Origin of the sequence: Mycoplasmopsis felis (assembly GCF_034647055.2) — a bacterium.
Classification (GTDB): domain Bacteria; phylum Bacillota_I; class Bacilli_A; order Mycoplasmatales; family Metamycoplasmataceae; genus Mycoplasmopsis; species Mycoplasmopsis felis.
This window is the reverse complement of the sequence record NZ_CP141047.2, coordinates 692,056-749,726: the sequence shown is the minus strand read 5'-3', so window position 1 is coordinate 749,726 and position 57,671 is coordinate 692,056. Positions and strand designations below refer to the sequence as shown.

Here is a 57,671-nt window from a genome sequence, read left to right as displayed (position 1 = left end):
AAATGATTTTGAAAAAATTGTTGCAGGTAGTAATTCTCTAGTATGGTTAAATCCTGGATATAAAGGATCATTACCATGATCTGAAGTCATTATTAATAAATCATCTTGGTTCATTGCATTAATTAATTTTGCTAATTTAACATCTAAGTCTGCAATATTTTGTGCATAACCGTGAACATTTCTACGGTGTCCATAATGTGAATCAAATTGTACTAAATTAGTAAAAATTAATTGATTTTCACTTTGTTGTTGAGCAAGTTCAATGGTTAAATCCATTCCATGAGCATCACCTTCGCTTGGTATATGCCTTGAAATTCCTTGACCTACAAAAATATCATTTATTTTACCTATTGAAATAACTTCAATTCCTTGTTCTTGTAATTTATTTAAAATCATTTCTCTTGGTTTATTTGCATAATCATGACGATTAAAAGTTCTTGTAAAATTACCAAAATCTCCTATATATGGACGAGCAATAATTCTTCCTACATTTCATTCTGGTTTTGACGAACAAATTTCTCTTGCTGCTTTAGCATATCTATATAAATTATCTAAACCTGTTCACTCTTCGTGAGCACATATTTGCAATACTGAATCTAAAGATGTATAAACAATAATTGCTCCTCTTTCTTTTTCTTCGTGAGCTAATTCATTAATTATATCTGTTCCTGATGATGATTTATTTCCTACAATAGGTCTTCCATCAAACGCTTTTGATAATTCATCAATTAATTCTTGAGGAAATCCGTTTTCTGAAAAAGTAGGGAATGGAACCATTGTTTTAATTCCCATCATCTCTCAGTGTCCTGCTAATGTATCTTTTGCATTTGAAACTTCTTGAACTTTAGCAACATACGCTAATGGTTTAGAAACATAATAATTTCCGTTTAAATCAGTAATATTACCAATTCCTAATTTTTTTCATGTATCTATTTTAAATTCTTCTGCCATCGATGCAGATCTAATAGTATTTGCTCCTGCATCGCCAAAATGTTTTTGATCTCTATCTGGCCCTATTCCCAAACCATCTGTTACTATCATAAAAATACGTTTAAATTTTGCCATTATTTCTCCTAATTTATAAATAAAGTAATTTATAATTGTATTTTACTCTTTTTTTATAAATTAATATATATTTTACAAATTAATGGAATTAATTCTTTAAAAATTTAACAATTTTTGCATAATAATTATATTACTTTAATATAATTAATTTATATAGTCAAAAGAAAGGAAAGAATGAAAAAAGTATTAATTTTAGAAGGTAATTTAGTTAAAGACCCAAATATTTCATATACTCATGCTACATTAAATGTTTTAGATGAATATCTTTTAAATTCAAAAGAATATGAAGTACAAAGATATGACTTAAACACAACTCATTCAGAAACTTATTTAACAAAAAATAATATTCCTAATTATTGAAATGAAATAGATGCAGATTTTTGAATCAACAAACTTAAAGAAACTGATTTATTAATTTTATCTAGTTCAATGGTAAATTTTGCAAGTCCTGTTGTTGTAAAAAACTTTATTGATAGTATTTGTGTAGCTGATAAAACTTTTTCTTATAAATATTCTAAAAAAGGTCATGCAATTGGTTTATTAACTAATTTAAGTGTAATCTTAATAACTTCTCAAGGAGCTCCAGAAGGTTGATATCAATGAGGTAATCATAAAGAATGATTAAAAGGAACATTTAATTTCCTAGGTGCTAAATCAATTAAGACATTATCTATTGATGGAACAAAAGTAAAACCAATTTCAGATATCAAACCAATTCAATATGCTCAAGATATTAAAAAAAAATTAATTGAATTAATTAAATAGAATTAACACCAAATCTGGTGTTTTTTGTTTTTTTTAAAATACCTTTAATTTTTATATAATTAAAATATACAAAAAGGAATAACTATGAAAATAAAACAACAAACTAAAAAGAAAATATTAAGCATTTTAATGATGTGCAGTTCTGGAATATTATCTTCAAGCATTGTTTCTTCGTGTATAACAGATACAAATGAAGAAAAAAAATATCAAATAAATAGTATTAGAATCACAAATGTTACACATAATTCTGCAGAAATTGAACTTGGTTTCTTATTCGTTAAAACAGAACAAGTTCCAAATTTAAACATTAAATTAAATGATTCATCAAACTTAATAAGTTATACTAATTATGATAACCAAAGCAAAACAATGCTATTTAGGTTAAATAATTTACAAGAAAATTCAACATATGTGCTTGAAAAAATTTATGATGGGACTAATGAAATAGATTTTTCAAATATTTCTGGTAATAAATCATTTACAACTTTAACTAATAATAATGGTAGTATCTTACCACCAAATGATAATCCAACCAATCCTATTCAACCAAATCCTACCCCTACCCCAATACCTAAAAAAGAAAGTAATTATATTATAAATAATTTTCAAGTTTCTAATATAACTCATAATTCTTCATTAGTTAAAATGGTTTTTTCTAAGTTTCAAAATATAAGTCCAACAAATTTTGAATTTATTTTTGTTAATAATAAGAATAATGAAAAATCAATAATAACAAATCCAAGAGTTAATACTCAAGATAAGTTAGTTGAAATTCAGCTAAATAATTTACAAGAAAATACAACTTATACAATAAATTCTTTAAAAATTAACAATGAAATAGTTGATTTATCTAATTTAAAAATTAAAAGTTTCAACACCACAAGAAATAATCCCAACAATAATCAGCCAACTCCATTAGAAGATAATATTAGCAACTTAAATTTTGGAAATATAACTCATAAGAAGGTTAATATAGATGTTATTTTAAATAGAAGTTTTGAAAATTCGGATAATTTAATTTTAGAACTTGTTAATAAATCAAATAATAATACTATTTCATATAGTAATTCAACATTAACAAGTAGTAATACCAAAACTTTTAATATTGTTAATTTAAATCCTAATACAACTTATGAAATTAAAAACATTATTCTTAATGGTAAGAATTTAACTATAAGTTCTAATATTACAAAAACTTTCACGACAAATCAAGAACCTCAAGATTCCTTTGTTGTTTCATCTATTGAAACAACAGGTACAAAAAATACACAAACATATGTTAAGGTTAATTTTTCACAACATCAATTAGGAGATGAAGATAATAAAAAATTTTCATTAGTTATTAATGATCAAACATATACTACTAGTTCGTATAATAATGAACCATATGTTTTATTTTTTGTTTCTGGTTTAACTAGAAATACAACATATAATATTTCAGGTTTATCAATCAATAATAAAAATGTTCCTTTAGTTGGAAATAAAACTTTTAAAACAACTGATAATGACCTTGAAGAACGAAGATCGGCAAGTCCTACTAGTGAATTCCAAAGAACTCAAGCATATCCTGTTTCAAGTAGTAAAAATAAATATTATGATGAACCATCTAACATCCAAAATAAAGATTATGTATTAACTCAAACAACAGATTATCAAAATTATTTAAATTCAAGTAATAAAAAAATTACTTATTCAAATGATTCATTAGATCAATATACAAAAGTTCCAAGAGTTGTAAATGGTAGTTTTAATAATGAAAATACTGCATTAACAGTTGAATTAGAAATACCTAACCCACAAAATAACACATATACGCTTGAATATGAAAAAACATCAGACAACAACACTAAAACAACCTTGACAGTTTCATTAAATAAAACTGAAAATAAATTTAATGCAAATATAACAACTACTCCGGGTGATGCAATTAAAATTACTAAGTTATTATCGAATAATCAAGAAGTGCCTAAGTTTAACAAAGCATTTAATACTTATTTTGAAACTATAGTTACAGGAACTAAATCAAATAACTTTACCTTTAAGCATTTTAAAAACTGGGAATTATTAGATGCAAATACATTAGGCACAAAATGAAAATTAGATCCTCAAATATTTACAAAAGATAATTCTAATTCATTTCCTACTTTTTATTGAAAATACCAAAAAGTAGACGGAACAATTGATTATGCTAAATTTAATACTAGAAATTCTACTCATCAAATAAAAGCAGAAGTAGAAAAAAATCAATATGCTAAATCATTAGGTATTTATTATGAAGAAAACAATAAAAAATATCGTGTAATTGACAATACTTTATTAGAACCTAAAATTCCTAATAAAAATTCTTCTAGTGTATCAAGGCTTATTGATATCAATTCAATAAGTGTATCTAATAATACAGTAACTGTTAACTTCAATAAATCTGTTACACAAGAACAAGACTTAAAAGTTTTAGTTAAATCTGTCAATCCACTTCAACCATGATCAAAAATTATTACATTAAATAAAAATGGACAAAGTGGAACTTTTGAAACGGGTCAATTACAAACAAATATAAAAAATTACATAATCACTCATTCTTTATTAGATAATCAAGAAAGTATTTATGATTTAGATAGCAAATATAAATTCATTAAACCTCTACCATTCAATGAAGTTGTTTTAAATGATTTTAAAGTTATTGGTGATGAAGAAAAAAGAATTTTATATGGATCTTCAAAATTTGATATAACTAGTTCTAATATTGAATATCTAAAAGATAAATGATTTGAATTTACATTTGAAGCTGAAGTTCCTGCAGATAAACAAGAAACATATAATTCTTATTATGTTAAAAATCCTAAAATTATTGTTCCTTTTGATAAATTAAACAAATTCATTTTAAAAGGTTTTATAGACAGAGTTAAATATAAATTAACAGGTGTTAAAGTTTTAGAACCATATACTACTGATGTATATGTTAATGTTAATTTTACTAACAATTCAGAACAATACAATTTTGTTAAATACTTTAACTATGATTTATATAGTGAAATGTTAGACAATGACACTAGTGTCTTAAATGTGCAAAATAGTGAATTAATAACAAATAAAAAGAATTTAACTACTACCGATTTAAGAAATATTTCTTTAAGTTCTGAAAGTAAAAATAGCATTCCTTATTCAATTCAGAATATGTATTCATGAATTAATTATAAATACGAATTATATTACAGAAATGCTAGAGATTTTAATAAACACACAGTTAAAAACTTTAAATTAATTGATGAAAATAATCAAGAAATTAAATTAAAAAGTATTGTGGGAAGAGAATTATTAAGTAACAAAAAACCTGTTTTAAATGACACACAAACTAATGCTTCTATCACAAAAGATTTATCTAAATTTAATAATTTAGAAAATCTAAATGATAAAGATGTTTTATTTAATTTTATTTTTGAATTAGATCCTACACATAAGGTTTTAAGTAATTCTGCAACTACTTCTCAAAGTGCTAAAACATATGTAATGGTTCCTGTTTCATATAAAAAGATTAAAGAAACAAGAACTATAGACAATTCTGTATTTAATGTTGTTCATGGTTATGATGATTTTGAAACAAGTAATTTATATCATAAGATTTTAAACACTATGTTTAGATTTAAAGTTTCATTAAATAATAATGATTTAAAATTAGAAATTATTGCAAAAGATGAGCAAAACACTAAAATATTTGATTTTAAACCCGACCATAACTTATCATTGATAAATTCTGCTTTTTTAGGAAATCATGATTTTTATGTTTTTTATAAAGAAACACCAAATGTTGAATTAGACTTTACTGAAAAAGCAGTTGGAGATAATTTAATTGCAGGGCCAAATGAAAAAGCTTCATATAGAGAAGGAAGTTGAGTTCATATAAACAATTCATATGAACCTTTATTTGGTAAATTCAGTAAATTAAAAGATGAATCTAAAACTTCTATTAGATTATTTGAAGAAAATAAATCAAAAGTTATCACAGATTTAAGACAAAGAAGTTTCGCCTTCCAATCTAGAGACGGAACATGATTAATGTTAGGTAAAGTTAAACCAAACGATGACACAGATTTTAGATTTTATATAACCTCAAATGAACACGTAGCTGATAATAATAATATTTTAAGTTATAAAAGAGATCCAAACAATCCATGGGTTACAAGACAAGCAGCACACACTGACATAAAAGTCCCAGTGATTATTAATCAAAATCAATATAATCAAAATAATACTTATCCAATAGTTGATTCTAATAACCTTCGGTTTGGTTTCTTTGATATAAACATAGAAATTATAAATAACTTTAATAATGAACGTTTCTTCCCTGAAAATAATGAATTCAAAGATAATCAAGGTAATTCTTTAACTGGAAACTTAAAAAATAGAACAGCTGATCTTGTTTATGCTATAGCAGACTTTTCATTTATTTTTAAAAATTTTGCTATTAATAACGAAGATGGTTGAAGATGAAATGGGCAAACATTAACTGATACAGAAAAGAGTGTAATTAAATATATTCATAATTGAATTAAACTTCCAATGATTAAAGCGACAAATCAAACACTTGTATTAGATGATTATGTTAATTTAAATGCATATATTGCAACATTTCCTGCTATTTTATCTGATAATAAAGATTCACCTGCTTTCCCTTCTGGAATAACTAACTTTGCACATCAATCGACTAAAAGGTATCGTGAATATCTTTTAGGTAGTTCAATTAGACCATTAACAGATATATTTTACTTACCTAAAAAAAGCGGTGATCGTGCTGGTTCATTTAGTACTAATTCAGTTTCATATAGTACAAATACTGTTGACTTAGGTGGTGGTTCTTCTGGTACATCATTATTTGATAATGAAGGTAACTTACTTGGTTATATAGTTAGTGGACATAACCCTGATAACAATAAAGAAACTGAAGAAACTTTCCAAATGTTTGTTATAGACCAACATGCCAAATCATATTTTGGAAATGGTACTACACCATTAGGTAATACATCATTTTATGAAAGAATGAGAATGCTATCTTATTACTACCCAGAATGATTTGATCCTATTAATTTTACTAACAAACCAAAACACTATTAATAAAAATACACAAGTTCTTGAACTTGTGTATTTTTATATTTTTTAACGAGGTAATCTAGCAGGGAAGATATCTTTGTTGTTTTCAATATTACTCTTTGAAAAAACAATAACTTCACTTCCATCTGTTTTTCAGAAAATAAATGTATATGATTTACCGTCTTCTAACTTGTTTTCGTCTGTAAATTGTCATCTCAACGGAAATTCTGCACCTTCTTTTGCTGTTGTCAAACTTTTTTTAATAACTACTGGTTTCACCAGTGTGTTATTATTAGAAGAAATAACTTCAGCTGCAAAAGCATTTCAATCACCAGTTGCATCTTTTACAGGAGATAAATGTAAACTAATATGGAAAACACCATCACGATCTAAGTTATTTGAACCTGTTTGAGCTGGAAATAATAATGTTCTTGTTTTTACATTACCACTAAATTTAGCAATACCATATTCAGTGAAATCTATATCTCCAATTCTATTTTGAATTTCTTTTCTGTCTTCAGATGTCTTAGGTTTTTCTTTGGCATGTCTTTCTTTTGTTTGTTTAGTTTCATAATCTGAACAAGAAGAAGAAATTGTAGAAATACCTATTCCTAAACTAGTTATAATCCCGATGTTTTTTAAATATTTTTTTAATATCATATTATATATAATCCTTTTCTATAATTAACATGTATATGTTACACATTTTTTAATAATTCAAATAATAAAATATAAAAAGTGAATTTTTTTATTTAAAATAACTTTAAAATTAACTTTTTATATTATTCTTTTTCAAAGGGTTTTTCAAATTCTGTGAAAATATCAGGTAATTCATATTTACTTGGTCACAATCTGTTATTTCTTTGCAATTTATATGCAAATGAATTTTCGTTATAATCATTAAGTTCACCCATAAAATTCATCCGTTGAGAATTTAAAATAAATCCTCCAGAAAACAATCCACCTAAACCTATATGAATACCATATATATTTCCTTCATCATCATAAAAACCTCCTGAGTTTCTGAGTTAATTAAGATAAAAAGACGAATAACCCTATGAAATAGGGAAATTCGTCTTTTTATATATCTAATTTACTATGTATAAAATCTGTGAATTTTTTAATTAATACATAATTCTGAAAATCTTTTTTGTTATTTTCATTTGTTTCAAATAATGTCTCTATTATTTTGTTATCAACCTTTTTAACTATTTTGTTAGCTGTTAATATAGCTTTAATAAAGTTATCAGTTGTTATTTTAAAATCAATAAGTCCTGCATCTTTTTTAAATGACTCATTCAATAAGTGAATTATTGTCTTAATTATTACTAAAGATAAATAACACAAGATAAAGTGACCTTTAATATGAGAATTGGTTCATACATATACAGGTCTTACTTTTAACGCTGTTTTTAATGTTCTAAAATTTTCTTCAATTCTTCATTGGTTTTGGTAAATTTGAACTACTTCTTGTGGTGTTAAATCAGTTCTATTTGTTTCATATACATAAATACCATCGAACTTTTTATCTTCTAAGACTTTTTCACAATTTAGTTCAAAATCACTACGACCTATTTGTTTAAAAAACTTATATTTTTTTGAAGCAAACATTTGTTCACCTCTAACAATTCCGTCTTTATTTTGTCTTTTCTCAAAATTATTTATGAGTATTTTACGATCTTCTCTATCTTTAATTGCTCTTGATTTTGAATAAGTAATAATTCTTCTTCTAGTTTTCCCGTTAAATCTTTTGTTGTTTCATAATGACTTATATTCAATTTCTTTATATCTAAATTCAGAATTACCAACATAACCGTTTTGATCTAAAATATAGTTCTTAAATTCAGCGCTTCCTGACTTTGCTCTATATGAAATAATAAAATTTATACCTAAATCTTCTAAAAAACGAATATTTCTATTTGTGGACATACCTTTATCAGAAATAATGGTTATGTTATTAATTTGATAAGTTTGTTTTAAGTCTAAAATAAAAGGGATAAAAGTATTTGGATCTGCTGTATTTCCTTTGAATAATTTCATATGAATTGGTATTCCATTAATATCAGTTGCCATACCCAAAACAACTTGGTCTTCTTTAAATTTTCCGTCTTTTGAATAACCAGGAAATCTCAATCCATCTCTTTGAAAAGTTTCAAAATAAACAGTTGACGAATCAAAGAAAACAAGTTCAATTTCTCTGTTAGTAATTTTACTTAATTTATTGTTTAAGTTCTTTAAAATACCTTTTTCATTTTCTACTAATACATCTAAAAGAGAATAAAATGCATCTTTTTGTGATTTTATTGTATTAATAAAGTTATCTTTAATTTCAAAATTTCTAATGATACTATTTGAATTAATTATTCTAGAAGCAATGCAATATTCTAAAATTGATTTTAAATCCTTATGCTTGGTTTTTGATATCGATTCAAAGATTTGTAGTTTGTCTATAAATTTATAAATAACTTCTATTCCATAGTTAATTGAATTAACTGTAATTTTTTGATTTTGAATAGAATTTAGTAATTCTTGTTTAACGAAATCTTTTTCCATATCTTCTGTAAGTTCTTTTGCTTTTGTTTTTAAAATAGAAATAACATCAGGATTAATTTGTTCTAATTGTTCTAACCAACCCAAACCAATTTGTTTCTTAGTACCAGCACCATAACCACCAGAAATTCCAGCAAAAATATATATTCCTTTTGCTCTTTTGCTTTTTCCAATTATGTAATTATTCACTTTCATATAATAATTATACATTGTAATCATAGTATTCAAAACAAAAAATAAAAATTTCTATATATGTATACATATATAGATTCTAAAAAAATTAAAAATTTGGTCTTCAACTCAGAAACTCAGGATAAAATATAAAAAGTGAATTTTTTTATTTAAAATAACTTTAAAATTAACTTTTTATATTATTCTTTTTCAAAGGGTTTTTCAAATTCTGTGAAAATATCAGGTAATTCATATTTACTTGGTCACAATCTGTTATTTCTTTGCAATTTATATGCAAATGAATTTTCGTTATAATCATTAAGTTCACCCATAAAATTCATCCGTTGAGAATTTAAAATAAATCCTCCAGAAAACAATCCACCTAAACCTATATGAATACCATATATATTTCCTTCATCATCATAAAAACCTGTTCCTGATGACCCAGATCCAAGTTGATTAACATCTCCACTTCGGGTATCTTTAAAAGTTCTCATAACTGTATAAATATCAGTTACACCTTTATCTACGTCAGAACCTTCATTTATAATTCCTGCAAAGTAATTAAATCTAGCTTGTATATTTCTAGCACCTGATACTCTTGGTCCTGGGAAAGATGATGCATATAAGGTTACAAAACTTTGTCCTTTTATGTATCTACCTTTTTTAGAAATTTTATTTGGTTTTAAAGTCATTCAGTCATTAAGGTGTTTAGCCATATAAAACTTATCAGTTTTATTATTACTGTTTATGTTAGCATTATAATAATCAACTAATTCTTTGATGTTAATCTTAAATATTTGTAAATCTGCTTCACTTCTTTTAGTTGAATTAGTTCCATAAACAGGTGTACCATCTAGTTTAAAAGATTTTGTTGCTTCTCATTCAAATTGTGTTTTTAAATTAATTGAATTTCTTGGTAATCAATATGTGCTTACATCATTTTTATCTACATGATCCTTAGGTGAGATAGTAGTTTCACTGTAACCCAGAGGAACATGACGATTTGTTCCTACATAAAATTCATAATCATTTGGATCACTAGGTTTAACTTTCCCTATTAATCAAACTGTACCATAGTTGCTTCCAAATGATTTTTTTACTACCTCATTTAAGATTTGATCATCATTTAAATGAGTTGTAGTTCTTCATTCCATAGCATCAAATTTGATTTGTTCTTCGTGATTAATAGATTTGAATTCATTTTTGCGATCAAATAAAAAACCATCTAATCTTAAATAATTATTTTTGTGTTGAACTTCATTAACATATAAAAACTTATCTGTTTCATTGTCATCAATATACATTATTGATGTGTAATTTTGTGCTTTTTCTATAAATGTTGAAGGAGTTTGAGATAAATTATGTATATAAATATCTTTGTTAATTACACCTGTTCTTGCTTTTAATTCAATTACTAGCTCATCATTTATAATAGATACTTTTGCTTTAATTCTTTGATTTATTAAATCTTCTAATTGTTGATCTGTTAGTGTAGGTCTTGCTTGTTTATTGTTTTCAAAACCTAAAAACAATGCTTTATATAATTCTTCTCAATTTTGAATAAAATCAATTTTTATATTATCAATAGTTTTATTAGGAGAATTGTTTAATTTGTTATATGAAAATGATATTCCATATGCATTTTGGTTATTCGTTCAATAACTTAAATTAATATTATTAGAAGAAGCAAAGAAATTAAAGTTTATAATAGCTTCTTTATCAGCATTTAAATTTTTAAAATTATTTAATTTCTTTTTAATAATATATGTAGTTTTATCAAGTGATTCTTGAAATTCTTTCTGAGCATAATTTTCTATTATAGTTCCATAATTATAATTAACATTACCTAAACTATAATTTATAGTATCTTCTTTTGCTGTTTTAGGATAACCATAGTCACCTTCTTGGAAAAGGTGATATTTTTTCTGTAATTCTTTTAAATAAAATTTATTTAAATTTACATAATTAGTGTAGTTAAAATCTAAATTTCCTGTTTTATTTATTAATTTATAGTCATTTCCATCTTTTTGTTTGTTAAACATTTCACTAACAGTAGTTATTGAACTTCCTGTGTTTGTATGGTTAGTAAAACTAGATCCTATTGCATCTTGAAAGACTATATTTGATATATTAATATCTTCAAATAAAATTTTATTTCCTAATAAATTAATATTGTTAATATCAAAAGTTGTAACTGGTCTTAAATTATGTTTATGCACTATTTCTATTGTTCTTAATTTCCATTGAATGCCAGGAGTTAAATTTTTAAATTCAAACATCTTTAATTCATCAAAATTTAGATAAACATATTTATTATTTTCAACTCTTTGGCTTCTTGGTTCTCAATCATAGCCTGTCGACCTGTTGTATACTCTTTGTTGTTCAGGTGTATCTTTTGGAATGCTTTCTTGAAAAGTGTCTACAAAGGTTAATTTAAAATATTTTTCTTTTAATTGTTTTAAATCATTATCATTTAAATTGACATTAATTGAACCTAAAAAAGTATTATATACACCTTGTTTTTTTGCAAATTGTACTTTTGTAATTGTTGGATTTAAATTGTTAATATTTAAATCCAATGAAATATTTTGACTTACTTGTAAATATTTATGTCCCTGTAAATCAAATGTATCAGTTAGATAATATTTATTAAAACTATAGTCAAACTTTTCTAAACCATTAGTGATTTTGATTTGATTGTTTTGAACTATACCTTGTAATGTAATATCGCTACGATATGCATTTATATCAGGTTTAAAAGTAATTAGATATTTATCATTATTATTTAAATTACCAGATACACTTATTAAAAGATCATGACCTACTGAAAAAATAGAATTAACTATAACTGAATTATTAGAGCTAGTTTTTGCTAATGATTCAATTGAGGAATTGAAATTTACTATTTGATTATTGTAATTAATGTTACTAATGTCATTACTTTCATTATCATCAACTTGTACTATTAAATATTGGGAATTTCCGTCATATTTAGTTTTATATATTTTATTATTGTAATTAAATGAAAAATCTTTATATTTATCATTAGATAAATTATTGAATTCAAATAATAAACCCTTCTTTATTCCAATATCCATTTTTTTAATATTTGTAATATTTAATTGTGTTTGAGGTTTAAATTTAGCGACCAAACTTTCATAATCACTAAAACTATCCATTAAATCATAATTAATTGTTTCATTATTAGTTATTTGATTTAAAGTAGTAAAAGATTTATTTAAATGATTAATATCTATATTTTGGTTATTTATAGATATTGAATTTATTGTATAGTTTGTATTTGGTTTTAAATTATTTAAACTATAAAATAATCTATTGTTTGAAATTGTATATCCTGAATTAATTTGATGTAAATTATTAGATTCTGAATAATTTATAATTATCTTATTACTTACATTTTGATTAAACTCTAAATTTAAATTAACAGAATTACTTGAAATGTTTGAAAAAATATCTTGATTTAAAATTCTTATTTCTGATGGTTGAACTGGGGTTTCATTTGATGAAATATTAGAATCAGGATTCTTTATAGGTGGGTTTTTTGGTTCTTCTATTTGATTGTTAGGTTGTTTCAGTGTTCTAAAATTAATGGTTTTACTAATTTTGTTTAAGTTAAAAGGTATATGATTATAATAAATATTTTTTAAGTAATATATAGTATCTGGAGTTAAATTACTAATGTCAAAATATATCTTATTATTCTGTATTCTAAAATAATTTTGTTTAAAAGGTGCTTCTTGATTTTTTGAAATTTCTAATGTATAAGATTCATTTTCATTAATTTTGTCTACTTCTAAAACTACTGTAGCATTATTTGGTGTTATGTTTAAAAAATCAATTTTTTTTATTTCTTGTGCTTTTGGTGTTAAAAAACGTGAATTTTTGTTTTGATTAATTCCTTCAACTATGTTTGAATATCTTATATTATGTATTGTATATAAAGTATCAGGTAATAAATTATTTAAAATAACTTCATTACTCTCTTTATTAAAATCAAAGGTTCGTTCAAAAGATTCTCTTGTAGTTTCATCTATTTCTAAATCCACTGATCCATTTCCATATCTATGATAACTTACTCGACCAAATTCAACTGTGAAAGTATTGTTAGTAAACTCTGAACTTACAGCAAAATTAAATGTTAATTTAGCATTATCTGAATTAACTTCATTAATTTTGAAATTTAAAAATCTAATGCCTTTTGTAAGAAAACTATTTTTCGCTGAATTTAAGTTTAATCTAAAATTAGATAAACTAAATCTAGTAAATTTATATTCTGTTGCTGGAAATAAATTTTCATATTCTAAAATAATTCCTAATTCATTTTTTCTTATTCTAACAGGAGTTTTATTTTCATTTAATACAAATTGATTAACATTTAGTTTATCATCTGGAAAATTTGGGAAATTTTTTAGTAAAAAAGACAACTTGTATTCACTTTCAAAAACCATTTCAATATTATCGTATGAAAATTCTTTAATAGAATTAACACAAGATATCAAGGATACAGTTGATATAGGTGATACCCCTAGTAGGAATAATAATTTATTCTTTTTGGAAAATTTTGACATAATGCTCCTTAAATCAAAATAGCTAGCGTTTGCTAGCTTTTCTTATTTTTCAAAAGGTTTAATAAATTCATTGAAAATATTTAGCATATCATATTGTTTTGGTCATAGACGATGTCTTCTTTGTATCATATATGCAAATGATTTATCATTATAATCATTTAAATCACCCATAAAATTCATTCTTTGTGAGTTTAATAAATATGAACCGTTTCCTCCATCACCTACTTTTCCTGCATGAATTGATAAGAAATTACCTTCATCATCATATAAACCTGTTCCAGATGAACCACCTTGGAATTGATGATATGCTTCAATATCTGTATCTAAAAATGATCCTCTAAAATAAATTTGATCTGATCTACCATAACCATATTGACCAAAATCATCTCAAGCAAATGAAGAAAGATAATTATGTCTCATTTGAATATTACGTTTAGAAGTACCTGTTGTTGAGCCTGGGAAGCTAGAAGTATAAGCAGTAAAGAATTGATCTTTTTTAATATACTTTCCTTTATTAGATACTTTAATATCTTTTAAATTCAATCAATTAGCTATATGCTCAGCAGATTTAAATTTTGCATCAGTTGGGTTTCCATTTTTATGTCTATTATAATAATCAACCACTTCTTTAATATCTATTTCTACTATTTGTAAATCTGCACTGCTTCTTAATTTTGCATTTGAACCATGTCTTGGAAGTGGGTTAGCTAAGACTTCAGTTCCATCTATTCTTTTATTACCTTGAGAAGCTTCTCATTTAAATCTTGTATGAACGTTTCATTGACCAAAAGAACTAAAATACAATGAAGTATCAATTGGAGAATCGTGATCTTTAGGTGCTGATAAAGACATAGGTCCATAAGTTGGAACATGACGATTTGTTCCAAAGTAATATTTATAATCATTTGGGTCGTTTGGTTTTACTTTCGAAATCATTCATCCTGTTCCGTAGTTAATACCTATAGACCTGTCAATTACTTTTTTAAAAATTTCATTGTTAAATAATGGATTACTTTTTGTTCTTCAAGTTGATACTTCTATATTAAATTTTTCATTTTGAAGCAATGGATATTTATTTTTAGGAACAAAATTTGAATTAGCATCAAATAAAAAACCATCTATTTTTAGTTTATTAGTATCAATATTTTTATTTTCATATGTTAATTTATTTGATTCATTTTGATTTTCTACATACATTATTGATAAATAATTATATGCTCTTTCAATATATGTTGATATTTCTTGAGAAAGGTTGTGTAAGTAAATTTGATCATTGATTACACCGTTTCTTGCTTTTAACTCAAATACAAGTTCATTATTTTCTATAGAAACTTTTACTTTAATTCTTTGGTTCATCAATTTTTCTAATTCTTGAATATCTAATTCATTTATTGATAAATCATTTTTTTCTATTTTGCTATTATGTCCTTTATAGATTTCATCTCATAATTTAACAAAATTAATTTCTAAATTATCGATTGTTTGATTAGGTTGACTTTTAAGATAATCTAATGAAAAACTAACTGTATATGCGTTTTGATTTAAATATCAATAATCCATATTAGTATTTTGTGGATTGGCAAAAAAGTTAAAATTAATAATGGCATCTTTTTCAGGAGTTAAATTGTTAAAGTTTGCTAAACTTTTTTTGATTTTATATGTGTTTTTGTCATTATGTTCATAAAATTTCTGATCAAAGTTTTCTATAACAACACCTCAGTTATAACTTTTATTATTAAAAGTAAATTTTTTAACTTCTTCTTTTAAGTTCATTGTTGAATAATCATTATATAGATCAAATAATTTTTGAGTTGAACTTAAATAATGTTTATTTAACTCTTTATAGTTATGATAATTTCAATCAATTGTTAAATTAGTATCATCATTTTCTATTCTATTATCTAATTCTTGTTTAGTAATATTATTATTAGAAGTATTAGATTGATTATTAGTGTTTGTGAAATTATTTGGGAATCCAGAATTTAAAGTTAAATTATTAACTTCCAACTTAGTTATTAAGGTCTCTAAACCATGTTTAGAAACATTATTAAGAGGTATGTCTAGAACTGTTTGTAAATTATGCTTATTAACTATTTCTACTTTATATAAAACTCAATTCATCCCCTCTGTTAAATGTTTAAATTCAAATGATTTTAGTTCATTAAAAGTTAAATATAAATATCTATTGTTTTCTGGTCTTAAATTTCTTTCCATATAATCAAAAGCATTACCTTTAGTTCCATAGGTTTGCTTTTCATATTCACTATCAGGTACAGCAATATCTCTTTGTGATTTATCTAGAAAACTTAATTTAATATATTTATCTTTCAATTGTCCTATTTGATCATCTTGTATATTTAAATTAATTGAACCTTCAAATGTATTTGTGTTAATATCTTTTGCTACAAATTGAATATTTGAAATTGATGCGCTTAAGGTAGGTACAGTTAAATCAAATGAGGTTAAATTTTCACTTGCATAATATTCTTGTCCGGTATTTACATTAAATATTGAAGTAACTCAATACTTAGTAAAACTGTGATTTAATTTTGATTTAATATCATTAATTGTTAAAGAATTACCTGATATAGAATCTGCTGATATTGTAAAATCTGATGTATATGTATTAATATCAGGTTTAATTGTTATTAATACCTTATCTGTATTAGTAAATACATTACTATCTGTAGAAACTGATAAATTATTATCATTAATTCTAGCGCTATTGACATTAGCATTTGTTGTTGTAATACTTCTAAATGTAATATTACTTATAGTTCCGTTAAATTGAACATTTTGATTGTTATATTTAATATTAGAAATGTTTGAACTTTCTGAATCATCTACTAAAAAGTAAAAATCTTTTGAATTTCCATCGTATTTAAAACTATAATTTTTGCTGTTATAAGTAAATGTTAAATCTTTATATTTTTCTTGTGGTGTTTGTGAAGCTGTGAACACTAAATAACTCTTATTGTTGTTTCTAAATTTAGAAATGCTTGATATTGCTAAATTATTATTTGTATATAATTGCCTTACTTGGGCATCATAAGTTGCAAAATCTCCCATTAATGAGTAATTAATAGTTGAATTAGTTATAGGTCTAGCATCATTATTTTGATTAGTTCTAAAATTTCTATTAGAATAATTTGATAAAGAAATTATTTGTCCATCAATATCCAAGTTTAAAAGTTCATAATTATTACTTGATTGTAAACTATTTAAATTAAAATCTAAATTATTTGTATTATTAAATGTTTTATTAATAAAATGTGAAGAACTTAGTGAATTATTGCGATAATTTAACCTAACATTTTTATTTGATATAACTTGATTCAATGAAATAACTGCAGTTGCAGAGTTAGTTGTAATGTCATTTATATTAACACTTGTAGCATTAAGATTATTAATTATTTCTTTAGTTGTAAATGAAGATGAAGGGATGTTTGTTAATGCATTATTATTCAATTTAATTGAATTTAATGTATATAAAGTATTAGAATTTAAATTTGTTAAATTAATACTTAATGAACTGCTTCCAGGATTGTAATTGCTTGTTGTGAATATTTTATTATTTGAAAAACTAAATTCAAAGGTTTTTTGATTATTATTTTTTAATTGGTTATTAGAAAAATCAACATTTAAAACAGCAGAATTTGATGTTATGTTAGTTATAGATACGTTTGATATAGCAAAATCATCTTCTGCAGCAGTTGTTGGTTCAGATGTGGTAGTAAATGTTTTATTTACTATTTTTGATAAATCAAGTGATTGTCCATTTAACTTAACTGATGTAATGTTGTATGAAGTATTAGCTGTTAAGTTATTTAAAGCTATATTTAAATTATTACCATTAAATACTAAATTATTAAATGTTCTTGTAGTTCCATTATATGTGATTTCTAAAACATTATCAGTATTATTTGAATGATCAAATTCAAATAATAAATTTAAATTATTAAAACTTGGGTTTGAATTAGTTATATTAGTTAATTTATATTCTTGATTTTTTGGTTCAATAGGATTTGGCGAAGGTTTAGGCTGAATAGGTTCTATAGGATTAATTGGTGGGGTAGGATTTTCTAGTTTATCTTCTTTGTTATTTAATGTTTTAAACATTAATTTATTAGCAAAATCATCAAGATTAAGTTCTTGAGTTTTATTATCAAAATTAAAATAAATTTTGGTTATTTTATAATTAGTATTGGCTAATAAATTAGTTAAATTAAAGTTAAATTTATTATTTGATTGACTTGTTTGAGCAATTCTTTTATTGTTTGAACCATCTGAATATTCTAAAAATAGTGTCTTTAGATTTTGTGAATTATTAATTTCTATATTAATAACAACTGAATTTGTATTTACATTACTTATTTTAATTTCTTTTAATGAAAAGTTATTATTACTTGGATCTCCACATGCTATTGCAATAACTGGTATTAATGGTAAAGTACCTATGACTGCTGATTTTAAAAGAAATATTTTTTTAATATTTTTGATTTTTTTCATAAAAACTCCTTATATTAATCTGGTATATCACAACCATTAAATGCTTCAAATATAAAGTATAAACTATTTAATTGTTTTTGTTTAGATTCATTATTTAAAATATCAAATTCCGAAACTAGTGTGATTATATCTTTGGTTGAACCATCAATATTTGCTAGTTTAAAGATATCTTTTGCATTATTTATAATTAATTCTTTGTTTTGATTCTTTATATAATCAAAGTTATTATCTTTTTTAAATAAATCAATAATTTCTAAAAATGCTTGTTCTTTTTTATTGTCTTTTCCTGTGTATTTTTTATCTTTTAAATAATAAAAAAGATAAAAAATAAATCTATTTAAAACAAGTGAAAAACCAGAATTACGTTTAAAATTATTTCAAGTTAGTTCATTAAATAATTCTGAATCTTTTATTTCTTGTAATTCTATAATTAAAATTTTCAAGAAATTTTGATAAATAGAAACTACATCTACTGAACGGATTTGAATGACATCCACATCATTTATAATATCTATATATTTATACATTTTTATTGACCTTTTCTAATTCTAATATTTTATCTCTAAATGATATTGCCAATTCATAATCACGCATTTTGGCTGCTTCATTCATTTGTTTAGTTAGTTCTTCAATTAATTTTTCTTTTTCTTTTAAAACTGAATTATTAATAGTTTTCTTTTTAATTAATGCATCAATGGCATTTTGAATTTTTTCATCATAACTAGATTCCGGAATCTCTTTGATAATTGTTTTAGGAATAATATTGTTTTTCTTATTGTAAGCTAATTGTAATTCTCGTTTCTTTTTATTGTCATCTAAACATTCTTGAATTGCTGGTGTAATTTTATCTGCATATAAAATTGCTTTACCATTTGCGTTTCTAGCACACCTTCCTACAATTTGAATTAAAGCTGTTGAACTTCTTAAAAAACCAGTAACATCTGCATCTAAAATCATTATCCGGGATACTTCTGGAATATCAATTCCTTCTCTTAATAAATTAATACCGATTAAGACTTCTGCTTGATTTGTTCTTAATTTTCTAATTATTTCATTTCTTTCTAGAGTTTTAAAGTCTGAGTGTAAGTAAATTGCTTTTATTCCTTTTGTAATTAAATATTCACTTAATTTCTCTGAAGATTCTTTAGTAAGAGTAATTATAATACTTTTTTCATTCGTTTCCCTTAGACTTATAATGGTATCATATATATCATCTATTTGTCCATATGTAGGTTTGATTATGATTTCAGGGTCTACTAGTCCAGTTGGTCTTAAATACATATGAGCAATGTTCCCATTTGATTTTTCTAATTCCTCTGATGAAGGAGTAGCAGAAACATAAATTTTTTGAAAATTAAATGAATTATTAAATTCGTCATAATTTAATGGTCTGTTTTCTGCAGCTGATGGTAATCTATAACCATTATCTATTAAATTAATTTTACGAGTTTTATCAGTTTCTGGCATACCTTTAATTTGTGGTAAGGTTTGGTGCGATTCATCTATAATCATTAAAGAATTTTCAGGAAAATAGTCTAATAAGGTATATGGTCTTTGTCCAAAATCTCTTTGATCTAAATACATTGAATAATTTTCAATACCCTTGCACATTTTAAATTCTTTTAATTCATAGATATCTTGTTTAATACGAGGTTCTAATTTTTGTGCTTCTAATAATTTATTATTAGAATTAAAATATTGTAATCTTTCTGCTAATTCTTTTTCTATTTTTTGAACGACTTCATCATATAAATTAATATCTGTTGCATATGCTTGTCCTGGTACTAAAATATAGTTTGTTTCTTTTGTTATTACTTTTTTAGTTAATGAATCAACTACTGCTATCTCTTCTATTTCATTATCATAAAAACTTATTCGGATTGTTTTATCTTCATCATCTGCTGGTCTAATAAAGATTAAGTCACCTTTAACTAAAAATTGACCAGGTTCAGGAGATACATCGTTTCTTTGGTAATGAATTTTAATTAATTCATAAATAAAATCTTTTTTAGTTATTAATTGACTTTTATAAAATCTAAAAAATGATTCTTTATATAACATTGGATTTAAAGCACCATATATAGCAGATACACTAGCTACAACAATAACATCTTTTCTGGTTAATAATGAATTGATGGTGCTTAATCTTTGAATTTCTATTTGTTGATTCACTTTTGAATCTTTTTCTATATATAAATCTTCTGAAACTTTATATGCTTCTGGTCTAAAATAATCAAAATAAGAAACATAATATTCTACAGCATTGTCAGGGAAAAATGATTTTAGTTCATTATAGAGTTGTGCAGCAAGAGTTTTATTGTGAGATAAAATTATTGCAGGTTTATCAAATTCCTTAATAACATTTGCCATTGCAAAAGTTTTACCAGAACCCGTTACTCCAACTAGTGTTTGATTTGTTATTCCGTTTTTTATGCCATTAACTAAATACTCAATTGCTTGTGGTTGGTCACCACTTGGACTATAATCTGCTTTCAACTTGAACAAACTCATAATTAATTAAATTATACTCTTTTATTTTTTATAAGGTATTTAAGTATTTACATAAATTATTTATTAGTTTCTAATTAAGAAATTAAAAAAATAGAACAACTATTATAAATTGCTCTATTTTTTTAATAATTCCATTCAATATCTTTGAACTTCTAAAACACAATCGTCAATAACTTTTTCAACTAAGTCAAAACTATCGATTATAGCACCAGAAGCTCTTTCATGTCCTCCACCATTTCATTTAACTGCCACATTTCGAACAATAGGACCATTAGATCTAAATTCTACTCTTATTTTACCTGATTCTTCTTCTAAAAATTGCACTCATATTGGAAATCCTTCGATATTACTTATTGCATTTACTCTCATTGATGAATTAGAATTTTTTCCAAATCTTTGTGTGTCTTTTAAACTATTTTGAATGTAAGCAACACCATCACGTGTTTTTAATGTTGATAATAATCAAGAATTAAATTTTAAATCTTCAAGTGTACTCATTGATAAATTAGTATGAATATAATCTGCTTGTAAACCTGCTTCATATAATTTCGATGCTAGATATAATGTTCTACTTTGGACATTACTAAATAAAAATCTTCCTGAATCAGTGTTAATTCCTAAATATAAGTAATTTGCTGCAGTTGGTGTGATTTTTCAATTGTTAGTTACAGCTATTTCAGTTATCATTTCATCTGCAGCTGAATATGAACTATCAACTCACCTAATTGTGTTTTCTCCTAAATCATCATCATTTGGATGATGATCGATACGAATGACTTGTGCAAAAAGATTTTTATCTAATACTTCTCTACATTCAATTCTTTCTTTATGATTTGCATCTACTACAACTCCAAGTGATTTTTTTAAAATTTCATCATTAGGAATTTTATCCATTGTAAAATCTAAGAAATCAAATGAGTTTTTAGCATCACCGATAGCATATACTTTCTTGTTTGGAAAATTAGTTTTAATTAATTCTTTTAAACCGAATTGTGAACCTAAACAATCTCCATCTGGGCGAATATGATGAAAAATAACTATACTGTCATATTTTAGCAATTGTTCAGTGATTATTTGTAAATTTCCTGTTTTCATTACTGTCCTTCTCATTCAGCAATTAAATCATTTAATTCTGATACAACAGTTTTAACTTGGTCTCAATTTGTTAGTGTAATTCCTGCTGCATTATCGTGTCCACCACCGTTATATTTTTTAGCTAGTTTATTAACTAATGGTCCGTTTGATCTTAATCTTCCTCTAATGTTCCCGTCTTCTAGTTGAATAAATAAAGCTCAACAAGAATTATTATCTATATTTGCTAGTTCATTAACGTATTGAGCTGCCTGGAATGAATTTAGGTTAAATTCTTTTAAGAATTCATCTTTAATTTCATAATATAAAACTCTTCTATCTTGCTTGAATTCAGATAATATTTTTCCAGAAATTTTAATATCTTGCAAACTTCTAGCGCTTAAATTTCTTAAGATGTTTTGTGGATGGAAGCCATTTTCCATTAAGAAAGCAACTAATTTATATGTTCTAGCAGAAGTATCAGGGAATAGAAATCTAGCTGAATCTGTATTAATTCCTAAATAAATGTGACTTGATGCTTTTTGAGTTACTTTTCATTTGGCATCAAAAGCCAGTTGAGCTATCATTTCTGCTGCTGCTACATAATGTTCATCTATTCAATTGTATTCATAATCTATATCAGCATCATTTGGATGATGATCTATTCTTAATCTTGCAGTTGTTTTCTTTTCATATAATAATGATGCACACTCAATTCTGTTCCCACTTGAAGCATCAACTACAATAGCAAGTGAATTATTAAAATCTATTTGTGAAATATCGGTAAATTCATAATTCATAAATGGAAAACTACCTGATGCATCACCTACTGCATGTACTTTTTTATTTGGATAATTAGTTTTAATTAATTCCACTAAACCATGTTGAGATCCTAAACAATCTCCATCAGGGCGGATATGGTGAAAAACAACTATATTATCATATTTTTCAATTGTTTGTATTGCTACTTGTGAATTTCCTATAAGCATTATTTCTCCTTTTCTTTTACAAAGTTGTTTATTTTATTAATTTTACCTTTAAAAAGTTCTTCTTCCTTAAATGGTTGATGAAGTATTTCTATTATTTGATTATAAATATCTTCTTGTTCTGTTTTAGTTAAATTTTCTGAAGTGTTTATTTGATTTTCTAGTTCTTTTATTTTATTTAAATTAAAGAAATTTTTATTTTTTAAATTACTTAATGCATTAGACAAATAAATAATTTTAGAAGTAGAAGTAAAACTATATAAATTAAATAATAGTGATTCTAAATTATAATGAATATAAGAAAACAATCTTAAAAAGTCTTGATGTTCTTTATCATTTAAAATAGGATCAAAAATATGTGTTTTAAAGAAACTTTGTTCTATTGCAATATATATGTTTTTACTTTTTTCAAAAAACAATTCATAAAAATCAAATACTCGATCTATAAATGACAATAACTCTTCAAATTCTTTTTGATATTTGTTTTTTAAATCTATATTTATTGTTTCACTTATTGCTTGTTTGATTTGATTTTCAAATGAATTATAAAGATTAGTTATATTATTTCTTTGAAATTCCTCAAATATTTTATTGTTTTGATTAATTTCTATGAACTTTTCATATTTTTCCCATAATTGATGATATGTAGTTTTGCTAAAACCATTTTTTTCTAAAAATTTGTTAAGTAATAAACCTTTAAGCATTAAAACTCTATCTGATAAATAAGTTAATTCAGTATCACTTTCAACATAATTAAGGAATTTGAATTCACTGAATCCAAAAACATATTTATATAATGATAAAAACTTATTTGATTTGATACCTAAATTTGGATTGTTGATTTCCTCTTCTTTTAATTCAGATAATTGCTTTTTTAATTCTTTATATAAGTTTAATCTAACTTCTATATTAGCAGCAAATTTTAATCAACTACGTTCTGAAATATCTATAAACTCTTCATTAGTTTGATTAAAAGATTTTTGCATTGTTTGATTAGTGTATTCTAATAAAGAAACCAAATATTCATACCTGGGATTATTCTCTGTTTTTGTTTGATTAGTAAATTCTTCAAATGCCTTTAAATTATTTTGAAAAGTATTGTAATGAGTATTACAACTAATTAAAACTAAAGGGGAACTAGAGATTAACAAAATACCAGTTCAATAACGAAATTTCTTTTTAATGAAATATTTCATAGTTAAATTTTACTATTTAATTTACTTATTTTAAAAATAAAGAAAGCGTACCTTCTTTATTTTTAAAAGAAATTAAAACATTGAATTCGATGAATCTAATTTTTTAAATTTAGTAGATAAACCATCAAAAATATAATCATCTATGGATACATTAGAATTTGATTGTGATGCTTTATATATTCCATATACATCAAATAATTTTTTAGTATTTGTTTTTGCGTCTAAAAATTCAACTCAATAAGTTAATTCTTCTTGATTACCATTTACACGTAAGCCTTTTACTGATTGTGCTTGGTAAACTTTATTTAAAAATAATAATTTAGCAAATAAATCAGCAAGTGCAAATTGAGAAGTTTTTTTGGTGTCTAAACCATCCTTAATTAGTTTCTTAATACGTTCAATATCATTTGCAACTAATGAATCAGATTTAAATTTATCAATAAATTCTTGAGCCTTATTTTTATTTGCTTGACTTTCTTGGTTTGACTTAACTGCATTAATAGATTGTGTTAATTTTAATAAATCACTTTCAAATTTAGCAATTAATTTTTCATTTCTGTCAATAGTTCTTCTTAAAGATAGTCTTCTTGTAGAACTTTGTTCTTTTTCAAGATCTTGTTTTGATCTATCTAATTCAACTTTTTTATCATTGTATGCACTGATATAAAATAATATATCTAAGTTATTTTCTATGAATTCATATGGTTTACTTAAAAATTCTTCTTTTTCTTTATCATTTATTTTTTTGCTAAATATTTTAAAATCATCTGTTTCTTGTTGAGAAGATTCATTGATACCTAATGCTAAATAAATTGGACCAAAACCATCTCTTATACCATTTCTAATACTTTCTAAATGTTTATCAGAATTTTCTGGGAATAAAGCATAAGATGGAGAAATTGTTTTAAATGTTGTTCAAAGAGTTTTAAGACTTTTTATACCATCGATTTGGGGATATGATAATTTTTCATTTTCTTTATTTAAATTATCTAATGAAATATTAAATAATGTTGAATCAATATTATTTGAAATAGTTCAATCAATTAAACTTATTTTAAATGAGCTATCTGCTTTATTGTATTCAATAACTTTTCTAAATGGATCGAAAGCTGAATTTGGGTTATTTAGATTATCTAGATATGTTTGATAATAAATAGCAAGTGGTGTATTTTTAACAAAGTTTTTAACTATATCTGTGATTTGTTGTAATGTAATTACTTGAGAATAATCTGTAATATTGTAATACATAACATTGTTAATAGAAGGGATCAATCTTTGAATTTCACGTTCAATTTTATTTAAATCTGAACTTTCACTTTCTTTAAATTTATATTTAGCTATTATGCTAAATGTTTTTTTAGATTCGTTATTTGAAAGATTATAGTTTTTGTATTCTAAAACTTTATCTCTTAATGATGATATATCATTTATTAATTTTTGATAAATTTGTTCATTACTTTCAAATAAATCTAAATGAGTTTGATTATTACCTGTATATGAAGATTTAATTTGGTTTAAATTTTCTTTAAAGTTGTTTAATTTTGTTTCATTAATTAAAATATTTTCTGAAACTGGTTCTACAAAATCTCCAATAGCAGTTAAAAAGTGTGAATTGCTAATCTGGAAATCTTTTTCATATTTTAATCCAACGTTTTCAAATGTATATGATAAGTATTTACTATTGTAAAGTTCATTTTCAAAATTTTGTAGCTTTGCATTATTAGTAATTACGCGATCCTTAACTTTAAAACCATTTTCTTTTATAAATTCACGAGCATATTTAACTGTTCTATCATTATTATAAAAACATGATACAGCACTAAGTGAAGTAATAGTTGATATACTTGTTAATAATAAAATTGATTTAAGTTTCTTAATTCTATTCATCTTAACTAAACATTTCAGAGTATTTTCATGACCTAAATCCTGCATAAGCAATGATAAATGACATAACAAATACTACACAAGAAAATGCTAAACCTCCTATTGAATATGCTTTTGTGAATTGATATGAATCAATGATTTTTGTATCTAATGTAACTTTTTCATAAATATTAATAACTTCTTCTAGACTACTAATTAAAAATGATAGTGCAATAATTGCAATTAAAGCTAATAAACCTACAAAGGTTCAAATAATTATTTTTCTTTTGTAACCTTTCATTTTTACCCCTTAATTGTTGAACCTTGTCTACTGATTGCACCCATAATTCTTTTTCTAAATACTAAGTAGAAAATAAATAATGGTGCTATAACAGCCATTGCAGCTGCCATTTTAATGTTAGTAAATACTGCTTGGTTTGAATCTGGATCATCTGGATTTAATCCTGCTTTAAATAATCATGTTGATATTAATTCATATTCAGATCTACTTCCTAAAATTAATGAAGGTCATAAATATGAATTTCAAGAAGCTAAAGCAGTTAAAATTACTATTGTAAGTGTAGTTGGAACTACCATCGGGAATGCTACTTTAAATAAATATTTAAATCCTCCTGCTCCATCTACTAATGAAACTTCTTTGATTCTTCCAGGTATTGCTTCAAATGCATTTTTATACATAACAGTATTGAAAATACTTGAAACAAATGGTAATGAAATAGCTAAAACAATAGTAAATAAATTAGATCTTAATCCTGTTCTAATAACTACAGTATATTGTCCTGATAATAAAGCAACTTCAGGTAAGACTAATAGAGAAAGTGCTACAAATCAAACAAAACCTTTCCCTTTTCAACTTCTTAATGAAAAGGCATAACCCATTAAAAATGTTAATAAAACTTTTAAAATAACTGAAACAATAACATTTAAAGATGTAATTCCTACTGATTTTCAATATCCCGAAGTTAAAGCTCTAGCATATGTGTTTTGTACAACATCTGCTCATGGACGAACATCTAGACCTTCACCTGAATAATATGTTGAACCACTTTCAAAATCAGATAAAATTCTGAAATTATTCGATAATCCTTGTGCTTCATCATCTGTCATAAATGATATAGAAATCATTAAGAAGAATGGGAATAAAATAACTACTCCAAAGAAGCATAAAACTAATAATTTTGATGCAGCTGAAAGAAATACTGAAAATGGATTGCTATCGATAACTTGAGAGGAAACTTTTTCTTGACTACGAGAAAGTTTTTTATTAATTAGTATTTTGTGAAGCTTTAACTTTAACTCAAACATTTCTTTCTCCTAAGTTATTTAATGTTAATTGTACCATAAAGAAACCGCCTCTGATTATTGATGAAAATGTAACACCGATAATAAATAAAGCAATCGCAGCTGCTCCAGCTAACTGGAAGTTACCATTATTTGTAACTAAATAAACATATAGCATTAATGTTCCACCACCAGATGCAAATGCATTCTCTGGAATGTTATTAAATAATGCTAATGGGAATACTTTAAGACCACCAATTATTCCTAAAGTTATTAAGAAGTTGATAGTACCTTTGATTGATGGTAGGGTAATTTTAAAGAATTGTTTAATTTCACCACAACCATCAATAGAAGCAGATTTATATAAATTTTTATCAACTCCAAGCATTGCTGTTGTAAAAATTAAAATGTTAAATGCCAATCCACTTCATACACCATTAATAAACATTGCTATTAATGCATTAAATGAATAAATATCTGTTGAATTCAATCAAGCTGTTTGACCACCAACAATCTTATTTAAAAGACCATTGGTTCCAAAAAATTGAATGAATGCTAAAGATATAGCAACAGCATTAGTTACATAAGGCATAAAGAAGATTGTTTGTCAAAAGCCTTTAGTAACTTTTCGATTTAATTTTGCAATAACAGAGGAAATCAATAATGAAAAAATCATTACAAATGGTAAAACCACTAAACCATAAATAAACGAGTTTCTTACCCCCACTGCAAAACGAACGTCTGTAAATACATTTCTATAATTTACAAATGTAAATTCATTAGTATCTTTATCACGGAATGATTCATAAATGTTAAGTCCCATAGGAACTATAGTGAACATTAATATTAATAAAAATCCAGGTAATAGTAATAATAAAGGAATATACATTGGTGTTTTTCTATCCAAAATAGAATGAGATAATGCAGCTTTCTTTTTAGATTGTTTTGTAAGTGATCAATTATATAGAAAACCTAAATGATTTGCTATAAATAAATGAAACTTTGAATTATTGAATTTCATATTCAATTCTTTCTTGACTAGCTGCATTGAAAATATGTAATTTGTGAATTGGTAAATCAAAATAAATCGAATCTCCAACTACATAATTTCTTGAATTATCTAATAAGAAATTAATTTTTCCTACATTTTCTACATTAACAACTAATTTGCTTTCTTTTCCAAAGTTTTCTTGAACTATAACTTTTCCTTGGAACATATATGAATCAGTTGCTGTTTTAATTTTAAAATCTTCAGATCTTACACCTACATGTAATTGAACATCACTGTAATTTGGTAGTGATACACCTTTAATTTTTTGATTTGCTACATATAATGTTTCATTTTTATATTCTGAAGGGAATAGACCCATTTCAGGCATACCTAAGAAACGAGCAACAAATTCATTTTTAGGTTTATTATAAAGTTCAATTGGTGAACCTAATTGTTGTACTTTTGCTGTTGACATACATACAACAATATCTGAAATAGACATAGCTTCTTCTTGGTCATGTGTAACAAAAACTGTTGTTATACCAAGTGATTGTTGAATTTCTCTAATTCATTGACGAGTTGAGATACGGAGTTTAGCATCTAAGTTTGAAAGTGGTTCATCCATTAATAAAATTTCTGGTTTTTTAACAATAGCACGTGCTATAGAAACTCTTTGTTGTTGTCCACCTGATAAACGAGTAGGTTTCTTTTGTAAGATTGGAACAATTTCAACTCTTTTTGCAACTTCCATAACTTCGTTGTGAATAGCTTTTCTTAAAGAAATATCATATTTTAATCATTCTTTTACTTTTAACTTAACTTCATCTGATAAAATAGATGGAATTAGTCCTTTTCTTTCTTCTTTTAATTTTGCTTCTAAATTATATTTACGAGAAATAAACTTAACTTCATCTTCAAATCTTTTTTGTGCTACAAACGGTAAAGTTTTTGCATCTCTTTTTAATTGTAAGTATTCTTGATTTGTTTTTAGTGTTTTTGATAATTCAGCTTTAGCATTTAAGTATGCAGTTTTTGTAGTTGCTTTTTCTTGATTATATTTTTCTTTAATTTTATTTAATTTATTTATATATCTGTATCTAGTTAGTAATTTTAGAACTTTTTCTTCTAGTTTTACTATTTGAACTCGATCGTTTAATTCTAAATTATTAAAATCTAAATTAACTAAATTAGCAGTAAATTCTTGTAATTCTTTTATTCTAATTTCTTTTTCTTCTTGAGAAAGTTTTGAATCAAATTTAGTGTATTTAGTTTCAACAGAACTTAAAATTTCTGATTTCATTAATTCTTGAGGTAATAAATTATTAACTAAATCACTATTGTATTTTTCTTTAATGTCTGCTATTCTTTGTTTAGTGTCTTTTTGTAATTTAGTATTTGTTTTTAAAACATTTTTAGTTAATAATGAAATTTCAGATGTTTCATGAACTAAAGCTAATTTATAAGCAGTGTGAGCTTTTTCAAAATCTTCAACTAATTTAGCATATGTTTCATTAAATTTGTGTTGAATTTCTGAAGAAATAATATTTCAATCTTTATAAGTATTTTTTAATTTTAATATTTCTTCTTCTGAAGCCCCAAGAGCTCTTAAATATAAAATTCTAATTTCGTTTTTCGCTTCTTGTTTTTTCAACATTGTTTTATGTTGTCAATCAAAATCATTTTTTAATGGGAAAGCAATATTTGCATAAACACTTAAATGTGGATATAAAGCATAATTTTGGAACACAAAACCAATTTTTCTTCTTTGTGGAGTAAAATCTGTAACATCTTTACCTTTAAATAAGATTTTTCCTGATGTAACAGTTAATAAACCTGCAATAGCATTTAATGTAGTTGTTTTACCTGAACCAGATGGTCCTAGTAAAGTAACTAATTTTCCTTCAGGTATTTTAAAACTAACGTTGTCTACTGCTAAAGTTTCACCAAAATCAATATTTAGATTTTTTAATTCGATAGCTGGAATAACTTCGTTTTCTTTTAATTCAAATTCAGACCTATACTTTTCTAATAATTGTATGTCTTCTTCTGAAACCTTGGTATTTGCTAATTTTAGTTTATTTAATAATTTTTTAATTAATACCATTGATTTCCTTTCTAATTTTTAACATATTTACTTATTTTTGATTTTCCTTGAACATTATCATAAAATGGATCATAACTATTATTTTGTTTAAATAATCATATAAAAGTTGTTAATTCATCTGGTGTATCAAAATATTTATAAAATCCTTTTTGATTTTCTTGTGCATATTTTGCTGCTTTATACATTTCTGGATAAAGACGATAAATAAATGAACTTTTATTTTTTAAAATAAATTCAGTTTCTCAGGTGTCATTTGCTAAAGGTAATGTTAAACCAGCACGTAAAATTTCTGAATTATAACTATATTTATATTCTGGTCCAAACATAATTTCTGCTGTAACTCTACCAAAAGCATCTTTACCATCTACAAAAGCAACAAGAATATCGCTTCCATATTGTTCTTTTACTTTTTCTGCAAATTCACTAGATCTTAAAGCAAAAGCATATTCAAATGGAGCTGCTTTAACGTATCCTTGAGGTTTAGTAATACCTTTTTCTGGTGTATCTATACCCATTAATCTGATACGATATGATTGACCCTTTTGAACAGATATTTTTCCACCTATACTTTTAGTTTCATTTGCTATAACTTCGAATGTATCACCATCTGAAGCGCTTTTAATTGAAGCTTTAAATGATTTTTGTTCTAATTCTGGTTCTTGAAAATTTAAATTAGTAGAAACAAAGTGTTCTGGTCCAAAATCAATATCAAAATCACCTATAGGGTTTGTAATTTGACTTTGATTTTTTACTTTACCTGATAAACCAGCTAAATTAGATACTTTTTTATCATTTACATAAGCATCATAAATAAAAGTAACAGAAGTATCAACTGAATTTAAATTACTTGCATATAAACTTTCATTTCCGCCTTCTTTTCCATAATCACCTAAGTCTAAAGCAGAAGAAATAGAATTTAATTTAAAAGTAACATCTCTACCATAAATTTTAACTGTAAATGTCTTTTTATAAGTAGATTTGCTTTCATCAATATAAGGAATTAATTTATTATTTGTTTTATAAACTAATTTATTTTTTGATAAAACATCTTTATTTATTATTTTGTTAACTTCATTAATAACTCTTTTTATTTCATTATTTTCATTAGTTATAGCTTTAGTGTCTTCAAAAGAGTGATTTTCTCTTGATTTTAATCTTAATTCACTATCACCATGAGATGCAAACCTTAATGGAAAAGTAGTTGAAGACTCTATTTCATATTTTTGGTCTTCTTCATTACCGCAAGAAATAGCAATTGATATTACAGAAGAAGAAACTATGAAACTGCTAGTCCAATATAAAAATTTTTTGATTTTTTTCATAAATTCTCAATATCTTAAAAACATAATTTGCTTAAGCAAATTATATTTTTATTTTGTTATTTATTTTGTCCTAATTGTGTTAAAGATATGAAACTATCAAATGAAACTTCACTTGCTTTTTCTGTATATTGTTTTTGTTTTTGGTTTCATGCTGTTTTTATTTGATTTCTAAATGCATCTGAACCTACACCACCTGGTTCTTCAAATGCAACATAATCATTATCAGCAACTAAAGCTTTTAGTTCTTGTAATACAACTGATAAATATTTATTATTTCCGAATGTGTTATCAGGTAATGATGTTAATGTTTTTGTCCCTGATACATAAGACATTTTTTGTTGAATAAAACTTATTGGATCACCTTTTCCTAAAGATTTACCTTCTTCTATGTTTCCTTGTCTATCAAATTGTTTGTATATCAATTCTTCTTTATAATTTAATAATCAGTAAACAAAGGCTTTTGTTGCAAGTTCATCTTCACTATTTGATCTTACCCCTATTAATGAAGGACCTTGTAGGAATAAAACTTTTTTAGGATCTGATTTTGTTCATTTAGAAGGTGTTATTTGGGCAAATAATTCATTTTCATTAACAATTGTATGATCTGTTTCTTGAAATACTGATAATTTTGCTTTTGCTAATAATTCCTTGAATTTTGTTTCATTGGTTTTTCTTAAATTATCAATGTCATTAAATTTAGTTATATCAGTTTCACTTGCATTTTTTATAACAATGAATAAAATATCATCACCTTTTTGATTTGCTACAACAAAGTTTTCAACAGAACCATCAGTTATTTTATCTAATTCAACTTTAAGAGCTTTTGTTCTTGGTTGGTCAGTTAAAACAAAATTAACAATAATTGATTTTTTGTCTGTTTTTAAGTTTTGAATTTTTTCATCTGTTGCTGCATCTTTAGACATATAATAATATGTGTCTTTAATTGCGTTTGGAAGAGCAGGGTCTGTTGGTGTTCCAGATTTATATAATTTATTATTTCTTCCACCTATTCTTGCTAAAACTGCTTCAGAATCTCCTGGTTTATCACCTTTAGGAGCTAATTTATCTCTAAAGAATAATACACCATCTTGATTTAAGACAGTATCAAGTGAATTAATAGTTGAACGAACTAAAACATCTGGACTTTTCTTGAAGTTGTGAGCATAACCAGCTGTTGAACCAATTGAAAATGCCATCCTGTGTTTTGTTTGTTCGCTTGATGAATATTGTCCTGAAGGAAATGCATAAACTGATCCAACTTGAAATGCTTGAGATAATGCATTAAACATTTCTAGTGTTTTTGTACGCGCTTCTGCATTTTGGTTACCTAATGTTGTAAAATCAACACTAATTTTACCGTTGTTAGTACTTACTGATTGTATCATTTTACCAGCATCTGCTCCGATAGCTGCATAAAGTGCTTGTTCATAAACACCAGCAATATCATCAATACCAAATACATGAATATCAGGGTTATCAACTGCAGATTTAGCAAATAATTTTTGCATTGTATTAGCGAATTTAATTATTTCTGTGTATGTCTCAAATATTGATTTTGTTAAAGGTGCTTTTTTGTATTCTTCTATAACTTTTTCTGGTTCTGCAACTTTTTCTCCTCAGATTTTTTTAACTTCTTCTCTATCTGATTTAGATGCATTTATAAATTGTTCAAAATATGCACTATCTGCTGGATCGAATTGAACTTGTAAATCTTTTAATGTTTCTAAGAAATAACCTAAAACAGCTGAATTAATACCTAAAACATTAGTACTTTTAAATAATGGTAATGTAAATGTACTTGGTTTCTTTACACCTTCAATTTGACTATTTACACCTGTAAAGTTTTTGTCAAATAATTCATCAATGTCTGTTTCAATATTTTTATTTTTTGAATTAAAACTTAGCAACATTTCTGATTGAGCTAACATAGCAGCAACTGGTGGGTAATTTATAATTAAATTAACAAATCCTGATTGATCTTTTGAACTTAAACTTTTTTGAACTCTGTTTGCAGCATCACCATATGAATTACCAAATTGTATTACTTCCACTGGTTTAGATGAAGGAGAAATTTTATGTTTTTTATATGCTGCTTGTTTTTCTTCTTCATTTGTCATTTTTGAAATACTATCAATCAATTGATTGTATTCATAAACTATTGATTTAATTGCTTGGTGTTGAGCATTACTATTTGATCATGAAACACCTAATTTAATAGAATCTTTTTGTACTTGTGAAAATCCACCTGTTTGGTCTGAATTTTGAACTCTTTTAATGTAATTTTCGCCTTTAAGTGCTATTAATTTTTCTTCTACTTGAGAATTCAATTCCTCTAAGGCTTCTCTTGATTTTGATACTTCATCATCTGTTGCTTCTTGAACATTTGTATTAATTGAAGCAAGTCTTGTTTTTAATTCTTCATAATTTGTCTCTGAAGTTAAACGTGATAATTTTCAATCTACTTGATCTTTTAAATCTAATACTAATTCTCTATTATTTACCGGTTTTTCACTACCAGCATCAGAACCACAAGATGCAGCAACTGTTAGTGCGGTAGTTAATGAAATTCCTGCAAATGATAATAAATATTTTTTTAATTTTTTAGTCATATTTTCATCCTTTTATATATTAAATATATTAAATAATATAAACAGAAATCATAAATATTACTACTTATAATATATATAATTTCTGTTTATATTTTACTTAAATTGTTTTTTTTAGTAATTTTTTCTGCCTTTTTCTATTAAAATCTTCTTTTTTTGTGTTTATTTTCATATTTATTGCATATTAATGAGAATAATTGTATTTTTTATATAAAAAATTATAATTATCTCTTTATTTCTAATTCAAATAAAATAGAAAATTTTAAACAGTTATTTTCTAATGATTTAAAATCATCAATAATATCTTGTTTTTTGTAAAAATTATGAAAATCTTCTTTTGTAGATCATCTTTCAATTAATAAAACATTTTTTTGTTTTTCTAAACCATATTCAAATGATAAATTAGTTTCTTGGATTCTTATTTTATGTACTATTTTCTTTAATATTTCTAAAAATTCCTTTAATTTGTTATTAGGAACAATAAATTTAGTTGTTTTTGAATATATCATTTTTACTCCTATTTTTTAATTCTATTAAAAAATAAATATTGACCTTCTGGAAGAACATCATCAAATTTATTGAAATTTTGTATTTTTGAAAAAGTAAAATTATTTATTTTCAATGTTTGTGCTACTTCTTTAATTTTATTAGGTAATAAAATTTGTAAATAACATGCAAATGCATAAATACCATTTAATAATCTCACTAGTATTTGTTCTAATTTATCGAGTTCATTTGTTAATGTTCAAGGTTTAGTTATGTCAATATATTTATTAAGTTTATTTCCGAGTTCTATAGCTACATTAAATGCTAAATCTACTTTAAAATCATCAAAGTAGTTTGTAAAAAGTTGCATTGATTTTTTTATTTCTAGTTCAATTTCCTGATCGTTGGTATCTGTTGTTTTTTGATATTTTAAAGATTTTTTAAAGTTTTGTGAAATCATTTTTAAAACACGTGATACAAGATTACCAAAATTATTAACTAAATCTGAGTTAATGACGTCTATGAATCTATTTTCATCAAATACCAAATCATCACCTAGTGGAAATTGTGAAACAAAGAAATATTTAATCATTTCAGGATGATATTTAGATAATAAGTTATAGGGATCTATAATATTACCTTTAGATTTTGACATTTTTCCTTCTGGGGTTATTATTCAACCATGAGATTGAATCCTTGTTGGTTGTTTTATATTTAATGCTTTCAAAAAGATCGGTCAATAAATCATATGAAATCTAGAAATTTCTTTACCTAAAATGTGAACTACTTCAGTATTTTCATTATTTCAAAAATCATTAAATAATTCTGAACTTGTTGGATTATTAATATCAAAATCTAACATTGTAATGTAATTACATAATGCATCTAATCAAACATATAATGTATGTTTTGTATCTTCGTTTATTTTAATTCCTCAATTAATATTTGTTCTTGTTATAGATAATTCTTCCAAACCTTTATTGATAAAATTAAATAACATTTCATTTTCTATTTTCTTAGGAAATAAAAAGTTGTCATTGTTTTTTATATAATCCTTTAACCAATCAGAAAAATCATTCATTTTAAAGAAATAACTTTCCTCTGAAACTTTTGTTAATTCATGATTTGAAGATGGATGGTACAGTTTACCATCTTTTTTAACTGCTTGAGTTTCGGTTAAAAATTCTTCATCTTGAATAGAATATCAACCTTCATAGTTACCTTTATATATATAACCTTGTTTTAAGAAATATGAAAATATGTCTTGAACTAGTTTTTTATGTTTAGGATTAGAAGTTCTTGAAAAGAAATCATAATCAATATCAAAATCTGACCACATTTGTTGAAATTTATCAACAACAGAATCTACAAATACTTGTGGTTCTAAATTGTGTTCTTTTGCTTTTTGTTCTATTTTTTGTCCATGTTCATCACTTCCTGTTAAAAATCTAACATCATAACCCATTAACTTTTTATAGTTTTTAAAAGCTCATGCAATTGTTGTAGTATATAAATGTCCAATATGAAGGTTACCACTAGCATAATAAATTGGTGTAGTTATGTAAAATTTCTTCATAAAACTCCTATTTTATTTTAATTGGTTTGTATAATTTCTTAATTTCAGGTAAATAATCATGATTTAATTTATCATCATTATGATGTAAGTATAAATTTGGTAAAAAGTGTGAACCTCAACCTGTTTGATATCTTCCTTCTATTAAAACAAATTTAGGTTTAGAATTTGCTCTTGTAAAAACATACTGTATTCTTTTGGGTTCAAATTTATATTTTCGCATAATCTCAAATGCATCAATTGATCGTTCAACAGGAATAACAATACTTAAAAATCCTTTTTGTTCAATTATTTTAGAACAACCATAAATTAGTTGTTCTAATGTTAATTCTATTTCATGAGTTGCAATTAGTTTTTCTTTTGATACATTATTTTTAATTTTATGAGCATCATATTTATAAAATGGTGGATTACAAAAAATTGTTTGATATTTTTTTGAATTGTTTTTTATAAAACTTTGTCAATATAAATTAAAATCATCATTAAATAAATTAATTTGATTTGCTAAATTATTTAATTGAACATTATATAATGCTAACTCATATCCTTTTTTTTGTATTTCTATTGCATCTATTTTTAAATTTGAATTTCTTTTGGCTACAAATATTGATAAAGCACCATTATTAGTTCCTATTTCTAGTGCACTTTTTATCTTAGAATTTAAATAAATGAAATTACCTAACAAAATTGTATCAACTGAGTAATTAAACATTTCTTTATCTTGGTAAATAAATAAATCACTATCAAAACCTAAGGAATTTTTAACTAGTTTTCTGTTTTCTAAATTTTTTGGAAACATTTTGCTTACCTTTTTTTGCTTCAGTTTCTTTTTTGAGCATAAGTTTTGGATATAAATTTGATAAACAACAATCAATTTTACCTTGAACTAAATCTACTCCTAAAACTACAACTTCTACAAAATCACCAACTTTAAAAACTCTTTTTTCTGAGATTAATTGTGTAAGTGTTTCATTAGCCTCATAAGTTCCATCAATAAGTGTTGTTTTATGAACCAAACCTGAAGCCATAAATTCAAATTCTACAAAGAAACCAAAATTTAAAATACTTACAATTTGTGTTTTAAATGTTTTACCTACTTGAAATTTTAAATATTCTGCAAACTTTAAGTCATTTACATTTCTTTCTATTTGAACTGCTTTTTGTTCAGCTTTTGTGTTTAAATCACCAAATGTAGGTAAATTGTTTTTAAATTCAGTTAATTCATTTGTTTTTTTATTAATTAAGAAGTTTCTTATTATTCTATGAATAATTAAGTCAGGGTATCTTCTAATAGGACTTGTAAAATGACAATAAAATTTAGAAGCCAAACCAAAGTGTTCAATATTATTATCTGAATATATAGCCTTTTGCATGGTTCTTAAAAATGTTAATTTCATAAAATCATCATCTCTTTGAGTTTTCACATAATCAACAAATTCAGCAAAAGATTTAGGTGTAATTTTTTTAGGCAATACCGCTGAATTTATACCTACTGTTTCTAAAGTATTTTTTAGATTTAATAACTTTTCTGCATCTGGTATTTCATGAACTCTATATAAAACTGGTAATTTTTGATCATATAAATATTTAGCAACCGTTTCATTTGTTCTAACCATAAAATCTTCAATTAATACTTCAGAAAAACCGCGTTCATTAATTTTTATTTCTTTAACACTACCATCTGTATTTAATTTGATTTTTGGTTCAGATATTTCAAAATCAACATATCCTTCATCTAATTTATACTTGTGTAATATTAAACTTAGTTCTTTTGCGTCATCTAACATTTTACTTAAATCATGTGGGATTTCTAAGTTTTGTATGGTTTGTGTTTTATAATAACTGTCTACTTGTTTATAAGTTAACCTAAATTTGCTTTCAATAATTCCTTGAAAAATATTAACTGATAAATTGTTTCCTTTTGCATCTATTTCCATCTCACAAGCTAAAACAAATCTTTTTTCATTAGGATTTAATGAACAAATTCCGTTTGATAATTCAAAAGGAAGCATAGGAATAACTCTATCTACTAAATAAATACTAGTTCCTCTTTTTAAGGCTTCTTTATCTATTTCTGTATTTTCTTTGACATAATAAGAAACATCAGCTATATAAACACCTAAAAAGTAATTTCCATTATCTAACTTTTTAACATATATAGCATCATCAAAATCTTTTGTATCATCACCATCAATTGTAACTATCATTGTGTCTGTTAGATCAATTCTATTGGTTAAATCTTCTTTATCAATATTTTTAGGAATATTAATAATTTCTTCATTTAAAAAATCAGGAAATGAATCAGGTGCTTTAATTTGTTCTAAATATGATTTTACAAAAACCATTGGATCTGCTTCATTTGTAATGATTTTTTCTATTTCAATTAAAACTGTTTTGTTTTCATATTTTAAAATCTTTGCTGACACTAAATCATTTAATTTAACAACTAGAGTATTTGAAACAATTAATCAAGAAACATTTTTCATTTTTTGATCAACAGGAACAAAATAAGTTGAAGAATTTTTTTGTTTAATAAAACCAATAATATTTTGATTTGTTCTTTCTAAAACTTCTACAACTACTCCTGTTTTTAATTCATTATCAGCTTCATGTGGATTTTTAAAAACATAAACTTTAACGACATCATTATGTATAGCAGTATTAAAATTAAAATTTCTTATATATACACTATCTTTTGTTTTATTTACTTCATCAATGTTATAATCAACGAATCCAAATTGACCTTTTGCATTTACATTTAAAATTCCAGTGATTGTATCAATTAATTCAGGAGCATAATATTCATCTTTAGAATTTTTAAATACTTTATATTCTTTTTGTAAAACTGATAATAAACTAGTTAATGATTTATTATTAGAAGGTGAAATTTTAAAATATTTAGCTATTTCTAAAAAAGATTTAGATTTACTTGATTTAATATAATTTAATACTTTTTCTTTTTCCATATTATTTAACAAAAACTCTAATTAATACAACGATTATTAAAAGAATAAAACCTAAAACAACCATTGCATATTTTAAGAATTTTTTAAAACCTCTTTCTTTTGAAACTTTAAATAAATCCAAATCATTTGAACCAACTAATGCTCCTGAAAAACCATTAGAATCCGGAGACATTAAAAATGAAACAAAAATTAGTAAAATACTAGCTATTATTAAAAAAACTGTTAATGTAATCATATACACTCCTATTTAAATTATTTTAATTATAATATAAATATTTAAAGTTATTACCATAATTAAGTCCAAAAATAAATTATTGTATAATTAACAAATGAAAAATATTAAGAAATTAATAACTTTATTTGGTTTTTCTTCAATTATTGTTTCTAGTGCAGCATGTTCTCAAACAAAAACAATGGAAAAACAAAGGGAATTATTAGAAATTGAAGGTATTGAATTTAATGATTTTATTTTTGCTAAATTTAATGATATTGTAATCAAAAATATCAATGAAGCAGCAAAAAAACGATTTGAAGAACCCGAAAATAAAGCAGAATTAGAAAAAATCAAAGAATCATATTCAGAAAGATACAATAACATCATTTCTGTTCAACACTATGATAGTTTGAAAAAGAATATAAATGACATAAGAAGTGAAATTCTAAAGGTAAATAATGAAGCTAAAGATAAAGTATTTGATTATGTTCAAAAGTTAAATAGGTTTAGAAATGTATTTACAAATCAAATATTTTCAGACCTAGTTAAATTAACAGGTCTTGAATCTCAAAAAATACAAGAAATAAACAATAATGGGAAACTATATACTGCTGAACACAATTTATTTGTAATGATGAATATTTTTAATTCAAATGAATTAAAAATCAAGTTTTTTGAAAACACTAATAACTCAGAAATTAAAACATTATTAAATAATTATAATGATTTAAAGCATAATATTGTATCTGAATATGATAATTTAGTAAAAGAAGCAAAAGAAAACGATAATGTACTAACTGATGAAGAATTATTTAAAAAGATTGTAGATTTTACTAAAAAACTAGCTGATACAAATGCATATTTTGCTAAAAACTTATATGAAAATTACTTATTAACTCAAAACTCAAATAATTTATGATCTTTTTCTGAAGGTTTATATAAAGATATAAAAATTCAAAGTCCAAAAGACCGAAGTTTTGAAGTATTAGATAATTATTCAACTATTTCTAAGTTAATTGAAAATGAAACTGATTCTGAAGATAAACAAAAATTAATTGAATTAAAAGAGTTTATAGAACAAGAAAAGTATCATGAAGAACAAAAAATTTACAATGATATAGACTATGATTATTTTGTTAATTTTTCATTAAATAACAATAATCAAAATTCAATAATACCATTAAGTTTTTATTCAAGGAAAAATGATAATAATAAAAATAAATTTAAATTAAATGATTTTTTAAATACAGATCAAACAAAAGAAAATACAGTTTATTTATCAAATAAAATTTCTAATTCAGTGCAAAGATTTGCTAAAATAACTTTAGATTCTAAGTTAAATGAAAATCTTTTAAGGAGATTTAATCTACAATTAATAAACACTAAAAACAGTAAAGAAATTTTAGAAAAAAAACAATGAAACTTGTTTTCTATTTCTAGAATGACAGTAAATAAAGTTAAATATGATGATGAGAAAAACACATTATTTGTTTCGCTTTTAAGTGGTTATGGAAATGATAATATTCAATTCAATGGTAATAGTTCAGATATATGAAATACAAACTTAAATTATGCATTAATAAAAAATATTGATGAATTCTTTTCTTCATTTAAATTTGATATATTCTTTGAAATAAAAGATGAAATTTATGATAATTTATTTAAAAAATTATCAATGACAAATGATTCAAATTATAGTATTCAAGAAATTGTAAATAAAAATGTAAATGAATTATTTGATTCTCAAAATAAACAATTAAAAATTGAGATAGGATATGATTTAGATTTTTAATAAATCATTATTAATAAATAGGTAAGAAAAAATATTCGGATCTCGAATATTTTTTTAACTTATTAATATACTATGCAAACATTTTTTGTAATAATGCTTCTTTAATTTTTTTGAGTTTATTGAGTTTGGATTTGTATAGATTGATGATGGTATCAATCTTTACAAAAAGTTTTGCTATTTTATTTTGTTCTTCTAGACTTGCAATATATAAATTTTCATTTAATATGTTTTTATAATATAAATGGATAATAGTTAATCCTTGAGCTTTGTTAGCTAATTTATTTTTTATATATTCAACATTGTTTATGTAATATGAAATGAAGTTTCCATTTATATTTTTATAGGGTCTAATACCAAATAAATCACCCCCTGTCATTACATTTTCTTCATTCACACATGAGGGAGATATTAATGAATACGAATCTGCTGTTGTTGAAGTAGGGAATAAAATATCATTTGGTTGTGTTAATGTAATTTTCTTGTTAGTTCTAGAAATTACATTAAAGATGCTTTCATTATACTTTGTATATAATTCACCATATAATACACATTTATATTGACCACCTTTTGATAAATCATTATAACTTAAAGATGAAGTAGAATAATATGAACCTATATCATTAAATTTATATTCTTTTCACTCTTCACTAAATCCTTTAAATCTAACTTTTGGAACTAAAACTTTTTTCATTATTACCTTCATTTATTATTTATATTATACTTTTATTATTCTTTAATTGTTTGGTATATATCAAATTTAAATAATTGAATATTAAGTTTAAAAACTTAACTCTGCTAATCATTTAATTACTATTTTTAGTTCTAATTCCTCTAACAACGAAATTCCTGCATCTAAATTTATAGATAATTCATAATCACCTATTTGTGTGTTGAAGTTAGGTACATTAAAGTTTAATTTAGCTAAATTAAAACATAATAAGCCTTGTTCATATCCATCTTTCAGTTTTTCTCTTAGAGATTTAGTTATAATAGGTGAATCAATATTTCTAAAAATTCCTTCAAAATCTTTAAATTCATTCAATAGTTTAATGGCAGTTTTATCACCAACTCCTTTTATACCAGGTAAATTATCTGATGGATCTCCTTTTAGACCTTTAAATGAAGTTATTTGTTCTGGATTAATTTCAAATAAGTCATAAAAGTTCTTATTTGTTATATATAAATACTTATCAGACTTTCTATGAATTAAAGTAGTTTTGGAATTAACTAGCTGTAATAAATCTTTATCAGCAGAAAAAACAAAATTATTCCCTAGTAATAAATTAGTAAATGTTGCTATTAAATCATCTGCTTCATAACCTTCTTGTTCTAATCACTTTATGTTTAATTTAGTTAGAATTTCCTTAATTAAATTCATTTGAATATATAATTCATCAGGTGCTTTTGCTCTACCTGATTTATATTCTTGGTATTGTAAATGTCTTAAAGTTTGTCCATATGCATCAAAAGCAATAAATAAATGAGTTGGTTTAATTTCTTTTAATAATTTCAGAAGTTGCATTAAAAACAATTGTATTGCATTAGTTGGAATACCTTTAGATGTTCTTAAAATGGTATTAGTATCACCACGATAAGAAGCATAAAATGATTGAAATAATAAATAATTTCCATCTATAACTAAGTTTTTATTATTCATTTATTACCTCTTTAAAATCTTTGATTACGTAAAATCCTTTATTTTTTCCTATATAAACAATTATTTTTTTTGGTTCTATATTAATTAATTGTTCAATTTTTGTATTTCAACCATTAGCAGTTATTGAACCACTTGAATCTTTTAATTTAACTTTTGTATGATTAGGTTTAGTGCCATAATTAGCTTTAATAAAATCTACTTTCAATCAAGTTAAATTTTCATTAAGATTCATCAAACAAGGGATTCCTCTTTCTTTTAGTTTTTTTAAATATTCTTTATTATCAGTTGTGTATTTACCACCTAAATATTGTAATTCATATTTTTCTTGTAATTCAAAATTATTTTCTAGTTCAGGAATTGGAATTAACTCAATATTTTCATCTTTAATATAATTCATAATTGAATGGTTTTCTGAATTACTATTCCTTTTTTTAATTAAGAGATAGGTATTATAAAATTCATTTATTGTTGGTAAAATATTTAATAATTCAACTACATTTCCAAATGTTCTAAATGTCCCTGCTTTAATTAAGATTTCTAAAATTGATTCACCAATCCCTACATCTCTTAATCTTAAACAAGAACTTATAAAATTTTTAAATAAACCATTATTATTTCTTTCATTTATGATTTTCGATACAGCTACTGTTCCAATTCCTTTAATCACTACTAAAGGTAAATAAATATCTTTTTCTGATATTTCAGCTTGATTTGTTGAAATATTTATGTCAGGCGCTTTAACTAATATATTAGTTTCATATGCTTCATTACTATAACGTTTGATATTGTCTAAATCTGCAGAAGCATCTGATAATAATGATTTATAAAAAATTAATGGATATCTTGATTTATAATATGCCATTTTATAAGAAATTAATGCATAAGCAACTGCATGGGATTTATTAAATCCATAATTTGCAAACTTTTCTATTTTAGAATAAATTTCTTGTAATTTATCATAAGATAATCCATTCTTTAAACCACCTTCAAAAAAAGTATCTTTATATATTTTTAAATATTTATCATCTTTTTTTGAAATAGCTCTTCGAAATGTATCTGCTTGATTGAAATTCATATTAGCTACTTTTTGAACTATTTGCATTATTTGTTCTTGATAAACAATTATTCCAAATGTTGGTTTAACTATTTCATCATATAAAGGATGTATTTTAATAATTTGACTTGGATCTTTTTTGTTATTTGCATATTCTTTGATATAAGCAGCAGGACCAGGTCTAAAAAGTGAAATAATTGCATATATATCATCAAAACTATCAACATTAACTTGTTTTATTGTTGCTCTCATTTGTGGAGATTCTAATTGGAAAATTCCATCTGTATATTGTTGATTTAATAAATTAAAAGTTAATTGATCATTAAAGAGTGAATATGAATCATTCATAATATAATCAAAATGTCTTGAACTTGGTAATTGATTTTCTATTCCTTGTATAAAAGTTAAATTTTTAAGTCCTAAAAAATCTATCTTTATTAAACCATATCTTTCTAAATAGTTCATTGTCATTTGAATTTGTTGATAACCATTATCTGAATAATGTGTTGGAACTAATTGATTTAATTCACTATTGCATAAAACTACTCCAGCTGCATGAATACCTACTTGTCTCGGAAAACCCTCGATTTTAGATGCTAATTCATGTAATTTAGGATATTTTGAAATTATAAGTCTATATTTTGAATTATTTTCATAAGCATATGTTAAACTCAAATCCTTTATTGAAATACTTGCACAAACTTTATCAACTTCTGGTTTGCTTAAGTTTAAAATATTTTTGTCTGTTAAATATTTTGCTACATCTCTTATTGAATTTTTTGTTGCTAATGTTTGAAAGGTTGAAATTAGACCAAAATGACTAGAACCATATTTGTTTTTTAAATATTCAAAAACTTCATCTCTTCTGGTATCCTGAATATCAATGTCAATGTCAGGCATTGATATTCTTTCAGTGTTTAAAAATCTTTCAAATAATAAATCAAATTCTAATGGATTTATTGTTGTAATATCTAGTAAGTAAGATACAAGTGAACCAGAAGCACTACCTCTACCTGGTCCTATATTAATATTATTTGATTTAGCATATGCTATTGCATCATGAATGATTAAAAAATAATCCATAATACCTAGTTCATCAATAACTTTGATTTCTTTTTTTATTCTTTCTAAAACTATTTTCTCGTCATAATGTTTTATCAATTCTTTAAATTTTTTACCTAGTATTTTTTTAGATAATATTTCTTTATTATTGTTTGAAAACTTAGGTAATTTGATTTCACTAGATGGTCTTGAGATATTTATGTTTGAAACCATATTTAACATATTTTCATACACTTCTTCATCTAAATCCGAGAACTCCTCATCATTGAAATATTCACTGTAAATAATGTTTTCTTGATTTGGATTTGAAATATGTTTTAAAAGAGGAAGAATTTCATTATCTTCATAGTTTAGGATTCTTTTTACCGGGGCGTAAACTGTTTTAATATGTTGTTTCTTTTTATTATTTAAATAAAAATTATTCGGAACTTTTAATAACTCGATTCCTTTTATTTGAGAACCTAATTCTTGATGATCAATCATATAAATATCAGGATTTTCCAAATCATAAAAACTAGGGGTTTCTTTTTGAGAAACATTTGTAATCAACTTAAATAAAAATTTAAGTCCATTAGTATTTTTTGCAATTAAAATAACCCTAAAATTTTCTCTTAAATCTACTTCAACACCAATTATGGGTATAAAGTTATATTCATCAAGAAATTCTCAATAATATTGTAATGCATAAAAATTTTGATAATCAGTTAATGTGATATATTTTTGATTTCTTTTTTTAGATTCATTTAATAAATCTTGAACTTTTATAGTTGAATTTAAAAAAGAGTATTCAGTGTTAGTGTGTAAAAAAATTTTTTCTCTCATAATTTTATTTTATATATATTTTTAATAAAAAAGAAAAGTTTATTCATTTAAAATAAACTTTTATAGTTTATAAAAATAATTGATATTCACTTTCTTAAGTATTATTGAATCTATTTTTTCATTCAGGTTCTCATAAATGATTTTTAGATTTTTGTTTTTAGTTAAGAATCTTAATTTAAGACAATTTAAATAAATTTCATAGTCTTTAATAAGATTCATAGATATATTTTTTGCTAAAATTAAATAATTAATTTCATTATCATTGATAAATTGAAATAAGTTATCATTAATATTTTCTATATACAAACCAACAAATTTATTTTTATTATTCATTTCCAATAAGAAATCTTTTAATATTTCTTGATTGTATTCATAATTTATTGAATACAATAAAATTGTAGGAAAATTATCTATTTTATAAAAATTAAGTTTATGCAAACTGTCGATTGATAGTTTTAAAAAACCTTGGTTTAAGTTGTTTTCATTTTTTAACAAAGAATTAAACATCATATTTTCTTTTAAAATTTGTAAATAAGGATTATTAACAAATAAATGATAAAAAGTTAAATAATCTAGATTTTTAGATAAATTTCAATCCAGGAAATATTTATCAGTTTTTTCTATATCTTTTAATTTATATATGTATTTTTTATCTAGATTATCTGATATTCTGAAATTCTTTAAAAAAGTTTTATATGCTCTTAGTTCCTCAGAAAATTTTTGAATATCTGAATTATTATAATTAAAAGATAAATTAAGGAAATCGTTTTTGTTTTCAGGTTTTGCTAAAATGTGATACAAAGAAAATAACAATGTTTCTTCTATTTCATTTAAATCGAAACTTGAAGTAATTTTTCTATCTAAAATAGTTGAACATAAGAAATATTTTGAAAATAAAATATTTTTATTTAAATTGATAATTAATTCAGTTTTATTTGAACTAAATACATTTCAAATATTTTTCTTTATTAAAATAAACAGTAATTCTTCTTTCTTAAAAAATTGAATATTATTATGACTTAAATTTAATAAATTAAATATTTCTTTTAATTCAGTATTAGATAATTCAGTGTATAAAAAGTTTGTTTTTAGTGCAAGACCAATAATTTTATATGAACCTTTTTTTATATTTACTTGCTTTTCATTAAAAGAATTTGTAATTCTTATAGGATTGATTTTCTTTTCTTTTTTTCATTCTATATTGCATATAAATTCATGTTTTTCATTTAATTCCATATTTAATTTATATGTTCTATAGTTATGAAATCATTGGTCTAGTTTAAATATTATTTTTTCTAAGAAATTAAATTCTTTGTGTATTTTTTCATTCAAAATAATATTTAATGAATATTTCTTTTTTATTGGTTCTTGTAGTATTTCATCTATTTTCTTAGCACTATCATAATGGAAGAAATTTTTAAAATAATTTAAAGAAATGTAATTATATTTTTTAAATTCTGATTTTTTTGAATCAAAAATAGTAGATAAAAAGAAATATTTAGCACTCTGACGAATTACTCTTTTATTTAGTGGGTCTATTTTGAACAAAATGATTCCATTTGAACTTCTGAAATAAAGCAAATGTATTAAAAAACAAAATAAAGAAACAATAACTAAGAAAATAAACAACCAAAAAAATAGCAATACCATTATTTCTTTAAAATCCTTATTGAATGGTGATTCTTATTAAATCTTTTTGTTTCTCCACTTTGCTTAAATTTAATAACAACACTATTATCACCGTCTAAATCTACTACTTCACCTTCTCCAAAAATTGTGTGTGAAATAATATCACCAATTAACATTTTGGAATTCTGTAATTTTATTTCTTCATAACTTGTTTCAGATAAATCAATTCCATGATTATCATTCATTAATAATATATCATTTAAGTTAATTCCTAATTCTGTTATAAAAGATGATGGTTCTTTGTCTATATTTAAACTATGTATCTTACCTCTTGAAGAAGATAAAAATAATTTCTTTCTTGCCCTAGTAACTGCTACATATGCTAATCTACGTTCTTCTTCAAGCAATTCTAATTCTTTTTCTTTTGAAACTTCACTTTGGAAAATTCTATAAGATGGGAATAATCCTTTTGACATACCTACTAAAAAAACATTATCATACTCTAGTCCCTTTGCAGAATGTATGGTCATTAATGTAACATAATTTGTATTACCATCATATTCATCATTAATAGATATTAAATTAATATAATTTAAATAATCTTCTATATTCTTATCTTTGTTTTTGGTTTCTCATACTTCTATGGAATTAATCAATTCCATAACATTTTCTTCAGCGGTTCCTCTTAAACTTTTGTTTTTTTCTATAAACTTAAAATAAGAAATTTCTTTTAAGAAATAATTTAAAACTGTTGATATTTTGTTTTTTTCTTCTAAAAGTAGTTTCTTATATGTAACTATTTTTTTTATGAAATCTAAAATGTTTTCTGCTATATTTTTATGCTTAGTTGAAAATTCTTTTCAATTTTTCATTATACAATCTAGTGTATTTATTGAATTATGATCTACTACAAATTTGTCAATTAATTCTTGGGATTTTTCACCTATTAAACGGTTTGGAACATTAATAACTCTTTTAAATGATAATTCATTTGAATTGTATAAAACTCTTAAAAATGCTATTGCATCTTTAATTTCTGATCTTTGATAGAACTTGGTTCCATTAACTATCTTATGAGGGATACCTTCTTCTATTAACGCTTGTTCAAAAGCCCTAGAATAATAATTTGTTCTATATAAAATAACAATGGATTTTAATTGATTTTTTTCTTTTTTTAGTTGATTAATTTTATTAATTACTCATCTTGCTTCTGATTCTTCATTAAAAGAGTGTGAAAATTCAATATCACTTCCTTCTTCATTGTTGGTTATTAAATCCTTGTTATAACGAATCTTATTATGTTTTATAAGTTTATTTGCACTATCTAAAATCTTTTTTGTTGAACGATAATTAGTATCTAAGACAATTGTCTTTGAATTTTGAAAATCCTTTTCAAAATTTAATATTAAATTAACATCCGCTCCTCTTCAATTATAAATTGTTTGATCAGGGTCCCCAACTATTGTTAAATGAGTTTTATCTGAAATAATTGACTTCATTATTTCATATTGAAGAACCGAAGTATCTTGAAATTCATCTATCAGTATGTAATCATACTTATTTTTATATTTTTCTAGTACATCTGGTCTTTCACTGAAAAGAATGTTAGTTTGCAATACTAAATCATCAAAATCTAATGAACCATTTTTTGCTAGTTCATTAGTATATTCAATATATATTTTATTTAAAATGTCATCACTAGAATTTGTTTTATAAAGTTCATTAATATCTTTATTAAAATTTTTAAATCAAGAAATATATTGAATAGCATTTTTATGACTAACTTCATTACTTGATATATTTAATTTTTTATAAACTTCTTTTAATATTTGTAATTTGTCTGGTTCATCAATAATTGTAAAATCATTTTTAAAACCTAAGTGATGTATTTCCTTGCGTAAAATAGATGAACAAAAAGAGTGAAATGTCATTATATTTAATTTTTCTTTGTTGGTATAACAATATTTTGAAATACGAGTAGACATTTCTTGAGCAGCTTTATTTGTGAAAGTAACACCTAAAATATTTTTTGGTGAAATACCAAGAGTATTAATCAAATATGCAACTTTCCTTGTTAAAACTTTAGTTTTTCCTGTTCCTGCTCCTGCTATTATTCTCAAAGGAGAGTTGAAATATTGAACAGCTTGTGATTGCTGTTCATTTAAATCTTCTAGTAAATTTATTTTCTTGACATAATTTAAATCCATTAATACATCCTTATTAAATTTCTTTATTGCTTGCTTTTGTTATTTTTCTTCATTTCTTCTCGAAAGGTTTAAGTTCACATATATTTTCAATTATTGGTTCTATTTTATTATTAAATACTACCCTTGTGTTCGTTAAAAAATCTACTAGAGAAAGTCTTCTTTTTCAGAATATTAATAAGATATAGTTAAATATCTTTATAAAAGTAAAAAAAGTTATAAAAATAGTTATTAATCTATAAGTAATATTAGTTTTAAATGAATCTACTAATTTTAGTCCATCAAAATCAGATGGATATATAAATAAAATTAAGAATAAGCAAATAAAAGTAATAAAAAAAGAATTGGTAATATTTCTTTTTAACATTATATTTCAACGAAATTCTTTTTCTTTATCATCTATAATCTTTGTTTTAAACAAGTAATTACTTATAAGTTTTCCTTTAGTAAGTATCGGAAACAAACAATAATAAATATTACTTCATATAATTATTGAAAATATAGGAAAATAATAATTAAAAAAATTTATAGTTTCTTTATTATTAATTAAATTAAATAAATAAATCCATAAAACTAAAATTAATATATATATTGCAAAATCAAATATGTCAGATATTAATCTTTTTAAAAAATTAACGTTCTGATACATTTACTCTAAAGAACTTAAAATCTTTTCTTTTATTAGTTTTTCATATTTAGATTGCAACAAATATGTTTCGGTTGTTTTTTTGAGCATATATTTATTTTGATTAATAAAATCTGTTTTGTTGAAGTCTTTTTCTAATTTTTTTAATACTTCATAATGTTTTTGAATCATTAATATTGTTTTTCTTTCTTTTATTAGACTTCTTTGATTTTTATAAAATTTTTTATATAAAAAAAATGTTTCATTTAAAAAAGCTGTTAAAACTAATTTGACTAAATAATACTTAGCATATGCTAATTCATCATTTCAAAAGTCTTTTCAAATTGAATTAGTTATCTTTTCTACATTTTCAAATGATTGAGCTATTTTATGAGTATTAAATCAGATGTTTGAATTAAATTGTTCTCTATGAATTCTATAATTTAAATAAAAATAAGTATCAGCATTTAATAATAAAAGATAGTTCAATTCAACACACATTTTTGTATCATTCAAGTTTTTAAGCGAATATTCGAAAACTTTTTGAACTAGAGTTCTTTTGTATATTTTATTAAATATAAAAGGATATGAATAAGCAATTATTTCCTTTTGCTTACGGATAGAAAGTTTTTGTGAGATATCCAATCTTTGTTTTGGTTTTCATCTAATTGAACCGATGATTCGTGGTTGGTACTCAAGAATATCAACATCATATTCTTGAGAATCCTTTATCATTTTATCTATATAATGTTTTTTAAGTTTATTATCACTATTTAAAACAACAACATAATCGCCAGAAATGACATTAAAAGAACTTAATAAGTTATACTGATTAGAAATGTTTTTAAAGTTATAAATTAATTTTAATCTGCTATTAAAAAAAGAGTAATATTCATTTATCTCATTAATAATTTTTTGAGTATTTTTATTATTGTTCAAACATAAGATGATTTCAAAATCCTGGTTATCTTGATATTTTAAATGTTTTAGAAATGAATTTACATCTCTGGCTGATTTGTTAACTAAAGAAATAATTGATAACTTCATTCATAACTCCTTAAGTATTTAATAATATTTTACCATATTTAAAAGTTTAAAATAAAACTACCTATTCAATAGGTAGTTAATTATTCAAAATCATTAATTCCAATAAACAATTGTTCTTCTCTTTTATTGATATCTCAATACCCTGAATCTTTTCTCTTTTTTAATATATTTTGTTTTCTTGTTTCAAAAAAAAGAAAGACTTTCATAAGTATAAAATTCGAGATTAAATAAATTAAAATAACAGAAATCATTAAAAATAATGTATATCAAATATTTATAATATTATTAAATGCAAAAAATACAAAACAACTAAAAATAAAGATTAAAAATAAATTAAGATTTCTTTTTGTTAAATTAGATAAATTTTGTGATATTGCTTTTTTTGTTTCATCTTTATTCATTATATATTTGTGGTATTTTTCTTTTATTAATTTCTTTAATGAATCTAAAACAATATAAGAATAATAAATAAATAAATTCAACGAAAGAATTATGCTCAAAATAGTAAATGTATTTAATTGAATTCTAAATACGATTAACGCACTGGATAGTCCTAAGAACAAGAAAATAAATCCTATTAATGCAGATAAACTATAAGTTCATCCTAGTTTTACAAAAAAGTAAATAAATAAAAGAATTATTAGTATGCCAAAAATAATAATTAAATTAATTAGTAATTTATTAGTTTCTATTGGTAATGTTGTAAAACTTGTAATTGATAATGTGTTATCAAATGAATTAATCTTTTGTATTATTAAATTAACTTCTTCGTTATTTAATATATTTGAAGAATTTATAAATAAAGTATATTTATCGTCTGCTTGTGAATTTTTAAATAAATTAAAAATTAAAGAGTTAGAAAAATTTAAATCTGTTTTTAAATTATTAATTAATTCATTACCCGAAGAATATGTTAAATAATTATTTAGTGTTTGTTTTCCGGTTGCTATGACATTATTACCTCCGGCAAATTCAAATGATGAATTTAAACCACTTAATATATTTTGATTAATTCCTGATAATACTGAAAATGTTATTACACCTATTAAAATAAATGCAAAAAATAATATAGATAAATAATTTGAAAATTTAAAAATATTTGCATTAGAAATTTTTGTTTCAATTTTACTTTGATAATTTTGAAATTTCTTTTTATAACCTATTGCAAGAAATAATTTATGACTTCAAAAATCATTATTAATAATAAATTCATTTAAGTATCTATTAAAAAATAAAATAATGAATAAGATTACTATTGAAGAAATACTAAATATAACTCCATATGTATTAAATAAATTATAACCAAAGAAAAATAATAATAGACCGGAAATCAAAATAAGTATATTACTATCTAAAATACCATATAAGTTATCTCTATATGAATTCTTTAGAGATTTTTTCAAGGTATCACCTAAAAAGATGTTTTTCTTTATTTTTTCAAATATTATGATATTTAAATCTATAAAATATCAATAATTCAATATCATAAAAAGAAACATAATAGGTGAATAAAAACCACCTAAAGAGATATTAATTAAATTTGTTAAAAATAAATATAAAGCTCCAGATAATGCATTTATTAGTCCTAATAATCCGTAGTTATAAATCATAAATAATGATATTAGTGAGAAGATAATTAATAAACTTATTAATGTATAAAAAAATGCTTTATTGTTATTTTCTATATATGTACTTGAAACTAAATTTATATCATAATCGCTTAGAGCAAAATTAATGTTATTAGATAATTCATTTGCTTGTGTATTTGATAAATTATTTGATATTGTGATTTTTGAATCTCTAGAGATGTTTTTAGGATTTAATACACTTATTAAATATTTCTTTTGTATTTCTAATACATTTTCCTTAATTGAATTAGGAATATCACGATTATTAGAATCCTTATGAGTTAATTCCTCGTTAACATGAATGAATTTTCATAAATCTTTACCTGATTTTTCTCATTCAACTGGATATTCATTTTCAGCAATTGTTTTTAATTTTTCATAATTTAGTCAAATTAAAATTTGATTAGATTCATCTTGAGATAAATCATTAATCATTTTTGCTCATTCACTTTTTCCATTTACACCATCTAATGAAATTAAGACATTATGAGAATTATTAAAATTAGAATTTGAATATTCTGCACCTTCTAGTTGGAATGGGGGGTTAAAATTCTTTATATCTTTATCAAGTATAGGTGTTTTTTTATACAAACCTTCTACAAACAAAGTATTGTTTTTGTTATCAGTAACTATTATTGAAGGTTTATTTAAAAGTTCATTTTCCAAATCATTTTTTTCTTTTTCAGAAAACTCACCACTTTTTTGTATTTCAAGAAAACCAGGTGATAATGTTTTTACATCAGTTCCTAATATCCTTCTTTGAATTGACTTATTTATTTTTTCTGTTAATTCTAGTGTAGAATTTTCTGAATTCACTTTAGATTGTGCAACTATTTTTATTCCATTACCATAATCTGAAGATGTTTTTACATTATTATTTAAATAAAAAAAACTACCAAATACAATGGATAAAATAGCAGAAATAATCATAAAAAAACTAAATATGATTCTGATATATTTATTTGATGAAAATATTTTTTTATATTTATACATATAAATAAATATACCACATTTTTACTTTTTTATAGATTGCAAATTATAGTTATCTTATGAGATTTTGTTCTATTAAATAATTAATTCCTTTGCTCGTTATTTTCCTTCCTCTTGAGTTTTTTTCAATTAGTTTCAAGAACAAAAGTATAGGTTCTATTTCTATTAAAATATCGTTTTTTTCACCTAGAGTCAAACTTGAAATTGTATTTAGTGAGGCAGGTCTTTCAGAAAAACCGTCTCTTAAAATTTTTAGATACTGAATATGCTCGTTTGTTAAGCCATATCTATAAATTTCCATAGATTTCATTGTTTTTTCTATTATCTTTTTATCAATAATTCCGTTATTTTTTGAAATTGCAAAATCATTGACTCTCTGTATTATGTTATTAGCAATTCTTGGAGTTAATCTAGAATAATCAATAATTATCTTTAAAATATCTTTATCTATATCTAATTTTAATTTTTTTGAAGTGTTTATTAGTATTTTTAAAATATCATCTTCATTATAATTTATTATTCTTCCTATATAACCAAATCTATCTTTTAAAGGTTGACTGATTTCATTAATCTTTGTTGTAGCACCAATTAATGTAAATGGTTTTATTTTCATTCTCATTGATTTAGAATTACCTTCTACACCAATAATTAAATCAAAAACAAAATCTTCCATTGCATTATAAATAAACTCAACAATATTTTTATTAACACTATGAATTTCATCTATAAATAAAATTTCATTTTCGTTTAAAACACTCAACATACTTATTAAATCAGATTTTTTTTCGATATTTGAACCTTGAACATAATGTATTTGATTACCTGAAGCATTGCTTATAATACTTGCTAATGTTGTTTTACCCATACCTGGCGGTCCATAAAATAGCATATGTGGCAATTCTTTATTTTGTTTAACAGAACTATCTATAATTGTTTTTAATGTCTCTTTTAAATGATTTTGACCTATAAAATCATTAAAATTTTGAGGTCTAAGCTCTAACTTCTCCATCTTTATAACTTGTTATTAAATTTATACTTTCTTCAACCATTTTATCTAAATCTTTTTTATTGGTTACATTTGTTAATGCATAATCTATTTGTTTTTTCTTAAATCCAAATGAAGCTAATGTATTAGATAATTCTGACATTATAAAATTATCATTTGCTATTTTAGCAACATTAGAATCAACCATTTTTCTTCATTTCTCACTTAATTCTACACAAATTAGTTTTGCAGTTTTTTCATTTATAAATTGACATTTAGCTAATTCTTGTCAATTTTCATTGGCAATATAATTGGCTATTGATTCTCATCCTTTATCAAGCATTGATATAGCTACTTTCGGTCCTATTTTTTCTATACCTAGTAAATCTATAAAAAGTACTCTCTCTTTAAACTCTTTAAATCCATAAAAATTATGGTAATAATCTGTTATATGTTCATATAAATATATTTTCAATTTTTGTCCTACTTCAAACCTATCTAGTTTTGGAGTAGTTACTATGTATCCATCTCCTTTATTTTCAAAAATTAAATTATTTTTATTTTTGTGAACTACTTCACCAATTTTATATAGTATCATTTTACCTCCATCCATTAAATAAATAAAATCTTGAAAAGTTCTAAAAAAGTAATAAAAAAATAGCGATGCTATTTATTTTTGGATTCGATCGTTTAAAGCAACAAAGTTTTTGATTTTAGCACCTTTGTAAAAACCACAATATTTACATACTACATGTTGTTCAATGAACTCAGAGCAGTTTGTGCATTTTACTAAATTAGGTAAATCTAAAGCACTATGTGTTTGTCTTTTGTGTTTACGTTGTTTAGATGTTTTACGCTTTGGAACAATGGCCATAATTCCTCCTTTGTTGTTTTATTTTAATAGTTCTATTAGTGAATTAATTATATAAAATAAATGTTTTTTTTAAAATAAAAAAATATATTATTTTTTATAATTTTTATATGTTCAAAACAAATGAAATAAATAAAGTAGGTATTGTAGTAGAATACAATCCATTTCACAATGGACACATTTATCAATTAAATTGAATCCAAGAAAATATTAAAGATCCAAAAATAGTTGTGGCTATGTCTCATAAATATTCACAAAGAGGTGAAATAATTTGTTTATCATATGGAGAAAGAAAACGTATGATTAAAAAATTTGGTGTTAGCAAAGTTATTCCTCTTAAAGTTAAAATATCTTCACAAGCTGCACATATATTCGCAAGAGAAGCAGTTAAAAAACTTCATAAAGAAGGAATTAAATATTTGGTTTTTGGTTCTGAAACTAATGATATTCAAAAATTTATAGAAATAGCAAATATAATAAAAAACAATGAAGATAAATATAACTTATTAATAAAAAAATATTTAAAAGAAAAAGGAAATAGTTTTCCTAGAGCAACTAATTTAGCACTTTCTGAACTTTCAGGACATGAAATAAACCAACCAAATGATATTTTAGGATTAGAATATGTAAAAACTATTGTTAATAATAATTTTGATATAACTCCTGTTTGTATCAAAAGAACCGTAGATTTTCACTCAAATGAAACTAATGGATTATTTGCTAGTGCAACGAAATTAAGAGAAATGCTTAAAAAAAATGAAGATATCTCTAGTTTTTCTCCGTTTAATAAAAATTCTATAAGAAAAAGCCTTCTAGTTGAAAATACATATTCTAAATTTCAAAAAATAATAAAAAAGCTATCCCCACAAAAAATATCAAGATTCCACCTTGTCAATGAAGGGATAGAAAATCTTTTTAAAAAGAATATTAATGAACCTGATTATAATTCTTTTATAAAATCTTGTGTAAGTAAAAGATATACAGCCAGCAGAATTAAAAGAACTTATCTCTTTGTTTTACTCAAAATAAAGAAATTTGAAATATAAATTACAATAATTTAATAGAAAATGCATTTAATTCCGGTGTATCAATATTAGAAATATTTAAAAGAAATGCCACTTCTCTTTCATCATTCATTTTAATTAATATTTTTATTATTTTTGTATTTCATAATTTGTTAATAATTCTTATTTGAACTTTCTTGCTTTCATTAAATTTATAAAATATTGTTCTTTTTTCAATACACTCATAAAAATATTTGAGTAAAATTTCATATGCATTGACTTGATATAATGGATGTAAAATATTACTTTCTATTTTGTCTTTTTCAAAAAAGAGTCCTAATGAGATTGGAAACATAGATAATAAATTTATAAG

General features: G+C 23.7%; 39 protein-coding genes (2 of these 39 only partly in view). 4 read left to right on the top strand and 35 right to left on the bottom strand.

Annotation, left to right across the window (positions count from 1 at the left end):
- Positions 1 to 1,065 carry the 5' portion of a phosphopentomutase gene (locus tag RRG59_RS03250; RefSeq protein WP_322900853.1) on the bottom strand. 123 nt of this gene lie to the left of the window's left edge, so only the first 1,065 of its 1,188 coding nucleotides appear in the window; the start codon lies at positions 1,063 to 1,065; its stop codon lies off the left edge, out of view.
- 174 nt (positions 1,066 to 1,239) lie between these two features.
- Here RRG59_RS03250 and RRG59_RS03245 point away from each other — a divergent pair, with 174 nt between their 5' ends.
- Both RRG59_RS03245 and RRG59_RS03240 read left to right on the top strand, forming a co-directional pair.
- Entirely contained in the window at positions 1,240 to 1,830 is a 591-nt protein-coding gene (locus RRG59_RS03245; protein WP_322902125.1) for an FMN-dependent NADH-azoreductase, read from the top strand.
- 84 nt (positions 1,831 to 1,914) lie between these two features.
- Positions 1,915 to 6,939: a DUF1410 domain-containing protein gene (locus RRG59_RS03240; RefSeq protein ID WP_322902123.1), complete on the top strand. Its 5,025-nt coding sequence runs from the start codon at positions 1,915 to 1,917 to the stop codon at positions 6,937 to 6,939.
- Between the two features lie 42 nt (positions 6,940 to 6,981).
- On the opposite strand, the gene RRG59_RS03235 is transcribed toward RRG59_RS03240, so the two are convergent.
- The 22 genes from RRG59_RS03235 to secG all read right to left on the bottom strand — a co-directional run bounded on the left by RRG59_RS03235 (position 6,982) and on the right by secG (position 39,949).
- Positions 6,982 to 7,575, bottom strand: a complete 594-nt coding sequence (locus tag RRG59_RS03235) for a hypothetical protein (RefSeq protein WP_322902121.1) — start codon at positions 7,573 to 7,575, stop codon at positions 6,982 to 6,984.
- Positions 7,576 to 7,697: 122 nt separating this feature from the next.
- Positions 7,698 to 7,829: a hypothetical protein gene (locus RRG59_RS03230; RefSeq protein WP_322902119.1), complete on the bottom strand. Its 132-nt coding sequence runs from the start codon at positions 7,827 to 7,829 to the stop codon at positions 7,698 to 7,700.
- A gap of 166 nt (positions 7,830 to 7,995) precedes the next feature.
- Positions 7,996 to 9,660, bottom strand: a complete 1,665-nt coding sequence (locus RRG59_RS03225) for an IS1634 family transposase (RefSeq protein WP_322901920.1) — start codon at positions 9,658 to 9,660, stop codon at positions 7,996 to 7,998.
- A gap of 176 nt (positions 9,661 to 9,836) precedes the next feature.
- Positions 9,837 to 14,228 (bottom strand): fibronectin type III domain-containing protein, encoded by a 4,392-nt coding sequence (locus RRG59_RS03220; protein WP_322902118.1) that lies wholly within the window; start codon positions 14,226 to 14,228, stop codon positions 9,837 to 9,839.
- Between the two features lie 42 nt (positions 14,229 to 14,270).
- Positions 14,271 to 18,737, bottom strand: coding sequence for an autotransporter outer membrane beta-barrel domain-containing protein (locus RRG59_RS03215; RefSeq protein WP_322902116.1), 4,467 nt, complete (start codon positions 18,735 to 18,737; stop codon positions 14,271 to 14,273).
- Between the two features lie 14 nt (positions 18,738 to 18,751).
- Entirely contained in the window at positions 18,752 to 19,264 is a 513-nt protein-coding gene (locus tag RRG59_RS03210; protein ID WP_036430036.1) for a hypothetical protein, read from the bottom strand.
- Positions 19,257 to 21,248, bottom strand: a complete 1,992-nt coding sequence (uvrB, locus tag RRG59_RS03205) for an excinuclease ABC subunit UvrB (protein ID WP_322902114.1) — start codon at positions 21,246 to 21,248, stop codon at positions 19,257 to 19,259. The genes RRG59_RS03210 and uvrB overlap by 8 nt, the downstream gene beginning before the upstream one ends.
- Before the next feature lie 114 nt (positions 21,249 to 21,362).
- Positions 21,363 to 22,343 carry a bifunctional oligoribonuclease/PAP phosphatase NrnA gene (nrnA, locus tag RRG59_RS03200; protein WP_322876298.1) on the bottom strand — a complete coding sequence of 327 codons (981 nt, stop codon included), beginning with the start codon at positions 22,341 to 22,343 and terminating at the stop codon, positions 21,363 to 21,365.
- Complete coding sequence (gene nrnA / locus RRG59_RS03195) at positions 22,343 to 23,308, bottom strand: bifunctional oligoribonuclease/PAP phosphatase NrnA (RefSeq protein WP_322902112.1); 966 nt, start codon at positions 23,306 to 23,308, stop codon at positions 22,343 to 22,345. The genes nrnA (RRG59_RS03200) and nrnA (RRG59_RS03195) overlap by 1 nt, the downstream gene beginning before the upstream one ends.
- Positions 23,308 to 24,501, bottom strand: coding sequence for a hypothetical protein (locus tag RRG59_RS03190; RefSeq protein WP_322902110.1), 1,194 nt, complete (start codon positions 24,499 to 24,501; stop codon positions 23,308 to 23,310). The genes nrnA (RRG59_RS03195) and RRG59_RS03190 overlap by 1 nt, the downstream gene beginning before the upstream one ends.
- Before the next feature lie 72 nt (positions 24,502 to 24,573).
- Entirely contained in the window at positions 24,574 to 26,388 is a 1,815-nt protein-coding gene (locus RRG59_RS03185; RefSeq protein ID WP_322902108.1) for a hypothetical protein, read from the bottom strand.
- 1 nt (position 26,389) lies between these two features.
- A complete protein-coding gene (locus RRG59_RS03180) occupies positions 26,390 to 26,665 on the bottom strand; it encodes a hypothetical protein (protein WP_036430024.1) in 276 nt (91 codons plus the stop codon).
- A gap of 2 nt (positions 26,666 to 26,667) precedes the next feature.
- Entirely contained in the window at positions 26,668 to 27,690 is a 1,023-nt protein-coding gene (locus tag RRG59_RS03175) for a carbohydrate ABC transporter permease (RefSeq protein ID WP_036430022.1), read from the bottom strand.
- The gene (locus tag RRG59_RS03170; protein ID WP_036430020.1) at positions 27,650 to 28,687 is read right to left on the bottom strand and encodes a carbohydrate ABC transporter permease; all 1,038 of its coding nucleotides are present in this window, start codon (positions 28,685 to 28,687) and stop codon (positions 27,650 to 27,652) included. The genes RRG59_RS03175 and RRG59_RS03170 overlap by 41 nt, the downstream gene beginning before the upstream one ends.
- A complete protein-coding gene (locus RRG59_RS03165; RefSeq protein ID WP_322902105.1) occupies positions 28,674 to 30,761 on the bottom strand; it encodes an ATP-binding cassette domain-containing protein in 2,088 nt (695 codons plus the stop codon). Before RRG59_RS03165 ends, RRG59_RS03170 begins: the two co-directional genes overlap by 14 nt.
- A gap of 11 nt (positions 30,762 to 30,772) precedes the next feature.
- A complete protein-coding gene (locus RRG59_RS03160) occupies positions 30,773 to 32,083 on the bottom strand; it encodes a thermonuclease family protein (RefSeq protein WP_322902104.1) in 1,311 nt (436 codons plus the stop codon).
- Positions 32,084 to 32,139: 56 nt separating this feature from the next.
- Complete coding sequence (locus tag RRG59_RS03155) at positions 32,140 to 34,692, bottom strand: P68 family surface lipoprotein (protein ID WP_322902102.1); 2,553 nt, start codon at positions 34,690 to 34,692, stop codon at positions 32,140 to 32,142.
- A 221-nt stretch (positions 34,693 to 34,913) separates the two neighbouring features.
- Complete coding sequence (locus RRG59_RS03150) at positions 34,914 to 35,198, bottom strand: antibiotic biosynthesis monooxygenase (RefSeq protein ID WP_161553165.1); 285 nt, start codon at positions 35,196 to 35,198, stop codon at positions 34,914 to 34,916.
- An 8-nt stretch (positions 35,199 to 35,206) separates the two neighbouring features.
- Entirely contained in the window at positions 35,207 to 36,751 is a 1,545-nt protein-coding gene (metG, locus tag RRG59_RS03145; RefSeq protein ID WP_322902101.1) for a methionine--tRNA ligase, read from the bottom strand.
- A 7-nt stretch (positions 36,752 to 36,758) separates the two neighbouring features.
- Positions 36,759 to 37,547, bottom strand: coding sequence for a tRNA1(Val) (adenine(37)-N6)-methyltransferase (locus RRG59_RS03140; RefSeq protein WP_322900304.1), 789 nt, complete (start codon positions 37,545 to 37,547; stop codon positions 36,759 to 36,761).
- Entirely contained in the window at positions 37,510 to 39,714 is a 2,205-nt protein-coding gene (gene rnr, locus RRG59_RS03135) for a ribonuclease R (protein WP_322902100.1), read from the bottom strand. The genes RRG59_RS03140 and rnr overlap by 38 nt, the downstream gene beginning before the upstream one ends.
- Before the next feature lies 1 nt (position 39,715).
- On the bottom strand, positions 39,716 to 39,949 hold the full coding sequence (secG, locus tag RRG59_RS03130; RefSeq protein WP_036430008.1) for a preprotein translocase subunit SecG: 234 nt from the start codon (positions 39,947 to 39,949) through the stop codon (positions 39,716 to 39,718).
- A gap of 94 nt (positions 39,950 to 40,043) precedes the next feature.
- Here secG and RRG59_RS03125 point away from each other — a divergent pair, with 94 nt between their 5' ends.
- On the top strand, positions 40,044 to 41,720 hold the full coding sequence (locus tag RRG59_RS03125; protein ID WP_322902098.1) for a hypothetical protein: 1,677 nt from the start codon (positions 40,044 to 40,046) through the stop codon (positions 41,718 to 41,720).
- A gap of 70 nt (positions 41,721 to 41,790) precedes the next feature.
- On the opposite strand, the gene RRG59_RS03120 is transcribed toward RRG59_RS03125, so the two are convergent.
- The 11 genes from RRG59_RS03120 to rpmF form a co-directional block, all read right to left on the bottom strand.
- On the bottom strand, positions 41,791 to 42,411 hold the full coding sequence (locus tag RRG59_RS03120) for a restriction endonuclease subunit S (protein ID WP_322902097.1): 621 nt from the start codon (positions 42,409 to 42,411) through the stop codon (positions 41,791 to 41,793).
- Between the two features lie 87 nt (positions 42,412 to 42,498).
- Positions 42,499 to 43,377 (bottom strand): 5'-3' exonuclease, encoded by an 879-nt coding sequence (locus RRG59_RS03115; protein ID WP_322902095.1) that lies wholly within the window; start codon positions 43,375 to 43,377, stop codon positions 42,499 to 42,501.
- Entirely contained in the window at positions 43,370 to 46,315 is a 2,946-nt protein-coding gene (gene dnaE / locus RRG59_RS03110; RefSeq protein WP_322902094.1) for a DNA polymerase III subunit alpha, read from the bottom strand. Before dnaE ends, RRG59_RS03115 begins: the two co-directional genes overlap by 8 nt.
- A 60-nt stretch (positions 46,316 to 46,375) precedes the next feature.
- Positions 46,376 to 47,965 carry an MHO_4530 family protein gene (locus tag RRG59_RS03105; RefSeq protein WP_322902093.1) on the bottom strand — a complete coding sequence of 530 codons (1,590 nt, stop codon included), beginning with the start codon at positions 47,963 to 47,965 and terminating at the stop codon, positions 46,376 to 46,378.
- A complete protein-coding gene (locus RRG59_RS03100; protein WP_322902091.1) occupies positions 47,965 to 50,151 on the bottom strand; it encodes an ATP-dependent helicase in 2,187 nt (728 codons plus the stop codon). The genes RRG59_RS03105 and RRG59_RS03100 overlap by 1 nt, the downstream gene beginning before the upstream one ends.
- 13 nt (positions 50,152 to 50,164) lie before the next feature.
- On the bottom strand, positions 50,165 to 50,569 hold the full coding sequence (locus RRG59_RS03095) for a hypothetical protein (protein WP_322902089.1): 405 nt from the start codon (positions 50,567 to 50,569) through the stop codon (positions 50,165 to 50,167).
- Between the two features lie 228 nt (positions 50,570 to 50,797).
- Entirely contained in the window at positions 50,798 to 51,820 is a 1,023-nt protein-coding gene (locus tag RRG59_RS03090) for a glycosyltransferase (protein WP_322902087.1), read from the bottom strand.
- An 80-nt stretch (positions 51,821 to 51,900) separates the two neighbouring features.
- Positions 51,901 to 54,441 (bottom strand): protein translocase subunit SecDF, encoded by a 2,541-nt coding sequence (gene secDF / locus RRG59_RS03085; RefSeq protein WP_322902085.1) that lies wholly within the window; start codon positions 54,439 to 54,441, stop codon positions 51,901 to 51,903.
- A 49-nt stretch (positions 54,442 to 54,490) separates the two neighbouring features.
- Entirely contained in the window at positions 54,491 to 55,447 is a 957-nt protein-coding gene (gene ruvB, locus RRG59_RS03080) for a Holliday junction branch migration DNA helicase RuvB (protein ID WP_322875372.1), read from the bottom strand.
- On the bottom strand, positions 55,428 to 56,021 hold the full coding sequence (ruvA, locus tag RRG59_RS03075) for a Holliday junction branch migration protein RuvA (protein ID WP_322902083.1): 594 nt from the start codon (positions 56,019 to 56,021) through the stop codon (positions 55,428 to 55,430). The genes ruvB and ruvA overlap by 20 nt, the downstream gene beginning before the upstream one ends.
- Positions 56,022 to 56,093: 72 nt before the next feature.
- The gene (gene rpmF, locus RRG59_RS03070; protein ID WP_036430401.1) at positions 56,094 to 56,297 is read right to left on the bottom strand and encodes a 50S ribosomal protein L32; all 204 of its coding nucleotides are present in this window, start codon (positions 56,295 to 56,297) and stop codon (positions 56,094 to 56,096) included.
- A 107-nt stretch (positions 56,298 to 56,404) separates the two neighbouring features.
- Here rpmF and RRG59_RS03065 point away from each other — a divergent pair, with 107 nt between their 5' ends.
- The gene (locus RRG59_RS03065; RefSeq protein ID WP_322902081.1) at positions 56,405 to 57,340 is read left to right on the top strand and encodes a nucleotidyltransferase; all 936 of its coding nucleotides are present in this window, start codon (positions 56,405 to 56,407) and stop codon (positions 57,338 to 57,340) included.
- A gap of 1 nt (position 57,341) precedes the next feature.
- On the opposite strand, the gene RRG59_RS03060 is transcribed toward RRG59_RS03065, so the two are convergent.
- On the bottom strand, positions 57,342 to 57,671 hold the 3' end of the coding sequence (locus tag RRG59_RS03060; RefSeq protein WP_322902080.1) for a hypothetical protein. The gene runs 906 nt beyond the window's last position; 330 of the gene's 1,236 nt are visible here — the last part of the coding sequence; its start codon lies off the right edge, out of view; the stop codon is at positions 57,342 to 57,344.